General features: G+C 70.8%; 54 protein-coding genes and 1 tRNA gene (2 of these 55 cut by a window edge). 10 read left to right on the top strand and 45 right to left on the bottom strand.

The genetic code is table 11. The features are described 5' to 3' along the window. From IEW13_RS01295 to IEW13_RS01255, 9 genes are all read right to left on the bottom strand, one after another. On the bottom strand, positions 1–476 hold the 5' end (the start) of the coding sequence (locus IEW13_RS01295; RefSeq protein WP_188549101.1) for a thiamine pyrophosphate-dependent dehydrogenase E1 component subunit alpha. 511 nt of this gene lie to the left of the window's left edge; the window shows 476 of its 987 coding nt (coding positions 1–476); the start codon lies at positions 474–476; its stop codon lies off the left edge, out of view. Further along, entirely contained in the window at positions 473–1786 is a 1314-nt protein-coding gene (locus IEW13_RS01290) for an NAD(P)H-dependent oxidoreductase (RefSeq protein WP_188549100.1), read from the bottom strand. Before IEW13_RS01290 ends, IEW13_RS01295 begins: the two co-directional genes overlap by 4 nt. 6 nt (positions 1787–1792) lie before the next feature. Further along, positions 1793–2209, bottom strand: coding sequence for a transcriptional regulator GutM (locus tag IEW13_RS01285; RefSeq protein ID WP_188549099.1), 417 nt, complete (start codon positions 2207–2209; stop codon positions 1793–1795). A gap of 1 nt (position 2210) precedes the next feature. Beyond that, positions 2211–2579 (bottom strand): PTS glucitol/sorbitol transporter subunit IIA, encoded by a 369-nt coding sequence (locus tag IEW13_RS01280; protein ID WP_188549227.1) that lies wholly within the window; start codon positions 2577–2579, stop codon positions 2211–2213. A 24-nt stretch (positions 2580–2603) separates the two neighbouring features. Further along, on the bottom strand, positions 2604–3644 hold the full coding sequence (gene srlE, locus IEW13_RS01275; RefSeq protein ID WP_188549098.1) for a PTS glucitol/sorbitol transporter subunit IIB: 1041 nt from the start codon (positions 3642–3644) through the stop codon (positions 2604–2606). After that, positions 3641–4339 carry a PTS glucitol/sorbitol transporter subunit IIC gene (gene srlA, locus IEW13_RS01270; RefSeq protein WP_229744847.1) on the bottom strand — a complete coding sequence of 233 codons (699 nt, stop codon included), beginning with the start codon at positions 4337–4339 and terminating at the stop codon, positions 3641–3643. The genes srlE and srlA overlap by 4 nt, the downstream gene beginning before the upstream one ends. A 458-nt stretch (positions 4340–4797) precedes the next feature. After that, positions 4798–4873 (bottom strand) — tRNA-Thr (locus tag IEW13_RS01265). Between the two features lie 412 nt (positions 4874–5285). Then, positions 5286–6308: a DsbA family protein gene (locus IEW13_RS01260; RefSeq protein ID WP_188549097.1), complete on the bottom strand. Its 1023-nt coding sequence runs from the start codon at positions 6306–6308 to the stop codon at positions 5286–5288. A 170-nt stretch (positions 6309–6478) separates the two neighbouring features. Next, positions 6479–8242: a serine/threonine-protein kinase gene (locus IEW13_RS01255; protein ID WP_188549096.1), complete on the bottom strand. Its 1764-nt coding sequence runs from the start codon at positions 8240–8242 to the stop codon at positions 6479–6481. Positions 8243–8301: 59 nt separating this feature from the next. Here IEW13_RS01255 and otsB point away from each other — a divergent pair, with 59 nt between their 5' ends. Beyond that, on the top strand, positions 8302–10746 hold the full coding sequence (gene otsB, locus IEW13_RS01250) for a trehalose-phosphatase (RefSeq protein ID WP_188549095.1): 2445 nt from the start codon (positions 8302–8304) through the stop codon (positions 10744–10746). 222 nt (positions 10747–10968) lie between these two features. On the opposite strand, the gene IEW13_RS01245 is transcribed toward otsB, so the two are convergent. From IEW13_RS01245 to IEW13_RS01235, 3 genes are read right to left on the bottom strand one after another with little or no spacing between them, the layout of a single operon-like run. After that, positions 10969–11769 (bottom strand): SDR family NAD(P)-dependent oxidoreductase, encoded by an 801-nt coding sequence (locus tag IEW13_RS01245; RefSeq protein WP_188549094.1) that lies wholly within the window; start codon positions 11767–11769, stop codon positions 10969–10971. Next, on the bottom strand, positions 11766–13070 hold the full coding sequence (locus IEW13_RS01240; RefSeq protein WP_188549093.1) for a DUF4032 domain-containing protein: 1305 nt from the start codon (positions 13068–13070) through the stop codon (positions 11766–11768). Before IEW13_RS01240 ends, IEW13_RS01245 begins: the two co-directional genes overlap by 4 nt. Then, positions 13067–13747 (bottom strand): ABC transporter ATP-binding protein, encoded by a 681-nt coding sequence (locus tag IEW13_RS01235; RefSeq protein ID WP_188549092.1) that lies wholly within the window; start codon positions 13745–13747, stop codon positions 13067–13069. The genes IEW13_RS01240 and IEW13_RS01235 overlap by 4 nt, the downstream gene beginning before the upstream one ends. A 192-nt stretch (positions 13748–13939) precedes the next feature. On the opposite strand from IEW13_RS01235, the gene IEW13_RS01230 reads away from it, so the two are divergent. The 4 genes from IEW13_RS01230 (at position 13940) to IEW13_RS01215 (ending at position 17897) form a co-directional block, all read left to right on the top strand. Continuing rightward, a complete protein-coding gene (locus IEW13_RS01230; RefSeq protein ID WP_188549091.1) occupies positions 13940–14965 on the top strand; it encodes a substrate-binding domain-containing protein in 1026 nt (341 codons plus the stop codon). After that, the gene (locus IEW13_RS01225; protein ID WP_188549090.1) at positions 14965–15975 is read left to right on the top strand and encodes a substrate-binding domain-containing protein; all 1011 of its coding nucleotides are present in this window, start codon (positions 14965–14967) and stop codon (positions 15973–15975) included. The genes IEW13_RS01230 and IEW13_RS01225 overlap by 1 nt, the downstream gene beginning before the upstream one ends. Before the next feature lie 249 nt (positions 15976–16224). Then, complete coding sequence (locus IEW13_RS01220; protein WP_188549089.1) at positions 16225–16914, top strand: TetR/AcrR family transcriptional regulator; 690 nt, start codon at positions 16225–16227, stop codon at positions 16912–16914. Further along, entirely contained in the window at positions 16911–17897 is a 987-nt protein-coding gene (locus IEW13_RS01215) for an alpha/beta fold hydrolase (RefSeq protein WP_188549088.1), read from the top strand. The genes IEW13_RS01220 and IEW13_RS01215 overlap by 4 nt, the downstream gene beginning before the upstream one ends. Positions 17898–17954: 57 nt before the next feature. On the opposite strand, the gene IEW13_RS01210 is transcribed toward IEW13_RS01215, so the two are convergent. The 15 genes from IEW13_RS01210 to smc form a co-directional block, all read right to left on the bottom strand. Further along, positions 17955–18260 carry a DUF2469 domain-containing protein gene (locus IEW13_RS01210; RefSeq protein ID WP_188549087.1) on the bottom strand — a complete coding sequence of 102 codons (306 nt, stop codon included), beginning with the start codon at positions 18258–18260 and terminating at the stop codon, positions 17955–17957. Continuing rightward, positions 18257–18988, bottom strand: a complete 732-nt coding sequence (rnhB, locus tag IEW13_RS01205) for a ribonuclease HII (protein ID WP_188549086.1) — start codon at positions 18986–18988, stop codon at positions 18257–18259. Before rnhB ends, IEW13_RS01210 begins: the two co-directional genes overlap by 4 nt. Next, positions 18972–19649: a signal peptidase I gene (gene lepB, locus IEW13_RS01200; protein ID WP_229744846.1), complete on the bottom strand. Its 678-nt coding sequence runs from the start codon at positions 19647–19649 to the stop codon at positions 18972–18974. Before lepB (IEW13_RS01200) ends, rnhB begins: the two co-directional genes overlap by 17 nt. Positions 19650–19795: 146 nt before the next feature. Beyond that, on the bottom strand, positions 19796–20545 hold the full coding sequence (lepB, locus tag IEW13_RS01195) for a signal peptidase I (RefSeq protein ID WP_188549085.1): 750 nt from the start codon (positions 20543–20545) through the stop codon (positions 19796–19798). Between the two features lie 56 nt (positions 20546–20601). Then, entirely contained in the window at positions 20602–20943 is a 342-nt protein-coding gene (gene rplS, locus IEW13_RS01190; RefSeq protein WP_188549084.1) for a 50S ribosomal protein L19, read from the bottom strand. 431 nt (positions 20944–21374) lie between these two features. After that, positions 21375–22166, bottom strand: a complete 792-nt coding sequence (gene trmD, locus IEW13_RS01185) for a tRNA (guanosine(37)-N1)-methyltransferase TrmD (protein WP_188549083.1) — start codon at positions 22164–22166, stop codon at positions 21375–21377. Positions 22167–22172: 6 nt separating this feature from the next. Further along, on the bottom strand, positions 22173–22682 hold the full coding sequence (gene rimM / locus IEW13_RS01180) for a ribosome maturation factor RimM (RefSeq protein ID WP_308420786.1): 510 nt from the start codon (positions 22680–22682) through the stop codon (positions 22173–22175). Positions 22683–23101: 419 nt separating this feature from the next. Further along, positions 23102–23332, bottom strand: coding sequence for an RNA-binding protein (locus IEW13_RS01175; protein WP_188549082.1), 231 nt, complete (start codon positions 23330–23332; stop codon positions 23102–23104). Next, positions 23332–23760: a 30S ribosomal protein S16 gene (gene rpsP / locus IEW13_RS01170; RefSeq protein ID WP_188549081.1), complete on the bottom strand. Its 429-nt coding sequence runs from the start codon at positions 23758–23760 to the stop codon at positions 23332–23334. The genes IEW13_RS01175 and rpsP overlap by 1 nt, the downstream gene beginning before the upstream one ends. 261 nt (positions 23761–24021) lie before the next feature. Next, complete coding sequence (gene ffh / locus IEW13_RS01165; protein WP_188549080.1) at positions 24022–25623, bottom strand: signal recognition particle protein; 1602 nt, start codon at positions 25621–25623, stop codon at positions 24022–24024. Positions 25624–25854: 231 nt separating this feature from the next. Then, positions 25855–26193, bottom strand: coding sequence for a P-II family nitrogen regulator (locus IEW13_RS01160; protein WP_188549079.1), 339 nt, complete (start codon positions 26191–26193; stop codon positions 25855–25857). Continuing rightward, positions 26190–27485 carry an ammonium transporter gene (locus tag IEW13_RS01155; RefSeq protein ID WP_229744845.1) on the bottom strand — a complete coding sequence of 432 codons (1296 nt, stop codon included), beginning with the start codon at positions 27483–27485 and terminating at the stop codon, positions 26190–26192. Before IEW13_RS01155 ends, IEW13_RS01160 begins: the two co-directional genes overlap by 4 nt. Before the next feature lie 460 nt (positions 27486–27945). Next, complete coding sequence (gene ftsY / locus IEW13_RS01150) at positions 27946–29064, bottom strand: signal recognition particle-docking protein FtsY (protein WP_229744844.1); 1119 nt, start codon at positions 29062–29064, stop codon at positions 27946–27948. A gap of 34 nt (positions 29065–29098) precedes the next feature. Next, positions 29099–29488: a hypothetical protein gene (locus IEW13_RS01145; protein ID WP_188549078.1), complete on the bottom strand. Its 390-nt coding sequence runs from the start codon at positions 29486–29488 to the stop codon at positions 29099–29101. A 218-nt stretch (positions 29489–29706) separates the two neighbouring features. After that, complete coding sequence (gene smc, locus IEW13_RS01140; RefSeq protein ID WP_188549077.1) at positions 29707–33237, bottom strand: chromosome segregation protein SMC; 3531 nt, start codon at positions 33235–33237, stop codon at positions 29707–29709. 377 nt (positions 33238–33614) lie between these two features. On the opposite strand from smc, the gene IEW13_RS01135 reads away from it, so the two are divergent. Next, positions 33615–34250 carry a LysE family translocator gene (locus tag IEW13_RS01135; RefSeq protein WP_188549076.1) on the top strand — a complete coding sequence of 212 codons (636 nt, stop codon included), beginning with the start codon at positions 33615–33617 and terminating at the stop codon, positions 34248–34250. Positions 34251–34391: 141 nt separating this feature from the next. On the opposite strand, the gene mutM is transcribed toward IEW13_RS01135, so the two are convergent. The 9 genes from mutM to thiL all read right to left on the bottom strand — a co-directional run bounded on the left by mutM (position 34392) and on the right by thiL (position 44060). Then, a complete protein-coding gene (gene mutM, locus IEW13_RS01130; RefSeq protein WP_188549075.1) occupies positions 34392–35324 on the bottom strand; it encodes a bifunctional DNA-formamidopyrimidine glycosylase/DNA-(apurinic or apyrimidinic site) lyase in 933 nt (310 codons plus the stop codon). 8 nt (positions 35325–35332) lie between these two features. Then, positions 35333–36142 (bottom strand): ribonuclease III, encoded by an 810-nt coding sequence (gene rnc / locus IEW13_RS01125; RefSeq protein WP_188549074.1) that lies wholly within the window; start codon positions 36140–36142, stop codon positions 35333–35335. A gap of 10 nt (positions 36143–36152) precedes the next feature. Next, positions 36153–36356 carry a 50S ribosomal protein L32 gene (gene rpmF / locus IEW13_RS01120; RefSeq protein ID WP_188549073.1) on the bottom strand — a complete coding sequence of 68 codons (204 nt, stop codon included), beginning with the start codon at positions 36354–36356 and terminating at the stop codon, positions 36153–36155. Between the two features lie 2 nt (positions 36357–36358). After that, a complete protein-coding gene (locus tag IEW13_RS01115; protein ID WP_188549072.1) occupies positions 36359–36892 on the bottom strand; it encodes a YceD family protein in 534 nt (177 codons plus the stop codon). Between the two features lie 259 nt (positions 36893–37151). Further along, the gene (coaD, locus tag IEW13_RS01110; protein WP_188549071.1) at positions 37152–37631 is read right to left on the bottom strand and encodes a pantetheine-phosphate adenylyltransferase; all 480 of its coding nucleotides are present in this window, start codon (positions 37629–37631) and stop codon (positions 37152–37154) included. Positions 37632–37704: 73 nt separating this feature from the next. Further along, entirely contained in the window at positions 37705–38412 is a 708-nt protein-coding gene (locus IEW13_RS01105; RefSeq protein WP_188549070.1) for an RsmD family RNA methyltransferase, read from the bottom strand. 323 nt (positions 38413–38735) lie between these two features. Further along, positions 38736–40970: an ATP-dependent DNA helicase RecG gene (locus IEW13_RS01100; protein WP_188549069.1), complete on the bottom strand. Its 2235-nt coding sequence runs from the start codon at positions 40968–40970 to the stop codon at positions 38736–38738. 7 nt (positions 40971–40977) lie between these two features. Beyond that, on the bottom strand, positions 40978–42696 hold the full coding sequence (locus IEW13_RS01095) for a DAK2 domain-containing protein (RefSeq protein ID WP_188549068.1): 1719 nt from the start codon (positions 42694–42696) through the stop codon (positions 40978–40980). Positions 42697–42896: 200 nt separating this feature from the next. Then, the gene (thiL, locus tag IEW13_RS01090; RefSeq protein ID WP_229744843.1) at positions 42897–44060 is read right to left on the bottom strand and encodes a thiamine-phosphate kinase; all 1164 of its coding nucleotides are present in this window, start codon (positions 44058–44060) and stop codon (positions 42897–42899) included. A 77-nt stretch (positions 44061–44137) separates the two neighbouring features. Here thiL and IEW13_RS01085 point away from each other — a divergent pair, with 77 nt between their 5' ends. Beyond that, on the top strand, positions 44138–44617 hold the full coding sequence (locus IEW13_RS01085; protein WP_188549067.1) for a DUF3515 domain-containing protein: 480 nt from the start codon (positions 44138–44140) through the stop codon (positions 44615–44617). A 108-nt stretch (positions 44618–44725) separates the two neighbouring features. On the opposite strand, the gene IEW13_RS01080 is transcribed toward IEW13_RS01085, so the two are convergent. After that, on the bottom strand, positions 44726–45259 hold the full coding sequence (locus IEW13_RS01080) for a TetR/AcrR family transcriptional regulator (RefSeq protein ID WP_188549066.1): 534 nt from the start codon (positions 45257–45259) through the stop codon (positions 44726–44728). 205 nt (positions 45260–45464) lie between these two features. Here IEW13_RS01080 and IEW13_RS01075 point away from each other — a divergent pair, with 205 nt between their 5' ends. The 3 genes from IEW13_RS01075 to IEW13_RS01065 all read left to right on the top strand — a co-directional run bounded on the left by IEW13_RS01075 (position 45465) and on the right by IEW13_RS01065 (position 48918). Next, the gene (locus tag IEW13_RS01075) at positions 45465–46472 is read left to right on the top strand and encodes an FAD-dependent monooxygenase (RefSeq protein WP_188549065.1); all 1008 of its coding nucleotides are present in this window, start codon (positions 45465–45467) and stop codon (positions 46470–46472) included. 178 nt (positions 46473–46650) lie between these two features. Beyond that, positions 46651–47175: a hypothetical protein gene (locus IEW13_RS01070; protein WP_188549064.1), complete on the top strand. Its 525-nt coding sequence runs from the start codon at positions 46651–46653 to the stop codon at positions 47173–47175. 150 nt (positions 47176–47325) lie between these two features. Continuing rightward, positions 47326–48918 (top strand): polysaccharide pyruvyl transferase family protein, encoded by a 1593-nt coding sequence (locus IEW13_RS01065; protein WP_188549063.1) that lies wholly within the window; start codon positions 47326–47328, stop codon positions 48916–48918. Between the two features lie 148 nt (positions 48919–49066). Here the strand turns inward: IEW13_RS01065 and IEW13_RS01060 are convergent, their stop codons facing one another. The 8 genes from IEW13_RS01060 to IEW13_RS01025 all read right to left on the bottom strand — a co-directional run. Next, positions 49067–49192 (bottom strand): antitoxin MazE-like protein, encoded by a 126-nt coding sequence (locus tag IEW13_RS01060; RefSeq protein ID WP_268235159.1) that lies wholly within the window; start codon positions 49190–49192, stop codon positions 49067–49069. Between the two features lie 7 nt (positions 49193–49199). After that, positions 49200–50351: a D-alanine--D-alanine ligase family protein gene (locus tag IEW13_RS01055; protein ID WP_229744842.1), complete on the bottom strand. Its 1152-nt coding sequence runs from the start codon at positions 50349–50351 to the stop codon at positions 49200–49202. Then, positions 50348–50890: a YbhB/YbcL family Raf kinase inhibitor-like protein gene (locus IEW13_RS01050; protein ID WP_188549061.1), complete on the bottom strand. Its 543-nt coding sequence runs from the start codon at positions 50888–50890 to the stop codon at positions 50348–50350. Before IEW13_RS01050 ends, IEW13_RS01055 begins: the two co-directional genes overlap by 4 nt. Before the next feature lie 84 nt (positions 50891–50974). Next, positions 50975–51958: an NAD(P)H-dependent glycerol-3-phosphate dehydrogenase gene (locus IEW13_RS01045; protein ID WP_188549219.1), complete on the bottom strand. Its 984-nt coding sequence runs from the start codon at positions 51956–51958 to the stop codon at positions 50975–50977. Between the two features lie 155 nt (positions 51959–52113). After that, positions 52114–52953: a lysophospholipid acyltransferase family protein gene (locus IEW13_RS01040; protein WP_188549060.1), complete on the bottom strand. Its 840-nt coding sequence runs from the start codon at positions 52951–52953 to the stop codon at positions 52114–52116. Then, on the bottom strand, positions 52950–54269 hold the full coding sequence (murA, locus tag IEW13_RS01035) for a UDP-N-acetylglucosamine 1-carboxyvinyltransferase (protein ID WP_188549059.1): 1320 nt from the start codon (positions 54267–54269) through the stop codon (positions 52950–52952). Before murA ends, IEW13_RS01040 begins: the two co-directional genes overlap by 4 nt. Before the next feature lie 281 nt (positions 54270–54550). Further along, positions 54551–55708, bottom strand: a complete 1158-nt coding sequence (gene solA / locus IEW13_RS01030; protein WP_188549058.1) for an N-methyl-L-tryptophan oxidase — start codon at positions 55706–55708, stop codon at positions 54551–54553. Between the two features lie 79 nt (positions 55709–55787). Continuing rightward, positions 55788–56019, bottom strand: partial view of an FAD-dependent oxidoreductase gene (locus IEW13_RS01025; RefSeq protein ID WP_188549057.1) — the end only. The gene runs 2318 nt beyond the window's last position; 232 of the gene's 2550 nt are visible here — the last part of the coding sequence; its start codon lies off the right edge, out of view — the gene reads right to left on this strand; the stop codon is at positions 55788–55790.

The raw sequence follows: 56019 nt of genomic DNA, 5'->3' as shown, positions 1-56019 counted from the left end.
TGCCAGGCTCCCTCACCCAGGGCCCCGTCGCCGTGGAAGCACACCGCGACCTGGTCGGTGCCCCGCATGGAGGCCGAGAGCGCCGCTCCTGCCGCGATGGGCACCCCGCCGGCGACGATGCCGTTGGCGCCGAGGTTCCCGGTCGCCGTGTCGGCGATGTGCATGGAACCGCCGCGTCCCCGGCAGTAACCGGTCTCCTTGGCCAGGAGCTCGGCCATCATCGACTCCGGATCCGCGCCCTTGGCGATGCAGTGCCCGTGCCCGCGATGCGTGGAGGTGATGTAGTCGTCGCGTCTGAGGGTCTGGCACACCGCCGTGGGCACTGCTTCCTGGCCGATGGACAGGTGCATGGTGCCGTGCATGAGACCGCGACCGTACAGTTCCTCCACGGCCTCCTCGAACCGGCGGATCCGCCACATGGTGCGCAGGCTCTCCCTGGCGCGGCCGGCGTCTTCGGCGATCTTCGGGGCGTTCATGCGGGCACCTCCGCGAGCGGGCCGGCGGTGAGGGTCCCGGTGCGCAGCAGGCCGTCCTGCAGCCGTCTCAGCTGGACGATGGTGCTGCTCTCGTCGAGGTCCACGTCCTGGTACCGGACCGGCCGGCCGGCGGGGACGTCGGCGCGCAGGGTGGCGGCGGAGGCCAGCCCGACCGGCAGCTCGCCGCCGGTGCGCGCCTCCGCGGCCGGGACCGCCTCACCGCGGACATCGGCGCCGCCGATGCCCTCCAGCCGGCGGCCGGCGGTGAGGTCCCGCTTGGCCACCGCCGTGACCTCGGCGTTCCACACCACGGGGGCGAGGGACGACTGGCCGTCGCAGACCGCCTCGCCGATGGAGAGCACGGCCTCGACGCTGGCCAGATGGTAGGGACGGTAGAAGGAGAAGTACGGGCCCGATCCCATTTTCAGGTACTCCAGCTCCTCGCGCACCACGGGATCGTCGGTGCGGCCGATGACGAACACGCCGGGAGCCACCGGGCCGGTCGCGTAGTCCACCACGCCGTGCCGCTCCAGCACGCCGCCGTCGGCGACCGGGCGGAACACCTCGTGCAGGGTGCCGACGGTGGCCGCCGGTCCCGTGAGTCCCCGCTGGGTCAGCTGCAGATCGGCCGCGTTCGCCAGCGCGGCCATCTCGATCATGGTCTTGGTGCCGTCGACGAAGCTGCACAGCATCCGCGGGTTCATCCCCTTGGTGCGGGCTTCCTCGGTGAGCTCCTCGGCGGTGGCCTGCGGCCGGAGCGGGTTGTTCTTCCCCTTGCCGGCGAAGACCACGTCCAGTCCGATGTCCTGGACGTATTCGACGAGCTTGAGGCACTCCACCGGCTCGTCGCCGCGGCACACCGTGTAGACGGCGCCGGTCTGCGCGGCGATCCGGCTCAGCAGGAGGCCGACGGTGACATCGGCTTCCACGGTCATCAGCGCCGTGTGCCGGCCCGCCAGCAGCGCCGCGAATGCCACCCGGGCGGCGACGTCCGGCACGCCCGAGCATTCGATGACGATGTCGACTGGCAACCGGGTCAGTTCGACGGCATCGGCCACCACCACGTGTCCGCCCGCCTCGATCCGGGCGGCCAGATCACCCTCGCGGGTCACCTCGCCGATGCCGGCCGCGCGCAGCGCCTCGACCGCGCGGGCGGGGTCGATGTCCGCCACCGCGCTGATGTCGACGCCCTTCTGCCTGGCGATCTGCGCGATGAATCCGGATCCCATCTGTCCGGCGCCGACGAGCCCGACGCGCACCGGTCGGCCGAGTTCCGCCTGACGGTCGAGAAGCTTGCGTGTGTAGCTCATGGGCGCTCAGCCTTTCCTCATCATGTCCGCCGGCCGGGCGGCGGAACCGCCCTTTCGGATGAGCCGGTACTGTTCGACGGCGCCGCGCAGCGCCTCGCGGAGCTTCTCATCGCCGGTGCGCCCCTGCAGGCCGGAGACGCTTCCCTCCAGCTCAGGGCGCGGCCTGAACCGGGCCAGCGCGCTGGCACCGACCATGGCCTCGGCGTTCACCACGGTCTTGGTGCCGGCGTCGATGACCAGCAGCACGATCGCCCCGCGCAGCGGTCCCCGGGCGCGGCCGGAGACCAGGTAGTGCCGGTCTCGTCCGGCGTAGCGGTTCTGCAGCCGCCGCGCGGCGCCGGTGTAGGCGCGGTACTGCCACAGGCCCATCAGCATGCTCGCCACGAGCGCCGCGCCGAGCAGCAAGGCGAATCCGGTATCCATGTCATTCCCCTTCCAGGAGGATCACTGCGCCGGGCTCCGGGACGGCGAGCCGTCCGGTGGCATGCACGGCGCCCGGCAGCAGCGAGGTCCCCGGTTCCGGATCGGTGTAGACCACGATGTGCCCCAGCGTGCGCAGGTTCTCACCGGCCCGTTCGCCCACCCTGGTCAGCTCCACGGCGGTGTCGCCCACCCGGAGGACGTCCCCCGGGCGGGGGTCCCGGTGCAGCTCGGTGTCCGCCCGGTGCACGATGCTCACCTCCGCCAGGGCCGGCGGGCATCCGGTGCCGAAGAAGATGGCGACGCCGCCGTCGAGCATGTCCGCCGCATCGGCGCCCACCTCGGAGACTGTGCTGCTGTAGTAGGTCGTCATGGTGGTCACGTTTCCTCCTAGGGGTCAGATGAGCAGGAAGCTGCCCAGCCAGGCGATGAGCACGGCCAGCGGCGAGGTGAACAGCCGGGAGAACAGCACCGCGGGGACGCCGACGGCGACCGTCTCGGGCTTGGCCTCCCCGAGCGCGAGTCCGACCGGCACGAAGTCACAGCCGACCTGCCCGTTGATGGCGAACAGCGTGGGCAGCGCATAGGGCACAGGCAGCGCGCCGGAGGCGATCTGCGTTCCCATCAGCACGCCGACGACCTGGGCGATGGCGGCGCCGGGCCCCAGGATCGGCGACAGGAACGGCAGGCCGGTGATGACCCCCAGGAGCACCAGGCCCACCGGGTTGCCGGCCAGCGGCGTGACGCCGTGGGCGATCAGATCCGACAGTCCCGTGTACGTCACGATGCCGATCAGCAGGCTGACGTAGGCCATGAACGGCAGGATCGTCTGCAGCAGCAGCTGGAAGGTCTTCCGGCCCGCCGAGAGCAGCGTGTTGATGATGCCGCCGATGACGTTGCCGAACCCGGTGACCATGGACGAGAAGACGCCGACGATGCCACCCCGGCCCGCATCGTCGGCGGCGGCCTTCGCCTTCGCCGCGGCGATGCGCTCGGCGGTCCCGGCGCTTCCGGCACCGGCGACGGCGGTGCCTTCGGGGGCACGGGCCACCTGGGACACCGGTTCGCCGTCGCTCAGCTCGATCTCCCCCACGCCCACGGCCGAGACGAAGATGTCATCGGTGATGAACTGCGCCAGCGGGCCGGAGGGCTCCCCGGGGTACACGTCGATGGTCGGGATCCGCTTCTTGGGGTATACCCCGATGCGCGCCGTGCCGCCACAGTTGATCACGACCGCGGCCATGCGTTCCTCAGGGACGCTGGTGGTGAAGCCGTCGACGACCTCAGCACCGGTGAGCTCGGCCATGCGGGCCGCGACCGGGTGGATGCCTCCGCCGGTGACCGAGACGATCAGGTTCTTCTCCTCGCTGGGCCGGATGTGAAGGCCCCGGCCCCAGCCGCCCCCGCCGGGACGCACGAACACTCCCTGATAGCTCATGCCGCACCTGCTTCCCCGCCGGCGGGCGCCGTGGAGGCCGCCCGCCGGCCGCGTGCCTGGAGGAACGCCCGGTCGTACTCGTCGAAGACCTCGGTGAGGCCCTGCCTGCGGATCAGCAACCGGGTGATGCCCTCCGTGACCATGCCGCGGATGAGGATCACGACGATCCCGACCACGAAGTACAGCAACGCCAGCAACGGGTACTTGTCCGGCGCCGCGGTCAGGACTCCGGCCGAGACCCCGGTCCAGACGAAGATCTCGCCGGCATTGGCGTGGGGGAAGAACGCCGTGACCGGGTGCACGAAGGACACCGCCGAGTCGTAGAAGGCGGGCTTCTGGCGTTCGGGCAGGTAGACGCCGAAAGAGTACGCCATCGGGTTGGTCAGCAGGATGACCGCCAGGACCGGCATCACGGTGTACCTGGTGATGGCATAGCGACCGGCCCACTGCACGATCCGTGTGACCCGGTCCTCGCCGACCCAGGTGGTGATGGCGAACATCAGGGTGAGCAGGACGATCAGCACCGGGAGGATGCCGGTGACCAGGCCGACGAAGGTTTCCCCGGAGGCCTGGAACAGTCCGATGAAGTGAGTCGCGGCCCAGGTCAGGGCTTGCATGACAGGGTTGTCGGCGATCGCCGCGGGCGGCTCGCCCGCCGCGACCGGGATCGGATTGAGGGATACGGGTGGTGACATGATGGGACGCCTTTCAAGCCGCAACGTCGTTGTGGCGCTTGAGGAGCCGCGGGCACCGGGCCGGTCTCCATCGTCCCGGGGTGCCCATGAACCCGCCACGATCAGTGGCGCGATGATCGCCCGCCTCGCATCGGCGGGATTTGCACATTTGTGAGCGTTTGGCTCACTTTCGTGTTTATTATTGTTAGCACCGCCGACCCGGAGATTCAAGAGATCATTTTCTGAAAGGATGAACCGGGAGCATCACGCGATCAGGTCGCCGGACCGCCGGCCGGAGCGCATGATCAGGCGTCGCGCCGCTGGCGTGTGGCCGCTGGCGCGCGGCAGGGATCGGATCGGCCACGCCGCCGCTGATGCGCGGCAGGCACCGGGAACGGGCGCATCCGGATGGAGACCCGGGGTCATCGGAACACGAAGGCCCCTCACCCGGATGTTTCCAGGTGAGGGGCCTTTTTCATTGGAGCCGCCTGTCGGGTTCGAACCGACGACCTACGCTTTACAAGAGCGTTGCTCTACCAGCTGAGCTAAGGCGGCGGGACTTCGGAAGGGAAGTCTACTGCACCTGGCGAACGTCGCTGAAACGCGCAACGTCCTCAGACGTGTGCCACGCGCACCCGGCAGGCACGAGTCGCGGGGTCGGTCGCGGCCGTCGACCCACCCCGCGCCACGCTCATCCGGCAGGTGCAGGCCCGAGGCACCCCACGCGGGCACGATGTGCTTCTCCTCGCCCGGCGCCGAAGCGGCGCAACTTCCTCGGCGCAAAGCCGAGACCCCTCCGCCCGGCACAAGACCGATCAGCGCAAGGCGAGGCCGGCATCGCCGGCACCAGGGCCGACCTGAGATCCCGGGCGCACGCCCGTACAGCGTCCGGCACAGAAGCGGCGGGGCCCGCCGGGCATCGCGGCCCGGCAGACCCCGCCGCACTGACGGTCTCAGACCGGATGGATCACTCGGAGCCTTCCTCGGCGGGCGCCTGCTCATCCTCCGGCGCGGCGCCCTCCGGAGCCGCGCCCTCCTCATCGGCGGCCTCTTCCGCGGCGTCGGCGGCGGCACCCTCGCTGGCGGCGATGATCGCGGCGGCGAAAGAGCCCGGGTCCTGCCACTGCTCGAAGCGCTCGCCGTTGATGAGCACCGTCGGCGTCGAGGTGTAACCCTGCTCCGACTGGCTCTGGGTGTTGTCGGACACCGCGCCCGAGAAGACCTCCTCGGAGATGCACTCGCGCACCGAGACCGGGTCCTCGCCCTCGCCGCTGGTGGCGATGGGCTGGTCGAGGTCAACGCCGGCGCCTTCGAGGGTGGCGAAGAGCTCATCGTCCGTACGGCCGCTCTCGCCCTCGCCGGGCTGATTGACGAACATCGCCATGACGACGTCCATGTACGTCTGGGGCTGGGAGTCGGCCACGCACAGGGAGGCGTTCGCCGCGCGGGTGGAGTAGCGGTTGCCGCCGGACGTCGAGTCCAGGAAGGAGATGGCGTTGTACTCCAGCGAGATGGCGCCGTCGTCGACCATGCGGCTCAGCAGTTCCCCGTTGGTGAGCTCGAAGGCCTGGCAGGCAGGGCACTGGAAGTCCAGGACCACCTTCACGTGCGGGGCGCCCTCGGTGAGCTGGTCGGCGGTCGGCTTGGCCAGGCCGGCAGGGATGTCCGCGTCGTCGACGAGGGGCGAGGCGACGAGCTCATCGCCCTGCACCAGCGTGACGCCGCCGTCGGCCGCGGCGCTGGGGGTCATCCCCGGCTGGGCGGCCCGCCACACCAGGACGCCCACCACCACGAGGACCGCGACCACCACGACGGCGATCGCGCTGCGGACGAACAGCTTGGTCCGCTGTTCCTTGCGCGCCTGCGCCTCGGCCATCTGCCGCGCCTTCTCCCGCGCGGCCGAACGGCGCGCGGCGGCCTCCTCGCGCTCGTGCGCGTCTGCCTTGGGATTGCCCTTCTTCTTACCGCCGGACCGGCTGTTCTTCCCCATGGACCCCTCGAACTCGTCTCAATCGATGGATTTCGTCACGCGCCTGGCGTGCGCCTCACCCGCGCGCCGGCCGGCAGGCACATCGACGTTCATTCTGGCACAGCAGCCTGAACGCCCGGCGAATTCCGCGTCACGAGGGGGCCGCACGCGGATCCTCGCGGCTCCGGGCCTCACGGTTCCCAGTTGCGCGGCACCAGATCGAACGGGTTAGAGCCGAACGGCCACCATGTGGTCGAGCCGCCGGCGAGGATCGTGGAAAGCGCCAGCAAGCCCAGGACGGCGAACACGATGGGAACGATGATGTGCCCCCACGGCGGCGGCGCGACGCGCCGGACGATCAGGCGCGAGCCGAGCCGCAGGTTCCCGCTGCCCGGACCGAACCAGAACACCAGGGCGAACACCGCGGCGGCACCCCACATGGAGAACTGCTCGGAGAACCCGATCGGCACGGCCCCGAGCGCATCCAGCCGGATCAGCACCGCGGCGGCCAGGCCCGCGATGAGCGGCAGGATATGACTGAAGAACGCGGTGAACAGGGAAAGAGCGAAGGCGCCCGGGGCGGCCGCGGCGGCGGACCAGCCCGACTGCGGTCCTGCCTCGTACTGCCGCAGCCGCTGCCGCCGAGCCAGCCGGCCGACGGTGCGGGCCAGCACCGACCAGACATAGGCCAGGGCGAGCATGACGAACGGGCCCAGCGGTGCTGCCAGCACCGAGAACAGGACGAGCGCCAGCAGTGCCAGCACGCTGCCGCTGACAGGAGCCGGAGCCGGCGGCACCGGCGCGTGATACGGCTCGCGGTAGAGCTGCCCCTGCTCGGCGGCGGAGGGCTGGTCCAGGCCCAGAGGGCCGTACCCGGTGCGCTGGGCCTGGACCGGCCGCCGCTCGTTCATCGCGGGAGCCGGCGGGTACTGGCCCTGCTGCTGACCGGCCAGCTGGTGCCGGGGCGGCGGCTGGTGCTGCGCCGGCGGCGCGTAGCCGGCGTTCCACTGCGGGTGCTCCGCCCGGGGCACGCCCTGCAGCGGCGCGAACGGTTGCGGCTGGGGTGCCGGCGGCACCGGCATCACCGCGGTGCGCGGGGGCTCGGCGCCGAGGGCGGCGCGTCCCGGCGTGGCGACGCCGGGCAGGCGCGGATAGCGGCCGGACTCGATGTCGACCAGAGCGCCCAGGATGGCATCGCCATCGGGCCGATCCTGCGGTGCAGGGCTCAAGCAGGCCTCGATCAGCGGGACGAACCGCTGCGGCACGCCCTCCAGATTCGCCTTGCCGCGCGCCACCCGTCCGAGGATCGCCTCCAGCGGGCCGCCGCCGAAGGGATTGGTCCCGCTGGCGGCGAATGCCATCGTGGCACCCCAGCCCCACCAGTCGGTGGCCTCGGTGGCACGCTCGCCCTCGGCGATCTCGGGGCTCAGGTAGCCAGGCGTGCCCATCACCAGCCCGGTCGCGGTGACCTTGACCTCATCGGCGGCCTGGGCGATGCCGAAGTCGATCACCATCGGCTCACCATCCATGATCATGACATTGGCCGGCTTGAGATCGCGGTGCACCACTCCCGCGGCATGCACGGCGCGCAGCGCATCGAGCAGGCCGTGCCCGAAGTGCACCAGTTCGTCCTCCGCGAACGGGCCGTTCTCCGCGACGTCCTTCGAGAGCGTCTGACCGTCCACGAACTGGGTGACGATGAACGGCGCCGGGGCGTCCAGTTCCGCGTCGAGGACCTCCGCCACGCGCGGATGCCGGATCCGGCGCAGGGTCCGCACTTCACGCGCCAGCCGCTGGCGCGCCGCCTGGTCTGAGGCGATATGCGGGTGCAGGATCTTGATGGCGACGTGCTCGCCCTCCGGGCTCACGCCCAGATGGACAGCACCCATACCGCCCGTGCCGAGTTCCTCGACAAGGCGGTAGCCGCCGATCTCTCTGGCACCTGACCCTGACATCCTCTCTACCGTACCCAACCGATAGACTCTCTCCGACCACTTGAGACGAAGAGGATGCAGTGAACTCGCACACGAATGCCCTCAGCACGGACGATTCACACACTTCCCGACCCTCCGTCCCTGGCTCCGAGAACAGGCCTCCCAGCGTCCCTCACGCCGCCGATGATCCCGGTGCCGCCGGCGCCTCCGGCGGGAACGACTCGTACGACTTCGTGGTGGTGGCCAACCGGCTCCCGGTGGACCGCGCGCAGGGGCCGCAGGGGCCGGAGTGGCGGCAGTCCCCCGGCGGCCTCGTGACCGGCCTGGCGCCCGTGATGAAGCGCCGCTCCGGGGCGTGGATCGGCTGGACGGGCGCACCCGACGAGGAGATCGAGCCCTTCGACCTGGATGACATGCACCTGGTACCGGTGCGGCTCTCGACCGATGACGTGTACTCCTACTACGAGGGCTTCTCCAACGCGACCCTGTGGCCGCTGTACCACGATGTGATCGTCCCCCCGGAGTTCCACCGCAAATGGTGGGACGCGTATGTGCGGGTCAATACCCGTTTCGCCCGTGCGGCGGCCGCGTCCGCCGCACCCGGCGCACTGGTATGGGTGCACGACTACCAGCTGCAGCTGGTGCCCGGCATCCTGCGCGAGCTGCGCCCGGACGTGAAGATCGGGTTCTTCAACCACATCCCCTTCCCTCCCTACGAGATCTTCGCCCAGCTGCCCTGGCGCCGGCGGATCCTCATCGGCCTCCTGGGCGCGGACCTGGTCGGCTTCCAGCGTCCCTCGGACACCGCCAACTTCCGCCGCGCGGTGCGGCGCACGCTCGGCTACCTGGCCCGGAACTCCGTCGTGCGGGTGCCCGCCTCCCAGCAGAGCCCCGAGCACCTGTGCGAGACCGGCTCCTTCCCGATCTCCATCGACGCCGGGGCGATGGACGCCCTGGCCAGGGACGAGCGCATCCGCAAGCGCGCGGAGGAGATCCGCGAGGAGGTCGGCAATCCGCGCACCCTCATCCTGGGCGTCGACCGGATGGACTACACCAAGGGCATCCGGCACCGGCTGAAGGCCTACGAGGAGCTGCTGGAGGACGGCCGCCTCTCCACCGAGAGCACCACGTTCATCCAGATCGCCACGCCCTCACGCGAGCGGCTGGACTACTACAAGCAGATCCGTCGCGATGTGGAGCTGGCGGTCGGGCGGATCAACGGCGACCACTCCGCGCTGGGCAAGGCTGCCGTGCACTACCTGCACCAGTCCTTCCCCCGGGAGGAGATGGCGGCGTTCTACCTCGCCGCCGACGTGATGCTGGTGACCGCGCTGCGCGACGGGATGAACCTGGTGGCCAAGGAATACGTCGCCTGCCGCGTCGAGGAGGACGGCGTACTCGTGCTCAGCGAGTTCACCGGCGCCGCCGATGAACTCCGGCAGGCGCTGCTGGTCAACCCCCATGACATCGCGGGCCTGAAGAACGCCATCACGCAGGCGGTCCACATGACCCCGGAGGAGGCCGGCCGGCGGATGCGGCGGCTGCGGTCCAAGGTGCGCCACGACGACGTCCTGCAATGGGCCAGCACTTTCCTGGACCGGCTGCAGATGGTCGGCGAGCAGCGGGAGCGCACGCATTCGGTGCTGCCGGAGACGCAGCGGCCCAGCCGCGTCACGCAGGAGAGCGCTCTCCCGGCCGATGTCGTCGAGCGGCTCTCCGCGGTGTGCAGCGCCCGGCGCCTGCTGATCGCGCTGGACTTCGACGGCGTGCTGGCACCCCTGGTCGACGACCCCGCCACCTCTGCGCCGCTGCCGGAGACGGTCGAGACCGTGCACCGGCTGGCCGCCCTGGACGATGTGCTCATCGCCTATGTGTCCGGCCGCGAGCTGCCGGACCTCGTCTCCCGCGTCGATGCGCCCCCGGGGGCGCTGTTCGCCGGCAGCCACGGCGCCCAGCTGGATCTGTCCGGCCTGGGTGCGGCGGCGCCGTCCACGACGAGCCGTGCCGGGTCTCCCCTGGCGGAGCTGCACCCGAGCACGGAGGAACGGGAACAGCTGGCCGACCTCGACGCCGCGCTCGACCGTGCCGCGCAGCAGCTCGGCGACTACGGCCAGTTCCGGGTGGAGGAGAAGGCGCTGGGCCGTAGCGTGCACACCCGCGGACTGGAGCCCGAGTTCGCCGACAGGGTCTACGACCTGATGCAGGAGATCGCGGAGGACCACCCCCGGCTGAGGTACACCCGCGGGCACGAGGTCCGCGAGTTCGCGGTGCGTCACAGCACGAAGGGGCACGCCATCACCGCGCTGCGGGCGGCCACCGGAGCGGACGCCATCCTGTACATCGGCGACGACGTCACCGATGAGGACGCCTTCGCCAGGCTGAGGCAGGCCGGGCCGGGTCCGGATCTGGGCCTCAAGGTCGGGCCGGGGCACACCCTGGCGGCCGGACGCATCTCCGATCCGCACGCCGTCACGGCGGTGCTGGTCGAGTGCCTGCGGCTCCGGCGCAGCGCCAACCGCAGCTGACCCCGCCCAGCGGGACGGCCATCCATGGCCCTGCCGGGTCAGAAACCCGCTGCTGTTTCGAATTCCTGCTGCAGATCTCCGGTGGGTTTTGGGAACAGCCGCGGGGTTTGATCAGGGCAGCCCGTGGGGGCGGTCCGTGCCGGCTACAGGAAGCGCGCAGACGAAAGCGGCCCTGCACGCGCCCCGGGGAGGGGCCGTGCAGGGCCGGATCTCAGGCCGCGGTCACAGCGAGGGCTCGAACCGCCCGTCGTGCGCCGTCCAGCCGCCGTCGACGAGCTGCGTGGTGCCGGTGACATAGCTGGCGGCGTCGGAGGCGAGGAACGCCACCGCGCCGGCGATCTCGTGCGGGGAGGCCCACCGCTTGAGAGCGGACTTCGTCTCGTAGGCGGTCCACCACTCCGGATCGTTCTTGATCTGCGTGGTCAGCGCGGTGGCGAAGGTGCCCGGCAGGATGGCGTTCACCCGCACCCCCGTGGTGCCCAGCTCGCTGGCGAGGGTCTTGGTCAGCTGCACCACGCCGGCCTTCGCGGCGGCGTAGATGCTCTGGCCCGGCTCGACCACCTGGGCACGGAAGCTGGCGAAGGTGATGATGGAGCCGCGGCCGCGCTCGGCCATCTTCCGGCCGAAGGAGCGCATCAGGCGGTAGGTGCCTTTGAGGTTGATGTCGATGACCCGGTCGAACTCCTCGTCCGTGGTCTCCAGCAGCCGCTTGCGGACGTTGAAGCCCGGCGTCACCACCAGGATGTCCGCCCCGGCGTACTGCTCGGCGAGCGCATCCGCATCGGCGGTGCTGGTCAGATCCGAGCCGAGCGAGGTCGCCTGGCCGCCGCGCCCGGCGATCACCTCCGCGGTGGCACGCGCGCCATCGGCGTTCAGATCCGCGCAGATGACCTCGGCACCGCAGTCCGCCAGGCCGATCGCGGAGGCCTGACCCAGGCCGGAGGCGGCGCCGATGACGACGGCCTGCTTGCCCTCCAGGCTCAGCAGGGTGCGGATGTTGGGGTAGTCGGCCGGTGCGGTCATGGATGCTCTCCTTGTGGGTCGGGCGGATAGAAACCGGCCGTGTCCGAGTCCTGCTCGTCGACGGCGCGGATGTACGAGGCCTCGTCCCGGCGGTGCCGGAGGACCTCGGCGATGTAGGAGGCGGTGGCCTCCTGCAATGGAACGTCGCGTTGCTCCGCTTCCGAGCGCAGCCAGCGATGGTCCAGGAACTCGTGGAAGATCTGCGCCGGCTCCAGCTTGCCGCTCAGATCCGCCGGCACCGCGCCGAGCACCACGTCGAAGACCTCCCGCTTCCAGCGGGCGGCGGCTTCTTCCTCGCTCAGGCCCTCGTACTCCAGGGACGTGCGGTACTGGTCCAGGTCGTTCAGCAGCCGGCGGGCCTGATTCTCCTTGGCGTCCACCCCGGTGAGCCGTTTGAGCCGGCGGACATGATGCCCGGGCGCGACGACCTTCGGCTCCAGATGGGCGGTGACGCCGTCGATGTCGGTGGTCACCGCGATCTCGCCGACGTCGAAGCCCAGTTCGTTCAACCGCCGGACCCGTTCGTCCACGCGCCAGCGCTCCGCGGTGGAGAATGTCTCCGTGCGCGTGATCTCCTGCCACAGTTCGGTGTACCGCTCGCGCAGCCGCTCCGAGACCCCCAGCGGGTCGACGTGCGGGTCGATCAACCCGCCGGCCTGCAGGTCCATGAACTCGCCGGCGATATTGGTGTGGGCGAGGGTGAGGTCGTGCTCGCGCTGCCCGTCGGTGAGTTCCTCATGCAGTTCGCCGGTCTCGGCGTCCACCAGGAAGGCCTGGAACGCTTCGGCATCGCGGGTGAAAAGGGTGTTGGAGAGGGACACATCGCCCCAGAAGAAGCCGACCAGGTGCAGGCGCACCAGCAGGACCGCCAGCGCGTCCACCAGCCGGGCCGCGGTCCCGGAGTCCATGGACCTGGTGAACAGCGCCCGGTAGGGCAGGGAGAACCGCAGGTGCGTCGTCAGCAGGGCGCAGTCGAGCGGATTGCCGTCGCGGTCCCGCCGTCCGCGCACGAATCCCAGCGGCCGCACGCAGGGCACGTCGAGGCGGACGAGGTCCTTGAGCATGTAGTACTCGCGCACCGCCAGATGCTCGCGGGTCTCTTTGACCGCGACGATGGCCCCGGAGATCTCCACGAAGCGGACCACGTGGCGGGAGATGCCTCGTGGCAGCCCGACGAGCTTCTGCACCGGCCATTCGGCGAGCGGCTGATCCCAGGGCAGCTCGGCCAGGTCCTCGGCGTGAGCGGCCGCGGTGATGGAGAGCCCGCCCGCTCCGGGTGTCCTGAGCGGCGCGGCGCTCATGGGGCCGCCGTGCCCTCCCGGACGGGGACGGTCAGCCGGCCTTTGTCCAGGACGGCCATCGTGCCGCCGCTGAGCGCCTGCGCATCGTCCTGGGAGGAGGTGGCGTAGATGGTGGTGATCCGCAACGCCGCCTGGAGCGTGCGGATCTGCTCGCGCACCTGCTCGTGGTCTTCCTCGCCGAGCTGGTTCAGCGGCTCGTCCAGCAGGAGCACGCTGGGGCGGCGGACCAGGGCCCGGCCGAGCGCCACGCGGTGCCGCTGGGCACTGGTCAGTGCCGCCGGCGCGGAGGCGAGGACCTCGGTGAGCTCGAGCTGTTCGGCCGCCTGGGCGACCCGCTGCTCGATCTCCTCGGAGCTCAGGCCGGCCAGCCGCAGCACGAAACCAAGATTGTCCGCGACGCTCAGGTGCGGGTAGAGGGCGTAGCTGTCCAGCGCCATCACGATATCGCGGTCCGGGGCGGGCATCCGGGTGATGTCAAGGTCGCCGCGGAACACGGCGCCGCCGGTGGGGGCCTCCAGACCCGCGAGCACACGCAGCAAAGTGGACTTCCCGCTGCCGGGCGGCCCGTAGAGGACGGCGAACTCGCCGGCTCGGATCGTCCAGTCGATGTCCACCAGGGTGGGCCTGATGGCGTGCGGGTAGGAGTGCTGCACATCGACGAACGACACCGACGCCATAGTCACTCCCCCTCCGATGCGGACAACTGCATCCAGTTTACTTCCTCGCGCCGGGCGAGTGGCACGCCGGTGCGCAGGGTCGGCTCAACATCACAGCGCCGGCCCGGTGCGGCGGACGCCGGCACCGTCGCACGAGCACCGGCTGCCGAGCAGGGAACGGCGGTGATCGCGCTCCGGCCTAGAATCGTCAGCATGAGGGTGAGCGTGGAGGACGTCGCGCGGGAGGCCGGGGTCTCCCCCGCCACCGTCTCCCGCGTCTTCGCCCGCCGCGGGAACGTCGCCGGTCCCACCGCCGACCGCGTACGGGAGGCCGCCGATCGGCTCGGTTACCGGCGCTCCACCCTGCTGGACCCGCTCTCCGCCCGGCTCATCGGCGTCTGCGCCCCCTACGATCCCGAGGAATGGCAGCGTGCGGTGTGCCAGCGCGTGGCGGACTGGGTCGAGGCACGGGGCATGCTCGTGACGACCCCCGCGCTGTTCGGGGACGGCACCGCGGTGGCCACGGCCGTGCGGGCCGGCGCCGCGGCCATGGTGGCGCCCATCTTCACCCCCCTGACCGTCTCCGAGGGCTTGCTCACCGGCATCGACCGCGTTCCGGTGCTGCGGCTGGCCAAATCCGCCGACGAGCGGATCGTGGAGGCGCCCGGTGGCCCGGGGGCCATGCATGACGTCGTGGCGGCCGGCATCGACATCGCCGCCGGGCTACGGGCGGCGTTCGACCACCTCACCGGGCTGGGGCACCGCAGGATCGGGTTGATCTGCAATGACCGTGGTTATCTGGCCGAGAGCCTGGAGGTGGAGTTCGCCGCGCACCACCCCGCCCGGGCGGTACGCGGCGACTTCGGCGCCTGGACGGCGCGGGTGCCCAAGACCGTCTCCGGAGGCGCGGCCGCGGCCAGGCGCCTGCTCGACGCCACCTGCACCGCCGTGATCGTGCAGAGCGCCCGCCAGTTGCACGGCGTCTACCAGGCCCTGCGGGAGAACCGGATGATGGTCCCGCGCGATCTTTCGGTGATCGCCCTAGGTGACAGCGCCACGCTGCCCTTCCTGCAGCCGGCGGTGACCGCGCTGCGGTTCCGGGAGCAGGAGATCGCCGATGCGCTGCTGCTGGGCCTGCAGTCGGTCCTGGAGGAGGGCGAGCAGGCACGCCGGCTGACGGTGCCGCCGAGCTTCGTCCCCGCCCTGGTGTCCCGCGATTCGACCGCGAGGGTGCGCTGATGCCCGTCACCCTGCAGGAGCTGGCCCGGCGCACGGGCCTGTCGGTCTCCACCGTCTCCCGGGTGCTGCGGGGCAAGGAGAACGTCTCTGCCGAGGCGGCGGAGACGGTGCAGTCGGCCCTGCGGCTGCTGGGCCTGGCCGGCGCGCATGCCGGCGGGGCTCCGATGATCGCGGTGGTGGTGCCCCGGGTGCGGTACTTCGATCTGGACGCGTGGAAACCGCTGCGGCGTGAGCTGTTCCTGCACCTGTTCGAGGCGGGCTTCGTGGGCGTCACGGTGACCGCCGAGGAACGTCCGGCTCCCGGCCGCTTCCGGGATTTCGACCTGCTCGGGGCGCTCGTGCTCGGCGAGGAGGGAAAGACCGCCGGGGCTGCCCTGGAAGCCGCCGGCGTGCCGGTGCTGCGCATCGCGGTGCGGCCTCCTGCCGGGCCGGGCAGCATCCTGCTGGACTTCGACGCCGGGATCGACACGGCGGTGCGTCATCTCAGCCAGCTGGGGCATCGGCGGATCGGCATGGCCGTGGCGCTCGGTCCGGACGCCGGACCGCGGGCTGCGGCGTTCCGGCGCAGCGCCGCCCGGCGGCTGCACATCGAGGCCACCCGCGCCCAGGCTCCCGTGGAGCAGGCCGGGCCGGGTGTCCCCGCAGGCAGGCAGGCCGCCGATGCGCTCCTTGCCGCAGGCTGCACCGCGATCGTCTCCTGCGGGCCGGCGCTGACGCTCGGCGCGATGCAGTCCGCTCAGCTGGCGGGTCTGAGCATGCCCGACCAGCTCTCCCTCCTCGCCATCGGGGAGGTGCCGGAACCGGAAGTGCTCTCCCCGGCGGTCTCGCAGGTGACCTTCGACTGGACCGAGGTGGCCACCCAGGCGATCGATGCCCTCACCGCGCTGGCGGGGCGGGATGCCTCCGGGCCGCTGTCCGGCGGAGCAGCCCGGCGCGGGCCCCAGCCGCTGCTCCAGGTGGCACCGGATCTGCTGCTGCGTTCCTCGGCCGCCCCGATCCGCCAGCGCTGACCCGGCCGGCCCGGCGTCCGGTCTTGCCCGGCGCCGCGGTGCAGGAGTTATGGCGCTGAAGCCGCCAGGCTGACGCCGTCACGCGCCCGGACCGCCGCCGATGACTCACGCCGCCGTTGGCCGTCGCAACCCGGTGCGCACAGCCCATGACGCTCACTCGGAACCGCCGCAATACGCAACCAGGATCCTGATGCCCTACACTAAATGACCAGATACATTTTTCTGGTCATTTAGTCATATGGAGGCGGCATGCCCCGGCCCAGCGTCAGTACCGATCACATCCTCGACTCCGCGGCGAATCTGCTCGCCCGCCGCGGCTTCGACCACGTGACCACGGAGGACATCGCCAAGGCCGCCGGCGTCGCCAAGGGAGTCCTCTACCTCCGGTTCGCCAGCAAAGACGAACTGTTCGGCGCCCTGCTCGACCGTGAATTCGCGAACGCCGTGCGAGCCCTGGCCACGCTGGTAGAAGAGGATCCACGCGGCGGCCTGCTCTCCCGGCTCTATCTGCACTCACTCCGCGCGGTCCACGCCAGCCCCGTGCTGACCGCCTTCTACAGTGCCGCGCACGGCGAGTCACGCGTCGTGGCCCGGCTGGTCAGGGACCGCTCCGGCAGCCGGTACCCCGCCCGCCAGGTGCTCGGGACGGACTTCTTCGAGGAACTGCACCGCAAAGGAATGATCCGCGCTGATATCGAACCGGGCACCCTCGCCCGCCTCCTCGCCGTCTGGTCCGTCGGCCTGGCCGCGAGGGCGCCGCATGACGACATCGACGCCCTGGTCGTCGGCATCGGCGATCTGATCGCACGCGCCGTCGACGCCGATGTCACCGACACCACCCCGGGCAAGGTCGCCTTCGCCGAGTTCGCCCACCGGCTGATCGACCACGCAGAACAGACCGCACCCGCCGGGGCCGGCCGCAAGGAGCCACGGCCATGAGCCTCATCCCGCCGGGAAGCATCGAGACGTTCATCGACCTCGACGGCGGCCGGGTCCGCGTCCTGCGCTCCACGTCCAGGCCGGTGGCACCGTCCCGCGCCGGATCCGCCGTATCCGATGCGCCCGCCGCCGAGCCCCGCCGCTGCGCCACTCGGCCGGCGCCGGTGCTGCTGATCCATGGCGGCGGCACCGACAACTCGGCGATCTCCTGGTACGAGGTCTTCGCCGCCCTGGGTGCAGCTGGCACATCGCGCGAGGTGATCGCCATCGACCTGCCGGGATTCGGCCGGACCACCGGCATCGAACCAGTAGGCGGAGCGCCGGAACTCGCCGGCTTCGTCGCCCGTGCCGCACACGCACTCGCCATTCCCCGAGCCGTCGTCATGGGTGTCTCCATGGGCGGCGACGTCGCCTTGAACCTTGCGCTGCGCCATCCGGAGCTGGTCGCGGCGCTGGTGCTCATCGCCCCGGGCGGCCTGGTCCCCGTGTTCCGCAACCGGGCCGCCCAGTTCTCGGCCTGGCTGGCCGCCCAGCTCCCGGACGCACTGCTGGTACCGCTCACGCGGCTGGCGAACCGCCACGTCGAGACCGTCATCAAAGCGATCGTCAAGGATCCGGACGCCCTGCCGCCCCAGGTGCTGGACGAGTTCACCCGCGAAGCGAGACGTCCTGGCGCCGGGATGGCCTACGGCCGGTACAACCAGGCCTCGCTCGGGCCCTGGTCGATGCGCAACAACCTGCTTCCGGCAGTCGGTCGCGTCGGCGTCCCGGCACTCTTCTTCCACGGCCAGGACGACCCGCTGGTGGATCCCGAGGGCTCGCGCTTGGCGAGCGAGCTCATGCCGGACGCCCGGCTCGTGCTGGTCCCCGAATGCGGCCACTGGGCGCAGCTCGAGGCCAGCGACCGCTTCCTCACGGAGGTGCGGGACTTCCTGGCCTACATCGACCGTCGTCAGTGCCGACCGCCGGCCAGCACGCCGTGACCCGCGCCGGGCATGTCCGGCGCCGCGATGCAGGAGTCATGGCGCAGGAGCGGCGGCTCAGCTGGGCACGTCGAAGTCGCTCTGCGCCAGCTGCTCCACGTTGACGTCCCGGAACGTCATGATGCGCACCTTGGCGGCGAACCGCTTGGGCCGGTACACGTCCCATACCCAGGCGTCCTCCAGCGTCACGTCGAAGTAGACCTCGCCGTGCCTGGACTCCTGTTTCACATTGACGCGGTTGGCCAGGTAGAAGCGGCGCTCAGTCTCCACCACATACCGGAACAGCCCCACCACGTCCCGGTACTCGCGGTAGAGCTGAAGCTCCATCTCCGCTTCGTACTCCTCGACGTCGTCGACGCTCATGGCTGCACTCCCTGGATCCTCCAGCTCCTGCGGTGGTACCGGCACAGGCCGTGCGCGGCGATGGCGCGGCTGTGCGCGGCGGTCTTGTACCCCATATTGCGCACCCACTCGTACTGCGGGTGCTCATCGTGCAGGGTCACCATGATCCCGTCCCGGTGGACCTTCGCCAGCACGCTGGCAGCGGCGATGGTCAGGACGCTGCGGTCGCCTTTGATCAGTGTCCGCACGGGGTACGGGGGCAGTTCCGGCATCCCGGTGAGGGCCTCGGCATCGACCGTGAACAGATCGGCGGCAGGATCGGAGAGCCAGTCGTGGCTGCCGTCCAGGAGGATGGAGCAACCCCGGGCCGGTCCGGCATCGGCGTCCGGGCCCGGTAGCCGGAGTTCGGCGATGGCTCTCCTGCCGGCCAGCCGGAGCGCCGTGGTGATGCCGAAGGCGTCGATCTCGTCCGGTGAGGCCTCGCCGACCGCACAGGCGGTGCCCCAGGAACGGATCGCCGGGACGAGCGCCTCTCGCTGGGCGGGCGTGAGCAGCTTGGAGTCGCGTACGCCCTCCAGCAGGGTGAGCGCGTGCAGGTCGACGGCGACCGCGCCGACGCAGACGGGCCCGGCCACCGCGCCGCGTCCGACCTCGTCGATGCCGATCAGATAGCGCTGCCCGGTCTCGGCGAGCGCGCGCTCGTGGTCGATGCCGGGGTCCCGCAGGAGCAGGTCAGGGTTCGGGGACATGCGCGAAGACCTCGTCGGGGTTGCTGATGATGCCGAAGCGCTGCAGGGGCCAGTTGAGCAGGAACGCGGTGCCGACGACGTTGTCCTCCGGCACGAACGCCCCGCCGGCGGTGTCCTCGTTGTACCGGGAGTCGAGCGAGTTGGCACGGTTGTCACCCATCACCCAATAGTGGCCCGGCGGGACCTCCGCGTGGAAGGGCATCTCGGAGGGCGCCACCGCGGCGTCCAGGTAGTCCTCCTGCAGCGGTGCGCCGTTGACGGTGACGCGGCCCTCCTCGTCGCAGCATTCGACCGTGTCCCCGCCGACGCCGATGACGCGCTTGATCAGCTGCTGGCCCGCATCGGCGGGCACGAGGCCGATCGCCGCGAGCACCGGATTGGGCTCGTACTGCGCCACTGTGGTGCCGTCGAGCCAGCCGCCGGGATCGTTGAAGACGATGATGTCCCCGCGGTCGATCGTCCCGAGCGTGGGCGCCAGCTGGTTCGCCAGCACCCTGTCATCCACTTCGAGCGTGCTGGACATGGACGCGGAGGGGATGTAGAAGGCCCGTACCAGCCAGGTGCGCACCACGAAGGTGACGACCAGGGCGATGACGACGACGATCGCGATCTCCCGCAGGATCGCCACCCAGCCCGGGCGCTTCTTGGAGTTGGCTGACACCCTTGGGATTCTACGGCACGGCCCCGGGGGTGAAGCGGGGCGACGCCGGCAGCCAGATCCCCGGCGGCGGAGCCACGTGCGGCTGTGAGGCGCACCGACAACGGCGCCACCTGAGCCGAGGCGGGCCGGGTGAACGATTCGCGCCGCTACAGCGGCGCGGGGTCCGGCCAGACGCGGTGCACCACGGTGCCGATGACCCGCTGCTGGGGGATCATCCCGCCGCCGGGAGCGCCCAGCAGGCTGCGGGAATCGGCGGAGTTGCGGCGGTTGTCTCCCATCAGCCAGAGCCGGCCGGCGGGCACCTCCACCGCGAAGGGCACATCGGAGGCCGGCTCGCCCGGCTCGGCCAGATACGGCTCGTCCAGGGGCTGGCCGTTGACCTGCAGGCGGCCGGCCTCGTCACAGCACTCCACCGTGTCACCGGCGACGCCGATGACGCGTTTGACGTAGAACACGTCGCCGGGTCCGACTCCAAGCCAGGAGGCGACCGTCTCCGGGCCGCTCGGCGGCATCCCGCCGAGGAAGGAGCCACGGCCGTCGACGACGACGAGATCGCCGCGTTCCGGCTCCTGCCAGGCACCCGGCCGCCAGACGGCGATGCGCTCGCCCGGATTGAGGGTGGGCTGCATCGACTCGCTCGGGATGGCGAACACCTGGATCGCGAACACCCGGACGGCGAGGGCCACCAGTCCGCACACCAGGGCGAAGGCCAGCAGACGGGCCCACACCGGCCATCGGCGCCGATCTGCCGTGCCGGTCCCGGACGCGGTGGTCTCTGACGTGTCTGCCTCGGGCGCGGCCGTTCCCGGCCGCCGGGCGCCGCCGAACAGCGCGAACCCCCGGCGACGCCGTCCGTGGGACGGGCTGCCGGGGGTTCGGGCGGATCGCGCTGTCATACTGTCGCGCCGGCGCATCCGCGTGATCGGCGGATGAGCTTCGAGGCGGCGTCAGATCAGCGCTTCTCGCGGATCTTCGCGGCCTTACCGCGCAGGTTGCGCAGGTAGTACAGCTTGGCGCGGCGGACGTCGCCGCGGGTGAGCACGTCGATCTTCTCGATCACGGGCGAGTGCAGCGGGAAGGTGCGCTCGACGCCGACGCCGAAGGAGATCTTGCGAACGGTGAAGGTCTCGCGGACGCCGTGGCCCTGGCGGCGGATCACGACGCCCTTGAACACCTGGACACGGGAGCGGTTTCCCTCGATGACGCGCACGTGCACGTCGAGGGTGTCACCGGCGCGGAACTCAGGGACATCCGACTTCAGCGAGGCGGCATCGACCAGATCAAGCTTCTGCATGATGGTTTCTCCTGTCCCGTGCCTGAAGCCACGAGAGCATTGCTCGGGCCGTCGCGGGTTTCCCCGGCGGCGAGTTCTTGGGTTTCGTCTGCGCCCGGCATCGCCGGGGAGCTCGCTGCCACCGCGTCCCTTCAGGCAGAGCGGCGGCGCACAAACGCACCAGCCAATTCTGCCACAGCGCGCGCGGACAGGCGAATCGCATGCGCGAGCCCCTGCGCGGCCGCCGGCACACGGCCACCGCCCTTATATCGTCACTGCGCTCTTATATCGTCACTGCGCTCTTATGTCGTCGTCGCCCAGACCTGGAGAGCGACGATGTACGGGCGCAGCGACGATTTAAGCATCTCGACCGCGCACACGTGGATGCCGCCCGATCACGCGACCCGCATCCCGGGCACGTTCACGCGAGACAGTGCCACCGCGCACGTGCGCTACTGGGTGACGTCGTCACGGCGCCGGTCCAGGCGGCCGCCTTCGACCGTCCAGCCCAGCACCGAGAGCACCTGGAGGTCGTGCGCGTCCAGCGTCCGCGCGTCCAGTGCGGCGATGAGATCGGGCCGGACCTCGGCGGTCCGGCGCAGGGACTCGTCCCGACGATAGCGCGCGATCCGGGCGTGGTGCCCGCTCAGGAGCTCCTCCGGCACGCTTAAGCCCCGCCATTCGGCGGGCTTGGTGTAGACGGGGGCTTCCAGCAGCCCGTTCTCGTGGGATTCCTCTGCCAGGGACTCGGGGTTCCCGACGACGCCGGGCAGCAGCCGTCCGACGGCTTCGATCATGGCCAGCGCGGCCACTTCGCCGCCGTTGAGGACGTAGTCGCCCAAGCTGAGCAGACGCACCTCGAAATGGCGCCCCGCATCGGCGAAGACCCGCTGATCGATGCCCTCGTAGCGTCCGCAGGCGAACAGCAGCCGGTCTCGTGCGGCCAGGTCCCGCGCGATCGCCTGGGTGAACGGCTCGCCCGCGGGGCTCGGGACGACCAGGACACCGCCGGGCCGGTCCGCCGCGGCCGCGTCGAGCGCCTCCCCCCACACCTGGGGTCGCATGACCATGCCCGCACCGCCGCCGTAGGGGGTGTCGTCCACGGTGCGATGCCGGTCGTGGGCGTAGTCGCGAAGATCGTGGACCCGCAGATCCAGCAGCCCGGCCTCGCGGGCTTTGCCGATGAGGGACAGATCCAGGGGCCCGAGGTACTCCGGGAAGATGGAGAAGACGTCGATGCGCATACCCGCTCAGGCCTCCTCGATGAGCCCGCCGGGCGGGGTGATCACGATGTGCCCCGCCTCGACGTCCACCTCGGGGACGATCTGCTCCACGAAGGGAACGAGCACGGCGCGATCGTCCTCGTCCAGGCGGATCTCCAGCAGGTCCTGGGCGGTGCCGAACAGCAGGTCCGTGACCTCGCCGATGCGGGTCCCCTCGCGCAGGACGCTCAGGCCCGTCAGTTCTTCGGCGCGCCAGGCGTCGTCGTCCTCCTCGTCGTCGAGCACCGGCGCCATCAGGCGGGTGTTGCGGATCTGCTCGGCGCGGGTGCGGTCCGTCACTTCGGCGAAGGAGAGCAGCAGGCGCTCGCGGTGCCAGCGGGCGCCGGTCAGGGTGAGGGGGCCGATGTCCGGCTCGGTGACGAAGACCGTGTCCGGCACGAATCGCTCCTCCGGGGCGTCGGTGAGGACCTCCACGGTCACCTCGCCGCGGATGCCGTGGGGTTTGCCCAGCCGTGCCACCGCGTTCATCTCAGCCATGCTGTCCCTGATCCTCCTGCTTTCCTGCCCCCCGCCAGCGGACGCTCGGCGTTCCCGGGGTTCATCGCGCCGGCTCCGGCGCGCAGCCGCCCGGGTACCGGGGGACGGCTGTCTTGACACCGCATCGGCGTTCTCGCTGCGGCGGCCCGCCCTGGTGCCCGCGGGGCAGCCGTCCTCCTGATGGATGCGCGCGCTCTGCCTGATGGGCGGGCAACCTGGCTGATCGGCACGCGCCCTGCCGCCGGTCACGCGGTTGTCCCGCGCCGCGTCGTGCCGCGTCTTCTTCCCGGGTTCCCGCAGCGCCATCCGTGCGCGTTCCCGTAGCGCCGGCAACGACGCCGGCCCCCGCGAGCATGTGCTCACGGGGGCCGGTGATCGCGTTCATGCGCACGGCTGTGCCTCTGCCGGCGCCCGTGCCCTCAGGCCTCGGACAGGTCCACGCGGACCTGGTCGCGGCCGGCCAGTGCGCCGATGACGGTGCGCAGCGCTTTGGCGGTGCGGCCCTGGCGGCCGATCACCCGGCCGAGGTCTTCGGGATGCACCCGCACCTCGAGGGTGGTGCCGCGACGGCCGCCACGCTCCCGGACGACGACATCCTCGGGGTAATCGACGATGCCGCGGACCAGATGCTCCAGCGCCTCCGCCAGCATCAGGCCTGCTCGTCCTCGGCGGACGTCTCCTCGGCCTGCTCGGCCTTGGCGTTGTCAGCGTTGCCGCCCTTGCCCTTCTGGGTGATGGCTTCCTTCAGCACGGAGCCACCCTCAGGAGCCTTGAACTCGGGCTTGGGCTCGGGCTGCTTCAGGGTCCCCTCGGCGCCCTCAAGGCCCTTGAACTTCTGCCAGTCGCCGGTGATCTTGAGCAGGTTCAGGACCTGCTCGCTCGGCTGCGCGCCCACGCTGAGCCAGTACTGCGCGCGCTCGGAGTCGATCTCGATGAGCGAGGGCTGGCGGAGCGGGTGGTACAGGCCGATCTCTTCGATGGCCCGGCCATCGCGCTTGGTGCGCGAGTCGGCGACGACCACGCGATAGAAGGGCTCGCGGATCTTGCCGAAACGCTTGAGTCGAATCTTGACTGCCACGGAAGTGGTGTCTCCTTTGGTTCTCGTTTTCGAGCGCTCACCGCAGCTGTGGGGCGGCTGGAACGGTGAAGCGCTGCACGGACACGGCGCATGACGGTTGAGAGGGTCCGCACGCACCGGGTACAGCAGCTTATTGTGCCAGAGAAAGCGCCACTTCGCCCAATCGAGCGGAGCCTTTCACAGTCGTGAGGATCTGGCAGTCACAGTCGCGCGAAGGAGCCCGCCCAGCCCCAGCCCGCAGCCGACACGGCCCCAGCGTGGTCACCGGCCGCCGAAGATGCCGCCGAAGCCCTTCGGCAGATTGCCCGGGTCGAACTGCTCCTCCGGTCCGGTGTCGAAACCGCCGAAGGAGGCGCCCGCCGGGTGCTGGGTCTTCTTGCCCTCGGCCGCGGCCTTCGCCTCGGCGGCGCGCTTGGCCGGGTTGCCGGACTTGCCGCCCTTGCGCTTCTTGGCCTGCTGCTTCCCGCGGGTCTTCTTGCCGCCGCCGGCGCCCATTCCCGGCATCTGGGGCATCTGCGGCATCCCGGGGCCGCCCATACCGGGCATCTGCGGCATCCCGCGGCCCGAGGCCGCCTGCCGCATCATCTTGCGGGCGTGCTCGAACCGTTCCATGAGCTGGTTGACATCGGTGACCGTGCGGCCGGAACCGCGGGCGATGCGGGCCCGGCGGGATCCGTTGAGGATGCGGGGATTGGCCCGCTCCTGCGGGGTCATCGACCGCACGATCGCCTCGACCCGGTCGATCTCGCGCTCGTCGAAGGCCTCCAGCTGCTCCTTGAACTGAGCGGCGCCGGGCATCATGGCGATCATCTTCTTCAGCGAGCCCATCTTCTTGATGGACTCCATCTGCACGAGGAAGTCGTTGAGATCGAAGTCCTCGCCCTTCTCGACCTTCTTGGCGAGCTGTTCCGTCTGCTTGGCGTCGAAGGTCTTCTCGGCCTGCTCGATCAGGGTGAGCACATCGCCCATGTCGAGGATGCGCGAGGCCATCCGGTCGGGATGGAAGGTCTCGAAGTCGGTCAGGCCCTCACCGGTCGAGGCGAACATGATGGGCTTGCCGGTCACGGAGGCGACGGACAGCGCCGCGCCGCCACGGGCATCGCCGTCCAGCTTGGAGAGCACCACGCCGGTGAAGTCCACGCCCTCGTTGAAGGCCTGCGCCGTGGTGACGGCATCCTGACCGATCATCGCGTCGATGACGAACAGGACCTCGTCGGGGTTCACCGCGGCGCGGATGTCCGCGGCCTGCCGCATGAGCTCCTCGTCGATGCCCAGCCGGCCGGCGGTGTCCACGATCACGATGTCGTGCAGTTTGGTCTTGGCGACTTCGATGGCGTCGCGGGCCACCTTCACCGGGTCCCCGACGCCGTTGCCGGGCTCAGGCGCATACACGAAGGCGCCGGCGCGCTCGCCGACGATCTGCAGCTGGTTGACGGCATTGGGCCGCTGCAGGTCACAGGCCACCAGCATCGGCCGGTGCCCCTCCGAGGTCAGCCAGTGGGCGAGCTTGCCCGCCAGCGTCGTCTTTCCGGCACCCTGCAGACCGGCGAGCATGATCACCGTCGGCGGCCGCTTGGCGAACTGGATGCGGCGGGTCTGGCCGCCGAGGATGCCCACCAGCTCGTCGTTGACGATCTTGACGACCTGCTGGCTGGGGTTCAGTGCCTGCGAGACCTCGTCGGAGAGCGCCCGCTCCCGGACCGCGCCGGTGAAGGCGCGCACCACGGGGAGTGCGACATCGGCGTCCAGCAGCGCCCGGCGGATCTCCCGGATGGTGGCGTCGACATCCGCCTCGGAGAGCCGTCCCTTGCCACGCAGGTTCTTGAAGGTGGCGGACAGCCGATCCGAAAGTGAGGTGAACATGGTTTCCTTGTGCGTCGTGATGCTCGAGTTCCGCGTGGAGAGGTCAGCTTCCAGGGTACCAAGGCACGCGGATGCTCAGTCTCGCGCCGGACAGCGGAACGGCGGGCACGGGAGGCACTCCCCGATATGGGGAGGCCTGCCCATGCCCGCCGGACCCGTCCATCCCTGCACGTGGCCCTCATGCACGGCGAGGCAGACGGGGAGACCCGCCGCACCGGGCCGGATGGACGCCTAGATGGCCAGCTCGCCGCGCTCGCCGGTCCGGACCCGGACGACCTCGTCGACCGGGGAGGACCAGACCTTGCCGTCACCGGCCTCGCCGGTGAACGCCGCGGCGACGATGGTGTCGATCACCGCGCCGGCCGAGTCGTCGTCCGTCAGCACCTCGACGCGCGCTTTCGGGTGGAGGTCCACGGCGTATTCGGCGCCGCGGTAGAACTCCTTGTGCCCCCGCTGCTGGCCGTAGCCGCTGGCCTGGCTGACCGTCAGGCCCTTCACGCCGTAGGCCTCGAGCCGGCCGCGGACCGCGTCGAGCGTGTTCTGCCGGATGATGGCTGTGATGAGTTTCATGTGTTCACTCCGTCTCGGCTGGGAACGGGACCGTTGTCCGGGGCGCCGGCCGTCGACGAGCCTCCGCCACCGCCGCCGCCCAGGGTGCTGAACTCGTAGGCGGTCTCGGCGTGCTGGGTCAGGTCGGCACCGGTGGCCTCCTCGGACTCGCTGATCCGGAAGCCGATCGTGGCGTGGATGATCAGGCCGATGATCAGGGTCAGGATCGCGGAGTACGCGATGGCGATGACCGCCGCCACGATCTGCGCGATGAGCTGGCCGATGCCGCCGCCGTAGAACAGGCCGCCGTCGAGGGCCAGGAAGCCCAGGGCCAGGGTGCCGACGACGCCCGCGACCAGGTGGACACCGACCACGTCGAGGGAGTCGTCGTAGCCGAGCTTGAACTTCCAGCCCACCGCGATGGCGGAGAGCACGCCGGCCACCAGGCCGAGCAGGATCGCGCCGAGCGGGCTCACATCGGCGCAGGCCGGGGTGATGGCCACCAGGCCCGCCACCACGCCGGAGGCGGCACCCAGGGAGGTGGGCCGTCCGTCGCGGATCCGCTCGACGACCAGCCAGCCGATCACGGCAGCGGCGGGCGTCACCATCGTGTTCACCCAGATGAGGCCGGCCTCGACCGGGTCCTCAGCCGCGCCGCCGTTGAAGCCGAACCAGCCGAACCACAGCAGCGCCGCGCCGAGCATCACGAAAGGCACGTTGTGCGGCCGCTGGCTCGGGTCCTTGCCGAAGCCCTTGCGCTGACCGATGATCAGGGCGAGCACGAGCGCCGCGACGCCCGCGTTGATGTGCACGACGGTGCCGCCGGCGTAGTCGATCGCCTCACCCACGGCGCCTCCGACCAGCCCGTCCTCGCTGAGCAGGCCGCCGCCCCAGACCATGAACGCCAGCGGGCAGTACACGAGCGTGACCCAGACCGGGACGAAGACGCACCACGCGGAGAACTTCGCGCGGTCGGCGATGGCGCCTGAGACCAGCGCGGTGGTGATGATGGCGAAGGTCGCGCCGAAGCCGATGGAGATCAGATCGGCGGTGCCGACCGCACCGGAGAGCCCGAAGTACTCGAACGGGTTGCCGAACAGCTGGGCCACCCCCGTGGCGCCCGACATCGAGTAGCCCCACAACACCCAGACGACTCCGACGCCGGCGATCGAGATGAAGCTCATCATCATCATGTTCAGCGCCGACTTGGCGCGGGTCATACCGCCGTAGAACAGCGCCAGACCGGGCGTCATCAGCAAGACCATGGCCGCGGTGACCATGAGCCACACATCTATGGCTGACAGTTCTTCCATTGTTCCCCCGTATCCAGACCAGGAGTTTCCCCGTCTTCGATAGGCGGCGCGACGCGCCGACTGGGTGCCAGTATTCCCAGCGGATGTTAAAGCTGAAACGCGCGGATGTTTCGTCGGCGTTACGTCCTAGGCGCCTGCGTTAAACGCCGGTTACGTGGGCTTCAGCGGTCCTGGTGGAACCCCTAGTGGTTCCCTGAGCAAGCCTTATGGCGGTTCCGCTTGTGACCCATCAGCACCTGGGCGGAAGGAACAGAACATCAGCGCAGTGACAAAACGACAGGGTAGTGAGAAAACAACGGCGTAGTGAGAAAACAACAGCGTAGTGACAAAACGACACCGTCTACGGAGGTCTTTCGTCATTACCCCGTTGTTCTGTGAAGGAAGCCGCCCGGGAGTGCGCCGGGCGGCAGCGGGAGGCGCTCAGCGCGGCAGGGCGCCGCACGGCACGGGACGAGGGTGCTCAGCGCAGCAGGGCGTCGACGAACTCCTCGGGGTCGAAGGGCGCCAGATCGTCTGCGCCCTCGCCCAGGCCGACGAGCTTGACCGGCACGCCGAGTTCGCGCTGCACCGCCACCACGATGCCGCCCTTGGCGGTCCCGTCGAGCTTGGTGAGCACGATGCCGCTGATGTTCACGGCCTCGGCGAACACCCGGGCCTGCTGCATGCCGTTCTGGCCGGTGGTGGCGTCGAGGACCAGCAGCACCTCGTCGACGGGCCGGCCGCCCAGGGGCTTCTCCGCGACGCGCTTGACCTTGCCGAGCTGGTCCATCAGGCCGACCTTGTTCTGCAGCCGGCCGGCGGTGTCCACCAGCACGACGTCCGTGCCCTCCTGTACCCCGCGTTCCACCGCGCGATAGGCGACGGAGGCCGGATCGGCGCCCTCCTGCTCGGCGCGCTCGGTCTCCACGCCCACACGCGAGCCCCAGGTCGCCAGCTGCTCGGCGGCGGCGGCCCGGAAGGTATCGGCGGCACCGAGCAGGACGCTGCGGTGCTCAGCCACGAGGACCCGGGCGATCTTGCCGACGGTGGTGGTCTTGCCCGCCCCGTTGACGCCGACGACGAGGATCACGGCGGGCTTCTGCTCACCGTCCACGTTCAGGGCACGGTCCATCTGAGGGTCCACAAGCGCGAGCAGTTCCTCACGCAACAGCGCCTGGACGGTCCCGGGATCGCGCGTGCCCAGCACCCGCACCCGCTCGCGCAGCCGGTCCACCAGTTCCGCGCTGGGCCCGGCGCCGATGTCCGCCAGCAGCAGGGTGTCCTCGATCTCCTCCCAGGTGGCCTCGTCCAGGGTGTCCTGGCTCAGCAGGCTCAGCAGGCCGCGGCCGAGTGTCGAGTTGGACTTGGCCAGCCGGTCGCGCAGCCGGGCCAGCCGGCCCTGTGGCTCGGTGGGGACGTCTCGCAGCGGCGGTGCCGGCGGCGTCTCCTCCTCGACGGTCGGGGCCTCGGGGACGTCGGTCTCCAGCGGGGCCTGCTCCTGCCGGCGCAGGCGCGTGGCACGCAGGAACAGCACGCCGACGGTGCCCAGCACGGCCAGGACAAAGACGATTCCGAAGATCAGCAGGTCAGTGGTCTCCACGGGACTCCATTGTGCCGCATCGGCGGCCCGGTCTTCAGGAGCGGCGGCCGAGGACGAGACGCAGACCGGCGAGGAATCCCTGCCCGCCGTTGTCGGGCACCGCCCAGTGGCGGGTGCGCGGGCGGAAGGTCAGCGCGCTGGGCACCCGATGACGGGCCGGCTGGGGCGAGAGCACATAGGAGTGCTCCTTCATGACCGTGACGGCGGCCTGCTCGCGCGTGGCCAGGTGCGCGGTCTCCTCGTCCACGTCGAAGTATCCGCTGGCGTCGTAGCCGGTCCAGGTGTACGGCAGCCGGAAGCGCTCGTTCTCCTTGCGGGAGCTGCGCAGGCGTCCCTCGGCGCGCAAGCCCGGGACGGCTACCAGGAGCACGATCGTGGTCGCGATGGCGAGACAGACCAGGAGCCCGATGATGATGATGTCCATCCCCCGGGCTCCTCCCCTCGTCCAGTCTCGTCATGGTGTTCGCCACCGTATCCGCCACGGTGTTCATCCCCGCGCGCGGTGTGCTGCGCGGCCTGCATCGCGGGCGCTGCATCGCGGGTGAAAAGCGATGTCAGACGTGCCATTACATGGTAGACCACGCATCGGGCGTTCCCGATGTCCCCCAATCTTTCAGCCCGGTCGCATCGCGGCCCTTGACATCAGCGGGGAATGCGCTGGGAGATCACCTGGCTGACGCCGTCGTTCTGCATCGTGACGCCGTACAGCGAGTCGGCCACCTGCATCGTCCGCTTCTGATGGGTGATGATGATCAGCTGCGAGGACTCGCGCAGCTCCTCGAAGATGGTCAGCAGCCGGGACAGGTTCACATCGTCCAGCGCGGCTTCGACCTCGTCCATCACGTAGAACGGGCTCGGCCGCGCCTTGAAGATCGCCACCAGCAGCGCCACGGCGGTCAGCGAGCGCTCGCCGCCGGACAGCAGCGAGAGCCGTTTGACCTTCTTGCCGGCCGGGCGGGCCTCCACCTCGATGCCAGTGGTGAGCATGTCCTCCGGGTCGGTGAGGACCAGTTTGCCCTCGCCGCCGGGGAACAGGACCGGGAAGACCTTGCCGAACTCCCGTGCCGTGTCGTGGTACGCGGCGGTGAAGATCTCCTCCACGTGCCGGTCCACATCGCGCATGATGCCGATCAGGTCCGCGCGGGACTTCTTCAGATCCGCGAGCTGCGTCTCCAGGTAGCGGTGGCGTTCCTCCAGCGCGGCGAACTCCTCCAGTGCCAGGGGGTTGATCTGCCCCATCCTGGCCAGAGTCTTCTCCGCCTGCCTGAGCCGCTTCTCCTGTTCGGCGCGCACATAGGGCTTGCCCGGCGCGTCCGGATCGCCCGGATCGGGTACCGGCAGATGCGGGCCGTACCCCTCCAGCAGCGCCTCCGGTGTGAGGGAGAGCTTCTCCATGGCGCGTTCGGCGGCCGACTCGTACTTGGCGTGCAGCTGCTCGCGGGCGACCTCATCGCGGTGCACCGCCTGGGTGAGGGTGCCGTGGCGCTCCTGCACCTCGTTCATGCGGGTGCCCAGCTCCGTCTGTCCTTCCTTGAGCTGCTCCAGCCGCGCCACGGCTTTCTCCCGCATGGCGACGCCCTGGCTCTCCAGCGCCGCGGCGACCTCAGCGGCCTGCTCCGCCAGCCGGGCGACGGCGGCAGCGCGGCAGGCCGCGGCCTTCCGTGCTTCGCGGCGGCGCGCCGCCTCTTCCCGGGCACGTCGCTCCCGCCGGGCGGTGTCCTGCAGTCCCGTCTGCCGCTTACGGGTGAAGTCCAGCTGGTCCTGCGCCGCACGCAGCGCGAGGGTCGCGTCCATGAGCGCCTCCGCGGCCGTCTGCGCCTCCGCGGCGAGCCGGTCCCGCTCCGCGGGGTCCGACAGGTCCACGGTCTCCCCGGACTCCGCCTCCCGCAGATCCTGCTGCGCCTTGACGTGCTGGGCGCGGTGCCGTTCCAGTTCCTCTTCGGTGCGGGCGATGAGCGTCTCGATGCGCTCGGCCTCGGCTGCGGCGGCACGGACGTTCTGTCCCAGCTGGCCCAGATGCTCGACGGTGGCGGTGATGCGCGCATCGGATTCGTGCAGCGCCGCCAGCGTCTCCTCCACCTCGTCCACGGCGGTCTGCGCGGCGTGCCGCAGCGGCCCCAGTTCGAAGGCCATCCGCTGGATGCGGCGTTCCAGGCGTTCCAGTTCCCCCTGGGTCTCCTCCACTGCGGAGTGCAGCTGAAGCAGTTCCCCGCCGTGCTGCCTCAGGCTGGCCTGCGCCGGGCCGAAGCGCTCCCCGGCCGTGGTCACGACGGTGAGCCCGCGCTCCAGCAGCGCCAGTTCTGCCGGGCCGGCCTGATCGGCGATGACCACCTCGGCCAGCAGGGTCTCCAGCAGCGCCGCGACACCCGCGTCCTCGCCGCGCACCAGGCCGGCGGCGGGACGCGCACCGGGCGGGAGGTCCTCCGGACCTGCGGCACCGGCGGCCTGAGCGGGGCGCAGCGGCGGGTAGCTCAGCGCGAGGCTGCCCGCGTCCTGTTCCCGGGCCAGTGCCAGGACCTCGGCCGCGGCATCGGCCGATTCGACCAGCAGACCCTCCGCATTGCCGCCCAGGGCCACCGTGACGGCGTCCTCGTAGCCGGGTTCCACGGCGATGTGATCGGCCAGCCGGCCACGGACGCCGGGTGCGCCCGCCTCGATCAGCTCGGCGGCCGCGTCGCTGCGTTCCAGCCCGAGGCGCAGCGCCTCGAGCCGGGACTGCAGGGCGGTCCGGGACGCCAGCGCCTCCCGGTGGGCCTTCTCCGCCTCGGCGAGGGCGGCGTCGGCGGTCTCCTGCCGGGCGAGGGCGGCCTCGTGCGCGGCATCGAGGTCCTCCTCCCCGACGTCGACGCTCGCGGCCTCCTGCTCGGCGGCGGTGAACTCGGTCTGGAAGCGCTCGCGGCGCTCCCTCGCCGCCGTCAGCTGCTCGCGCTGCCTGGTCAGTTCGGCCTCGGCGGCCTCCACCCGGGACGCCGCCGTGGACACCTTGCCGGCCAGCGTGGCCAGATGCTCCCGGCGGTCGGCGGCGGCACGGGTCAGTTCCGCGATCCGCCGGTCCTCGGCGCGGTAGGCTTCCTCGGCGGCCTGCTTGGCCTGCGCGGCCTGCTCCCGCCGTGCGGAGAGTTCCGCGACGTGTCCTTCTTGCTCAGCGACCTCCTCGCCGAGCCGTTCCGCCTGCGCTTCGAGCTCCTCGGGGCTGCGCCCGACGCCGGTCTGGTCCTCGCCCTGCTGGTCCAGCAGGGCGGAACGCTCGCCGGCCCGCCTGGCCAGGGCCAGCGCCTTCTGATGGGAGGCCGAGAGCTGGAAGCAGAGTTCACGGGCGGCATCGACGTCCCGGGAGCAGGCGGTGAGCAGCTCCGCGTTCACGTTCAGTTCGCCCTCCAGACGGCGGCGCTCCTCCTCCACCTGAGCGAGTTCGGCCTTCAGCCCCGAGTGGGAGTCGGCCTCCGCGTCGATGCTCGCCTGCAGCTGGGCGAGGTCGTCGGCGAGCAACCGGGCCTGGGCGTCGCGCAGATCCCGCTGGACGGTCTGAGCGCGCCGGGCTGCCTCGGCCTGTCTCCCGAGCGGTCCCAGCTGCTTGGCGACCTCCGCGGTGAGATCGCTCAGCCGGTCCAGATTGGCCTGCATGCCGGTGAGCTTGCGCTGCGCCTTCTCCTTGCGCCGCCGGTGCTTGAGCACGCCCGCGGCCTCCTCGATGAAGCCGCGCCGGTCCTCGGGGGTGGCGCGCAGCACGGCGTCCAGCTGCCCCTGGCCGACGATGACGTGCATTTCCCGTCCCAGGCCGGAGTCGCTCAGCAGCTCCTGCACGTCCAGGAGGCGGGCCTGCTGGCCGTTGATGGCGTACTCACTGCCACCGGACCGGAACAGGGTCCGGGAGATGGTCACCTCGGTGTACTCGATGGGCAGCGCGCCGTCGGAGTTGTCGATCGTGAGCGAGACCTCCGCCCGGCCGAGCGCGGGGCGCGTCGTGGTGCCGGCGAAGATGACGTCTTCCATCTTCCCGCCGCGCAGGCTCTTGGCACCCTGTTCCCCCATCACCCAGGCGAGGGCGTCGACGACGTTCGACTTGCCGGATCCGTTCGGGCCGACGACGCAGGTCACCCCGGGCTCGAAGTGCAGCGTGGTCGCGGAGGCGAAGGACTTGAAGCCGCGCAGGGTGAGTGTCTTCAGGTGCACGGCGTCTCAGTCCCCCTCTCTTGCGCATCCCGCTTGCCGGCCGGCACCGCGGTGTAGCGCTCTCGTCCGGGCCGTCCCGGGAAGCGGCCGGGCCACGGCTGCCCCATGAACCTGGGTGCTGCATGGCGATAACGGCGATTCTATGGCGATTCCGCCGCGGGATGCCCGTTACCGGCACAGCAGCCCGCCATTGGTGCCGCCTGGCGGCGTGGTCTTTGTCCCCGGGCGGCGTGGTCTTGCAGGCGATGTGGTCTGGCTGCGTTCCTTTCGGATGCGGCTGTCCGGAGGGCGCGAGGCGCCCTCCGGCACGAGCGCGCGGCCGGTGCCGGCACCCGGTAGCATCGGCCCGTGACATCGTCGTACCTCAGGCTGCGCGCATGACGCCGCACGGCTGGCTGCTGCTGGCCCTGACCTGGGCTGTCGCCATTGCGACGCCGGGTCCCGATATCTTCCTCCTGCTGCGCCTGGGGGCACGGGAACGGCGCGCCGCCGTCCTGGCGGCACTGGGCATCATGAGCGGCAACGCGCTCTGGATCGCCGCCTCCGTCCTGGGACTGACCGCGCTGCTGCTCACGCTTCCGTGGGCGTTGCCGGTCCTTCAGGCGCTCGGATCCTGCGTGCTGCTCTGGCTCGGGGTGCAGAGCATCCGCGCCGGCGTGACCGGACTGCGCACGGGCACCCGCGACAGCACACCGGCACCGGCCACCCGGCGGCCGTGGGCGCTCGGGCTGATGACGAACCTGTCCAATCCGAAGGCGATCATCTTCTTCACCGCGCTCATCACCCAGTTCCTCCCCGCGGAGGCCAGCGGCTGGGACAAGGCGGGAATCGCCGCGCTGATGATCGTGACCGGTCTGCTGTGGTTCACCGGGGTGGCGCTGGCGGCCTCGGCCCAGGCGTTCCGGCGCCGGTTCCGTCAGGCTGCTCCCTGGCTGGATCTCATCGCCGGCGTGGTGTTCATCGGCGTGGCCGCCGTCATCCTCGCCGAGCTGGCGGTCGCAGCGCTGCCCTGAATCGCATGGGCCGCGCTGAACGGGGACTGCGCCCGGGCGCGTCGAGGCGGGTGCGCTCACGATCATGATGCTCGTCCCGAGCGCCTCGGCCGCGCCTCACGCCGTTCCGGATGCAACTGGAAGGTCCGGCTCCCGGGGGGCTCACCACCGGGGGTTGCGCGGGCGACGCTGGCAGCGGGGGCAGAAATGGGAGCCGCGGTTCATGAACGTCTCCCGGCGGACCGGTTCCCCGCAGCGCCGGCACGGCAGCCCGGCGCGGCCATACACATTGAGACTCCGGTCGAAGTACCCGGATTCGCCGTTGACGTTGACGTAGAGGTCGTCAAAGCTCGTCCCGCCTTCGGCCAGGGCCTGTTCCATCACCTCGGCGCAGTGACGCAGGACCGCTTCGAGCCGCGCGGGCCGCGTCGTGTCGGTGGGCGCGGCATAGTGCACGCCCGCTCGCCACAGGGCCTCATCGGCGTAGATGTTGCCGATGCCGGAGATCAGTCCCTGGTCCAGCAGCGCCCGCTTGACCCCGGTCCGCCTACGGCGCATCCGCGCCAGCACCTCGGCCGGGTCCAGGTGCGGATCGAGCGGATCACGGGCGATGTGTGACACCGGCACCGGCAGCAGGGCCTCGGCGACGCCATCGGCATGGCCTGCCGGGGCGCCGTCGGCGGTGGGCAGCATCGGCGCCAGATGCAGGCCGCCGAACATGCGCTGGTCCTGGAAGCGGATCTGATCGAAGACGGCTCGTTCCGGCGCCGAGAGGGTAAGCACGATGCGGGTGTGCCGGTGCCACTGGTCCGGCGGCTGATCGGCGCGGTGCAGCAGGATCTGGCCGCTCATCCCCAGATGGGCCACGAGCGCGACCGGAAGGGCCCGCCCGTGCAGCGGGATCCAGAGGAACTTGCCGCGGCGCACCGGTTCACCCAGCACGGCGCCGGTCAAGCCCGCGACGAAGCCTGCCGGGCCGTCGGGCTGGCGCCGGACGCTGCGCGCATCGAGTACCTCGACGGATTCGACTCGCCGGCCGGGCACGTGGCGGGCCAGACCGGCCCGGACGACCTCGACCTCCGGAAGCTCAGGCATCGCGCGGCTCAGGACTGCGCTGGGGAGGCGGCGTCGCCGGCTGGCTCCGGCTCCCCGTGCGGCCGCGAGGCCTCAGTGTCCGGGACACCCCGGCTGCGGCCGGCGGCCAGGCGCTCACCGTCGACGATGGCGCGCACGGCGGCCTCGGCGGCCCGGGCTTCAGCGGTCTTCTTGTTCGGACCCACTCCCGAGCCGCGGGTGATGCCGCCCACCTGCGCCAGGGCGGTGAACTCGCGCTGGTGGTCGGGTCCGACGCCGGTGACCTCGTAGCTGACCGCTCCCAGGCCGCGCTGCGCTGCGGTCTCCTGCAGGGTGGTTTTCCAGTCCATCCCGGCGCCGAGCCGGATCGCATCGTCCAGCATGGGTCCGACGATGCGTCGCACGAAGGCGGCGGCCGTCTCCGGTCCCAGGGTGGAGTACACGGCGCCGATGATCGCCTCCAGGGCGTCGGCGAGGATGGAGTCCTTGTCCCGCCCTCCAGTCACCTGCTCGCCGCGGCCCAGCAGAAGGTACTCGCCCACGCCGAGGTCCCGTGCCACCGTCGCGAGGGCACGGGTGTTGACCACGGCGGAACGCATCTTGGCCAGGCGTCCCTCGGGCAGGTCGGGGTTGTCCCGGAACAGGACGTCCGTCACGGCCAGTCCCAGGACGGCGTCGCCGAGGAACTCCAGCCGCTCGTTGGTCGGGAGGTCGCCGTTCTCGAAGGCATAGGAGCGGTGCGTGAGGGCAAGACGAAGCGCCTCGGGGTCGAGGTCGACTCCGAGACGCTCCGTGAATGCCGTCAGATCGGCTCCGCTGCCGGTCGTACCGTCAGCCATGCCAGACCGGTCAGACGTCGGCGACCTTGCGGCCCTTGTACTCGAAGAACAGCGGGGTACCCGCGGAGTCCTCGACGACCTTTGCGTGATGCGGGCGGGAGTACACGACCCGGCCGTTCTCGACGGACTTGACGAGGGCCGGGGCCTTCGCCTTCCACTGCGAACGACGATGGCGGGTGTTGCTGCGCGAAACCTTGCGCTTCGGGACTGCCACGTCTAGCTCTCTTTCTTCTCGTCCAACAAACTCTTCAGTGCCGACCAGCGGGGGTCGGCGTCCTCTGCTTCACTCTCCGGTTCCCAGTCGGCCCCGGTGGTGTAGCTGAAGTCCTCATCGGCGTCGGCCGCGACCGGCTGGAAAGGCAACGCCATCACGATAGCGTCCCGGATCGCCTGCTCCAGGTCAAGCCGGTCGCCTGTGATGCCGTAGACCTCGTCCTCCGCCTCGCCGTCCGCGTCGTAAGCGAACAACTCGTTGATCGGGACTTCAAGGTCCAGGCTGAGCGGCTCCAGTGTCCGCACATCCGTGCCGACTGCGGTTGCCCGCACCGTGCCCGAGACGTAGATGCCCTCCACGACGCTCTCCAGCTGGAGGTCGAGGTGAAGATCGCTGCCCTCTTCGACGCCGATCACTTCGATCCGCAGATCGCCGGGGGCACGTACCGTCTTCTGCAGCGGTTCCCATGCTCCAGGCTTCTGGAACAGGTTCAGCGCCCTCAGGCCGAGGACGAGCTCGCTGGCCGAGCCCTTCACAGTCCCCTCCCCAAAGAAAGATCGACGCTCCCCTTCGGCAGCGCCGAACGCACAGATCAGCACAATTCAGCAGCCGCCAGTCTACCCCACAGTGCCAGCCCGGGCCAAAGCGAGCTTTCACAGCCCTATCCAAGTGAACAGCGGCCCGAGCGACCCCAGTCGTCGCTGTTGACGCCGGTTGCACCTCGGGTGGCCCGCGGCAACCGGGGTCGTGCATTCAGCCAAGCATCACAGTGACGCCGAGGCGTCACCGGAGACGTCAGGAGGCTTTGGCCGCGAGCGCCCGGGCGACGACGGGGGGAACCAGCGCGGACACATCGCCGCCGTTGACGGCGACTTCCTTGACCAGGGAGGAGGACACATGGGCGAGCGCGGCGTCACCGCTGATGTAGAGGGTCTCCAGACCGGTCAGGTGCCGGTTCATCATCTCCATGCGGCGCTCGTATTCGTAGTCCGTGCCCGAACGCAGGCCCTTGATCACTGCCGGGGCCTCGATGCGGCGGCAGTAGTCGGCCAGCAGGCCACCGGGCACCTCGTCGAGCCGGATGTTCGCCGCCCTGTCCTGCAGCGCCTCCTCCAGGAAGGCGAAGCGCTCGGGGATGGTGAACATGCCGGCGGGCTTGGACGGGTTGTGGACCACAGCCACGATCACCTCGTCGAACAGCCGCGCCGCGCGCAGGAAGACGTCGACATGGCCGTTGGTGACGGGGTCATAGGAGCCGGGGCACACCACTCGCATGGTTCCCAAGCCTACGCCGCCTGCGCGTGTTCGGGGACCGATGTGTTCAGCGGCAGCGCTTCGGCAGTCGTCATCACCCGTCAGCGTCCGGCGGTACCGGTTCCAGGTAGTACAGCGCGGTTTCCCCGTACGTCTTCCGGCGGAACGTCTCCAGTCCGGTCGGGGCTTCCGGTTGGGGGCTTCGCGCCGAGCGCTCGACTACGACGACGGCCTCGTCGCTCAGCAGGGGAAGCAGAGCCGTGAGCACCTCGCTCAGCGCCTGCTCCGATAGGTCGTAGGGCGGGTCGATGAAGACCAGCCCGAACCCGTTGCTCTTCCCGGATTGCATGGGCCGGGTGGCCTCACCGGACTGCGGGATCCGGCCGTCCTCGCCGAGCTGTGACGATGGCCCGGATTGCAGAGGCCGGCCGGGCTGGCCGGGCCGCCGAAGCGCCGCGGGCTGGCCGGGTTGGCTGGCGCGCTGCAGATACGACTGCGCCGTCTGGCCGGCGACGACGACGCGGTCCCCCGCTACCGCTGCGGCGTTGGCCCGGAGCGCGGTGAGCGCGGGACGTGCGGGATCGACGAGGACGGCGGAGGAAGCGCCGCGGCTGACCGCCTCCAGCCCGAGCGCACCCGAACCGGCGAACAGGTCCAGGACGTGCTGTCCCTCGATGGCGTGCAGCGATTCCAGCGCGGAGAACAGCGCTTCCCGGACCCGGTCGCTGGTGGGCCGGGTGCCCTCGCCCCTGGGCGTGCGCAACCGCAGACCGCCGTGCACGCCGGCAATGATCCTCGTCATCCCTGCTCCTCGCCGCTCCTCAGCTCCGCGTGACCGTCGGTCCTGCGCGGCCGCCACCACCGTATTCGTCCGGCACCTGTCTCTGCACTGCGCCGGATCCGGTCGCACCCCCACGTGCGTCGCGAACCGGCTTCGCCCGCCAGCTCGGCGCTGGGGTGCGCCTTAAGCGCGCCGTATGCCCGTCCATCCGCCATCCCGGCTCCGGAATGCGGACCCCGGCTCCGGAAATACGGGCCCAGCCCCCGCCGTGCCGGCGCCCCGGTGCGTCACGCGCACCTCCCGGGCCGTCCGTGGAGAGCTCGGCAGCAGAACGCGACAGGCTCTCAGGCCAGGTCGATGTACTGCTCCCGGTCCTCGCTCAGGATCTCACGGCACAGGGCTGCCAGGGCCGGGTGCGCCTCCAGGCCGGGGTCCTCGGCCACGATCGCCACCGCCTCCTCCCGCGCCCTGGCCAGGACGCGGTGGTCGTCGATGACGCTCAGCAGCTTGAGCCCGCTGCGTCGCCCGGACTGGTCGCGCCCCAGGACGTCGCCTTCGCGCCGCTGCCGGACATCCAGCTCGGAGAGCTCGAAGCCGTCGTTACTGCCGGCCACCGCGCTCAGCCGCTGGAACGCCTCGGATTCCTCCGTGTCCTCGGTGACCAGGAAGCACAGTCCCGGTTGCCCGCCGCGGCCGACTCGCCCGCGGATCTGGTGCAGCTGGGCGATCCCGAAGCGGTTCGCATCCAGCACCAGCATCCCGGTGGCGTTGCGCACGTCCACGCCCACCTCGATGACGGTGGTCGCCACCAGCACGTCCACCTCGCCGCGGGCGAACCGCCCCATCACGGCGTCCTTCTCCTCGGGACGGAGCCGGCCGTGCATGATCTCCGCGGTACGGCCGTTGAACTCCGGCCTCGCGAGGACTGCCTCCAGCGCATCCTGCACACCCCAGCCGCCTTTGGCGCCGGTGGCCTCGGCGGCACCGGGCGGCTCACCGACGCCGTCCACGCCGGCTGCCTCGTCGGCGCCGTCCACAGCTGCGCTCCTGCCGCCTGCCTCGTCGCCGATGCGGGGCACCACGATGTAGACCTGCTGGCCGGCGTCGACGAGCTCGGCCAGCCGCTGCCACACGCGTTCCATCCAGTGCGGATGCGAGCCCAGCGGCACGGCGTGGGTGGAGATGTCGCGGCGGCCCGAGGGCAGTTCGTCGAGCACGGAGACGTCCAGATCGCCGAAGACCGTCATGGCGACCGTGCGCGGGATGGGCGTGGCGGTCATCACGAGCGTGTGCGGCACCGCGTCGCCGCCTTTTCCGCGCAGCGCCTCACGCTGGTCGACACCGAACCGGTGCTGCTCGTCCACCACCACCAGGCCGAGCTGGAAGAACGAGACCCGGTCCTCCAGCAGGGCGTGGGTGCCCACCACGATGTCCGCCTCGCCGGTGACGATGTCCAGCAGTGCCTGCCGTTTGAGCGCCTGAGGCATGGACCCGGTGAGCAGGACCACCTTGACCCGGTCGCCGAGTTCGCCGAGGGCCCCGGTGAGGGACGCGAAGTGCTGGGCGGCGAGCACCTCTGTGGGCGCCAGCAGCACCGCCTGGCCGCCGGCGTCGACGGTCTGGAGCATGGCGCGCAGCGCCACCAGGGTCTTGCCGGCGCCGACCTCGCCGTGCAGCAGCCGGTTCATGGGCGATTCCCGGGCGAGGTCCGCCCCGATCTCCTCACCGGCGCGCCGCTGCGCCGCGGTGAGCGTGAACGGGAGCGCCTCGTCGAAGACACGCAACACACTGTCCTGGTCCTCGGGTCTAAGCGGGCGCGGCACGGCACTGGCCGCGGCGGTGTCGGCGCGGCGCCTGGCCAGCACGGTCTGCAGGGCGAAGGCCTCCTCGAACCGGAACCGGGCCAGACCGCGGTGGGCGTCCTCCATGGTGGCCGGGGTGTGCACCAGGCGGAGCGCCTCGACCAGCTCGGGGTAGCCGTGGCGGCGGCGCAGGGGCGCCGGCAGCGGATCGTCGACGGGCTCGACGAGGATCAGCTCAAGCAGCTGCCGGATCACGGTCATGACGGTCTTGGTGCTCAGATCCGCGGTGGCGGGGTACAGCGGCGTGGGGCGGATCGCCACTTCCAGCGCGGATTCCTCGTCCAGGGCCACCTCCCCGGGCTCGTCGAGCCAGCGCGGCGAGGCGAGCTGCAGTTTGCCGCGGTACAGGCCGGTCTTGCCGCTGAGCACCATGGAGCGGCGGCCGGTGAGCTTGCGTTCCAGCCAGGGCTGGTTGAAGAACGTCGCCGTCAGCTCCGCACCGGAGTCATCCCGCAGGCGCACCTCGGTGAGGTGACCGCGCCGCGAGTGCATCCGGCGGGAGCCCACCGAGACGATGCGGCCCTGCACGGTGGCTTCGACGCCGATTTCCAGTCCGGCCAGGTCGGTCAGCTCCCCGGGGTCGATGTACCGCCGGGGGAAGTACCGCAGCAGCGCGCCGGCGGTGGCCAGGCCCGCCTCGCGGAAGGCCTTGGCCTGGCGCGGCGGGACGAAGGCGGACAGGGAACGGTCCAGGAACGGCTTCTCGGTGGCGGTCATGCGTGCCTCACTCCACTCCGACCAGCAGCAGATCGGCCGACTGGTGCCCGTCCAGGACGCTGATCTCCGTCTCGGGGTGGTGCTGCGCCAGCCAGGAACGCAGCTCGGGCACGACACCGGGCGGCAGCTCCGCGCCTGTGACGAGGGTGATGAGTTCACCGCCGGCGCCCAGCAGCCGGTCCAGCAGACCACGGGCGACCGGGAGCAGCCGGTCCGACACCAGGCGGGTACGACCGTCGATGCGGGCGAGGTAATCGCCGATGGCGACCTCGCCGGCAGGGGAACTCCCGGCGTAGGTCGCCCGGCGCACGGCGCCGGTACGGGTGGCCGCAGCGGTTTCGGTCATGTCCTCGGCGAGGTCGGCGGCCTCGGCGGCAGGATCGTGGACCGCCAGGGCACTCAGTCCCTGGACGGCCGCGCGACTGCGTACGAGATGCAGGTGCGCGTGCGCCGTCCGCGGCAAGGAGCGCAGATGGGTGCGGGCACGTTGCAGGGCGGCCCGGTGGTTGGGCAGGACGATGAGCGGCCGCTCCGGGTGCTCGGCCAGCAGCGCGTCCAGATGCGCGGGCACGGTGTCGGCCGCCGGGTCCAGGGGAATGGCGAGTGCGCCTCCGAGGGCGAAGAGCATGGCAAGGGAGGTCTCCTTCGCGAAGGCCACCACCAGCGGGCCCTCCTCACCGGAGCCGGCTGCGCCGGCGGCTCCCGGCAAACCGTGCTCACGTCCGCGCCCGAGCCGTTCCATCCGCAGCGCGGTCAGCGGTGCCGGTGCCGCGAGGATCGCCAACGCCTGGCGGGCGGGCGCCTCACCGGGGAGGTGCAGGTGCAGCCGCGCGGCTCCCAGCGCTGGCGGGCTCAGGGGCGAGAGCACGAGCGAATCCGCGCCGAGCGCGCCCAGCCGTTCCCGCAGGGCCCGGTAGGCGTCCTCATCGGGCATCGCCATGAGGTCCGCGACGATCTCCAGGGCCGTCTGCCCCTCGCCCGCAGCGCCGGCCATAGGTGCGCGAGCCGTCGCGGCTGGCGGTTCATCACCGCTCCCCACCTGCAGCGGCAGCGGCTCCGGCCGGCTGACCGGCTGCAGCAGCCCGGTCCGGGCGGGCGGCATGGTGCCGGTGCCGATCACGTAGAGGGCATCGACGAGTTCGAGCACGCCCATGCCGCCGGCGTCCACCACTCCGGAGGCGGAGAGCACGCTCAACTGCTCCGGGGTGCGCGCCAGGGCGTCCCGGGCCGCACGGTGCACGGCATGGATCTGCTCCTCCAGTCCGGCTCCGGCGCGGGCTCTGGCTTCGCGCGCAATGGCATCCATGATGCTGAGCATGGTCCCGTCGACCGGCGCGGCGACCGCACGGCGGGCGCGGGCGGCGGCGAGTTCCAGCGCCGAGGCGAGCGCGCCGGCGTCGGCGACGGCGATCCCCTCCCAGGCATCGGCGCATCCCTGCAGCGCCACCGAGAGGATCAGACCGGAGTTGCCGCGGGCCCCGCGCAGAGCTCCCCGCGCCATGGCGCTGAGCACCTCGTGCAGGGCAGCCTCGTGCGGCAGCCGTTCCACGGCCCGGTGGGCGGAGAGCAGGGTGAAGTAGAGATTGGTGCCGGTGTCGCCATCGGCCACCGGGAAGACGTTGATGTCGTCGATCGCGCTGCGTTCATCGCGCAGATTGGCCAGGGAGCGGCGCGACCACGCCCGCGCTGCCCGCGCGCTGAGCTCGGCCCGGCTTCCGGTGCTCACCGTTGCTCCTTCCTGCCCTTTCCGTTCGCCCCGCGTTCCGGTCCCGCCCGGCGGCGGAACCGGTTCCTGCCTCCGGCGCTACCCGCACGTCCTTTTCCGCCCGGCAGCGGCACCGGCTGACGCGCGGGACCGGCGCGGACGTTCGGGCCGGGTATCCGGCGTCGGCCGCGTTCGGGCCACCCCGCCCCGTGTGCGGGAACTCACCCCTGCCGGAAGTGGCTGAACCCGGAGTGAGGATCGGCCGGAACACCGTCGACGCTCACGAGGCCGGCCTGCGCCTGGCCGTCCTCCGCGGCGAGTACCCTCCCGACGATCTGAAAGCCTACCGGCAGGGACGGACACCCCGGTGTGCCCGCGTGCTCCGGTGTGCCCGTGGCAGGGAACACCGCCAGCAGGCCATGGTCCTCACCGCCGCCCAGAAGCCAGCGCCGTGCCTGTTCCTGCGGCGTCGCATCCTCCCGTGCCGCCTCATCCGCTGCCTCTTCCTCCGGCCGCACCGTGCCGAGCAGCCTGGCGGCGGGCAGCAGCTCGGCGGTGAGCGCGCGCAGCGCCGGAGAAGAGCCGTCGATCTCGATCCGCACTCCGCTGGCGGCGGCGACCCGGCCGAGGTCCTGGACCAGGCCGTCGGAGGCGTCGATGAGCGCCCGCGCTCCCGCCCGGGCTGCCTCAGGCCCGGACAGGTAGGGCGGCCGGGGGCTCAGCTGCGCCCCGATGAGCGCGTCGAGCGCGTGCGGTTCGGCCCCGGCGAGGCCGCAATCAGCCTCTCCGAACGCACCGGGGCGATACCCGGCCAGCAGCAGCTCGAGTCCGGCGGCGGCCCGCCCCACGGTGCCGGCGAGCGCCACCAGATCACCGGGCCGCGCCCCCGAGCGAGTGACCGGCGGGCGCCCGTCGAGTGCGCCGAACGCCGTCACCGAGACCGTGATCTCACCGGCTCCGGAGAGATCACCGCCGAGGACGGCAGCACCACCCCGGGCGGCTTCAGCCGCCAGCCCCGAGGCCAGGTTCTCCACGAAGGCCACGGGGACGTCGCCGGGCAGTCCGAGGGCGACGACGAGGCCGGTGGGCCGGGCGCCCATGGCGGCGACATCGGCGAGATTCTGCGCGGCGGCTTTGATGCCCAGGGCGGTGCCGTCGCCCCAGTCGCGGTGGAAGTCCCGGCCCTCCACGAGCATGTCGGTGGTGATGACCTGGTCGCCGGGCGCGCGGACGACGGCTGCGTCGTCTCCGGGGCCGAGCAGCACGCCGCCGCGTGCCTCGGCAAAGGGACGCTCTGGTCCGGGCGGGTGACGGTCAGGGTCCACCAGGGGCAGGATGCGGGCGAGGAGGCCGTCCTCCCCGAGATCGGCGCAGCGTAGGGTCACGCCCTTAAGTGTTCCACGGCCAGCGGCTGCGGGCGCTGCTCCAGGCCCGCGGCTGGCGGGCGGTATCCTGGATGCCGATGAGAACCCTTCGCGTCACCGCCCTCGTGATGCTCACCGCGGTGTCGGTGAGTTCCTGCGCCCATGCCGTGATGGTGGAGCCGGCGGCCGATGCGGCCGATCCGGACTGCGCGGAGGTCATGCTCCGCCTGCCGGATGAGGTCGGAGGGAACGAACGCCGCGATACGACCTCGCAGGCGACTGCCGCCTGGGGCGATCCGAGCGCGGCCATCCTGCGGTGCGGCGTGGAGCCCCCGGGCCCGACCACCACCCCCTGCGTCTCGGTCAACGGCGTGGACTGGCTCAGCGAGGAGGCCGGGGACCATTGGCTCTTCGTCACCTACGGCCGCGAGCCGGCGGTCGAGGTGCTGGTCTCCAATGACGCGGTGGGCGGCCAGACCGTGATCACCGAGCTCAGCGGTGCGGTCGCCGTGCTGGAGCAGGAACGTGAATGCGTCTCGGTGGAGGACGCCACGGTCGTCGACGAGGAAGGCCAGTAACCGCATCGGCGGCCTGTGGCTGAGCGGCCTAGGGCGGGGCGGCCACAGCGGTAGCAGGTCAGCCACGCGGCATGACGTCGCGGGACAGCGGCCGGCGAGAGGTGGCTGTCAGTCGCCTCTCATGAGCCGGAGCAGTGCGGTGGCCATCTCCCCCTCGGCGGGAAGCGCGCCGGGCCCATAGGTCACTCCCCGCAGCATGAGGCCGTCCAGCGCTGCGAGGACCACCCCGGTGTCCTCGGCCGTCCCGCCGAGTGCCCGCACCATCTGCTGCAGTTCGGCTCCCAGGCGCCGGTTGGTCTCCGCCGTCTCTTCCGGGAGTTCCATCTGCAGGTAGTACCGCGCCTTCTGCACCCGGTTCAGGGGCGGCTCCGCGATGGCCCGGATCATGCGCTCCAGGGCGTGCGCGAGGGCTTCGAGGTCCTGCACCGGGCCCGGGTCGTGGCTCCATTGGGCGCGGTCGAGTTCCTCCATCCGCGCCACGATGCCCTGCAGCAGTTCCGTGCGACGGCCGAAGAGGTTCGCGGTACTGCCCAGCGGCAGCCCCGCTTCGCGGTCGATGGCCCGATGCGTCAGCCCCCGCGGTCCCTCCGCCCCCAGGACGCGGACGGCGGCGTCGAGGATCTCGTGGCGGCGGCTGGACATGCCCACATGATCCCATGCGTCCCGTTCCCGTTTCCGTTCCCCTCATCTCCCTCCCCAGTTCGCGTCGCCTCCCGAGCTGGGCGCCGTTCCGCCTCCGCAACGAGGTCCTGCACGGTGCCTCGCGCCTGTCCCGGCACACCGCAGCGGTCCCCGATCCCGTTCCCTCAGCAGGGGCGTGAAACAACATCTGTTGTACAGTGGCGGCATGCGCACAGCACATATCGTCGGCGGCGGGGTCTCCGGCCTGGCCCTGGCCGGGTTCCTCAGCTGCGGCTGGGACGTCCATCTGCACGAAGCCGACTGGGATGCCCGGCCGGTGCCGACGCTCTTCGGCATCCAGACGGGTGGCCGCCGGGCACTGGAGGCCTTGGGGCTCGGCGCGGCGCTCCGGAGGGAATCACTGCAGATCAGCGAGGGGCTGCTGCGCGACGGTGCAGGCCGCGTCCTGGCGCGGGTGCGCGGCGCCGATGTCCAGCTGATCCCGCGGCCCGTTCTCATCGGGCTTCTGCGCGACCGGTTGCCCAGCCGGGTGAGCGTCCACCGGCGCACCGTGGCGACCAGCCGGGACCTCGCCGGGGATCTCATCGTCGGCGCGGACGGCGTGCACAGCCTCATCCGGCAGGAGCACTGGCGCCGGTCCGGCGCCCGGCCCCTACCGGTCACCGTGCTCAGGGGCGTCATCGACGCCGATCTGAGCGAGCACGCCCTGCAGGAGATCTGGCGCGCCGACGGGCTGTTCGGCATCACCCCGCGACCGGGCGGAGGGGTGAACTGGTTCGCCACCGTTCCGCGGCAGCGGTTCGCCGGCAGGGACGAGGCCCTGGATGCGCTGCGCGCCCGCTGGGACCAGGGCCCGGCTGGGCCAGCGGAGGTCCTGCGCCACGCCGATGCGGAGAACACGCTGGTCAACGACCTATGGGAGTCCCGGTGGCCCGGACGGCTGGTGCGCGGGCATGCCGTGCTGATCGGGGACGCGGCGCATGCCATGGCACCGAACCTGGGGCGCGGTGCCAACGAGTCGCTGGTGGACGCGCTCGTCCTGGGGCGGGCGCTCACCGCGGGTGCGACGTCCCGGGCGCTGCGCCGCTACGAGTCCACCCGGCTGATCTCCCCGCAGCTGCTGCGCCGGGCGTCCCGGACGATGCTCGGTGTGGCCACGACCCGTCACGAGCGCCTCCGGTCAGCCGCGTTCGCACCGTTGCCGAAAGGCTGAAAGAGCGCCTGGTCAAAGGCTGAGAGAGCACCTGATCAAGGGCTGAGAGGCGTGGCCGAAGCTGGCCTTCTGCGACGAGGGCGGAGAGGATGGGAACAGCAGCCCATCTCTGGCGCCCGGCACAGTACGGCTCACATGGCTCGCATGCTGCGGTGCCCGGTTCGAAGGAGGACGAACCATGTTCCGCCGCACTCCCGCGAGGATGATCGGCCTCCCCGCCTGCGCCGGCATGGTGCTGCTGAGTTCGTGCGCGGTTCCGGGCGGCCCCGAGCCCGGGGCAGACGACGCCGCCAACGGCACGCCGGTGACCGCGCCCGCCGCCACCGCCGAAGAACCCGGTACCGGCGACGAAACCGCGACCAGTGAGGAAGACGTCGCGGTCGCGCGCTACGAGCAGAGCCAGCGCGGAGGCGACTCCGCCCTGGCCGAAGGCCGGCTGCGCGTGGACGAGGGCGGCTGCCTTGTCATGGACCTGGATATGGACGGGATGACAGAGGAGGAGACGATCCTGCCCGTCTTCCCCAGCTGGGGCGATCCGCACTGGGACGAGGGGCTCGTCTTCGACGGTCAGCGCTACGGGGAAGGCGCGCACGTCTCCATGGGAGGCGGCTATCACGCGCAGCCTTCGGGCGAGCGCCCCGGGACGTTGCCGGACACCTGCCCCGCCGACCTCACGATGCTCACGGTCTCCCAGGTGGGCTGACAACGACCCCTGCCAATAGACTGTTCAGCGCGCATCTTCCCGCAGGCAGGCACGCGAAAGCAAAGATGCGCGGAACTATGCGAACCACTAGGATGTAGGGCACGTCGCGCCCCGCGCGAGAGTGACCCCGAACCCCTGAGGAGCCACGCCATGCGAATCGTCGTCATCGGAGACGTCGGCTGGAGCAACTTCTACCATCTCGGTGACGAAGCGATGACAGAGCTGGCGATCGACGAGCTACGGCGGCGCGACAGCGGCGATCAGATCACGTTGATCGCGGGCGATCCGGAGCATGCTCGGGAACTGTACGACGTGGAATCCATCAGCCGCATAGGTTTCCGTGGCGGAGACCGTCGCTTCAACGAGCGCCGGCAGCGTCAGGTCCTCGAACACGCTCAGGGCAAAACCTCGCTGGGGGAAGATGATTCCGCCGTCGCCGTGATCGAGGCGGTACGGGATGCAGACGCGGTCCTCGTGGCCGGCGGAGGGAATCTCAATTCGATGTTCCCGCAGCACATTTTCGAGCGGGAGACGCTCTGCCGGATTGCGCAGCACTTCGAGGTGCCTTACGGGTTCACCAGCCAGACCGTGGGCCCGCGCGTCGACCCCGACGACCGGCGCCGGCTGCGGGAGGTTTTCTCGAAGGCTGCTTTCGTCGGTGCTCGCGAAGCCCACACGCACTCGCTGCTGTCGGATTTCAACCTGCCTGACGGCGTGCTGTACCGAATGGTGGATGATGCCTTCTCGCTAGGTCCGCGTGAAGAGGACCGCGAGGCGGTCGCAGACCTGACCGACGGCCCGTTCGTGATCGCGAGCTTTGCGGAGAAACCGTCGAGCAAGCTGATCACCCAGGACGACTACCATCGGCTGATCGCTTCGACGCTGACGCAGATCGCCCAGGAACACGATTGCCGGGTGCTACTCGTACCCCACGGTGCTCATCCCATGCCCGGGCAGAGCATCCGTGATCAGTCCGCCAACACCACCATCGCCCATTACGCCGCCGATGATCGAGTTCAAACAGTCCGCATGATCACGGCGCGGGAGCTGGCCGCTCTGTCGGAGCAGGCCTTGCTCGTCATCGGCAGCCGGTATCACGCCGGTATCTTCGCCGTACGTGCCGGAGTTCCGGCCATCTCGTTGGCGCCGCACGCGTATTCATCCATCCGGATGCGCGGGGCACATGGCAACGTCGGCTTGGACGAGTTCGTTTTCGATATCGATTCCTGGCGTCATGGGGCCGTCCTAGAGGCGGTCCGGGTAGCGCTCCAGCGCCGGGAAGAGCTAGAACGGCACTGTGCTCGCGTGCAGGAGCAACGGCTGGCCGAACACAGCGTCTGGTGGGACTTCCTGCTCGCCCGGCTGAACAACAAGCGGCCGCGTAAGCTGCCGGTCTTCGAGCCGGTGGAATCCTTCCCGCTCGGTCTTCCCAGCGCGTGGGCCACGAGCGCGCTGCTGGATGCCACAGAGCGACTCGACCAGCGGGTGCAGGAAGTGGAAGCCAAACTGCGCGAACGCTCCGCACAGCTCGACAAGGCGAATAACGAGATCGCCGAGATCCGAGACCAGCTGGCGGCATCCGGGGCCACCTTGGGCCGGCACGAGGCTGAACGGCAAGACCTCAAGCGCGAAGTGAAGGAGCTGCGGTCGCGGCTGACCGCTGCTGAGCGGTTCTCCCTCTCCCAGCCGGTGCGCTTGGGGAAGAACGTCGCGCGTGGCGTGAAACGGCGCCTCAAGCGCTGAAACGCCTGACGCCACCGCAAGCGACTCCCCGGCCTACTTCACGTTGGGCTGGCTGGCGTGCATCGCCGCCTCGTTCGCGCTGAGCTTGGTGTGGGGCCGCATTCCCGGCATGCGCCGCATCCTCGGCTGAACCCGGCTGTGCGCCGCGCTAGTCCTCGTCCCACCATTCAGCGCGCGTCTCATCCAGCCACACCATGGTGTCGTCCTGCTGATCCGCCTCAGCGACTACTTGCATCTGCCGTTGCACTTCTGCAGCGTAGCCCGGTGCCGTCACATCTCTCCTACCGCAGGCCGGTGCTGCGTTCCAGTGCCAGGGCGAGCAGCCGGTCCACCAGCGCCGGGTAGCTCAGCCCGGTCGCCTTCCACATGAGGGGGAACATCGACGACGGGGTGAATCCCGGCAGGGTGTTGAGCTCGTTCACCAGGACGCCGCCGTCTTCGAGCACGAAGCAGTCCACCCGAGCCATGCCCTCGCAGCCGAACGCCTCGAAGGTGCGCACCGCGGCGTCCTGCACGGCGCTCTGCACGCCGCGGTCCACCTCCGCCGGGCAGCGCAGGTCCACCGCGGAACCGTCCAGGTACTTGGCCTCGTAGTCGTAGAACTCACGGTCGGAGGAGACCACGATCTCCCCCAGCAGGGACGCCTCCGGTGCGGCGCCACCGAGCCCGGCCAGCACGCCGCACTCGATCTCGCGGCCGACGATCTGCGGCTCCACGAGCACCTTCCGGTCGTGCTGGCGTGCCGCCTCGACAGCGGCCAGCAGTTCCTCGCGCCCGGTCACCTTCGAGATCCCGATGCTGGAGCCCGCCCGCGCCGGCTTCACGAACAGCACCTCGCCGAGCGCCAGGGCACGCTCCAGGGACCGTTCCCGGTCGTGGCGCCACTGCGTCTCGGTGATGACGGCGTACGGCGCCACCGGCAGGCCGGCGGCTTCCAGCACCACCTTCATGTAGTGCTTGTCCATCGACGCCGATGAGGTGAACACCCCCGCCCCGACGTAGCGGGTGTCGGAGAGCTCCAGCAGTCCCTGCACCGTGCCGTCCTCGCCGTAGGGGCCGTGCAGGACGGGGAAGACCACGTCGATGACGCCCAGGCTGCGCCGTTCGCCCTCGGCGGTCACCTCGAACGCCGCGGCACCGTCAGCGGACAGCGGCAGGTACACGGCGCTGCCGTCCTCGGTCACCTCGGGCGGTTTGCCTCCGGAGAAGGCGAACTCCACGGCGTCGGGGACGAGCCGCCAGGTGCCCTGACGGGTGATGCCGATGGCCAGGACGTCGTACTTCTCCGGATCGATGGCAGAGAGCACGCCGGCGGCGGTCACGCAGCTGACCGGGTGCTCGTCGGACCGGCCGCCGAACAGCACCGCGACCCGTGGCCGGCGAGCGGCGGATGCCCCGCCGGCCGAGCCGTCGGCGTTCATCGCGTGGTTCATGCGGTCGCTTCGTAGGTGCCGTGGATCCACGCACGGCCGATCACGGTGGAGAAGACGTTGAAGCCGAGGAACGCCGGGGTCGCGTCCTCGCCCAGGTCCAGGCGTTCGACGTTCAGCGCCGAGACGATGAAGTAGTACCGGTGCGGGCCGTGACCGGCCGGCGGGGCTGCGCCGATGTACCTGGCAGCACCGGCGTCGTTGCGCAGCGTGAGCGCGCCCGCGGGCAGCAGCCCGGCGTCCGGATTGCCGGCGTCGGCCGGCAGTTCGGTCACCTCGGCGGGGATGTTGGCCACGGCCCAATGCCAGAAACCCGATGTCGTGGGCGCATCGGGATCATAGGCGAAGACGGTGTAGGACTTCGTTCCCTCCGGGGCGCCCGACCAGCGCAACGCCGGCGAGACGTCCTGGCCGCCGGGGACGCCCATGAGACCGGAGGTCTGGGCCGCGGCAAGCACGCCGCCGTCCTCCAGATCCGGACTCTGCAAGGCGAATCGCGGCACCTCCGGAAGCTTCCAGAAGGGTGAGTTCTCAGCCGTCATGGTTCCTCCCTCTCCGGCACCGTCGAAGGCACCGGTCATCGAGTCACTGGCGGGTCGTCCAGGCAGTCTACCGGCCCCGCCGGATCACTGGTGCTCCGACTTCAGCTTCCTGGACAGCAGCCCCGCGGGCAGCTCCGCCACCGGCAGGCGCCCGTCGAGGACATTGACGACGGCCTCGGTGATGGGCAGGTCGATGCCCAGCTCCTCCCCCAGCGCCAGGATCGCCGCGCAGGACTTCACGCCCTCGGCGGTCTGCTTCGTCTGCCGCACCACCTCGTCCAGGCTCAGGCCCTGGCCCAGCAGCTCTCCGACCGTGCGGTTGCGGGACAGCGGCGAGGCGCAGGTGGCGACCAGGTCGCCCAGGCCGGCCAGCCCGGCCAGGGTCTGCTGCCGCCCGCCGGCCGCGAGCGCGAGCCGGGTCGTCTCCGCCAGGCCGCGGGTGATGATGGACGCCTTGGAGTTGTCGCCGAGCCCCAGACCGGAGGCCATGCCGACGGCCAGGGCGATGACGTTCTTCACCGCACCGCCGAACTCCACGCCGATGACGTCCTCATTCGTGTAAGGGCGGAAATACGCGTTCGCAGTCAACCCGGCCACGGCCTCCGCGGTCGGCAGGGAGCTGGCGGCCACCACGGTGGCGGTGGGCTGCCGGCCGGCGATCTCGATGGCGAGGTTCGGTCCCGAGACCACCGCGATCCGCTCCGAGGGCCAGCCCAGCTCGCTCGCGATGACCTGGCTCATCCGCAGGCCGGTGCTGCGTTCGATGCCTTTCATGAGACTGATGAGCACGGCACCGGCGGGCATCAGCTCGCGCCAGGCGGCGAGGTTGTCGCGCAGGCTCTGAGCCGGCACCGCCAGGACGACGAACGCCGCGCCGCGAAGCGCCTCAGCCGGGTCCGTGGTGGCCCGCACCGCCGTCGGCAGCCGCAGCTCGCCGAGGTAGTCGGGGTTGCGGTGCTGCTCGTTGATCGCCCGGGCCACCTCCTCGCGGCGGCTCCACAGCATGACCGGGGTACCGGCATCGGCGACCACCTGCGCGAATGTGGTCCCCCAGCTGCCCGAGCCCATCACGGCGACCGCCGGCTGCTGGCCCGCGGTGCCGCCGGGACCGCGCTCGCCCTCGGCGGAATGCTCGGCCGCCGATGATCCCGCGGCGGACGGCTCGGCGGACGGCTCAGTGGCGGCCAGAGGCACGGAGGGAGCCGAGGATTGAGGCCTGGCGCTCATCGTCGTTCTCCCTCGTCCTCGGTGCCAGATCCCTCAGGCGCGTCCCCGGCCGCGCGGGCGGACGCGTCGCTGATGTCCGCAGGCGACGCTGGTGCCTCACCGGATCCGAACCGCGCGGGTACGTCCTCGTTGCGCAGCGTCGCCAGTTCCACGGCGATGGCGCGCAGGATGCGCTCATTGGCGACCCGCAGGGTCTCCGGCGTGATCGCCTCGGCGCCGGTCCCTAGGTCACTGAGGTCCACCGGGGGCCCGGTGCGCACCCGCACGTGCTCGCCCGGGCGCGGGGTGGGCAGCTTCTTCGGGTACTGCAGCACCTCGTGCGCGCCCCAGTGGGCCAGCGGGATCACGGGCGCGCCGGTCTCCATGGCCAGCCGTGCGGTGCCGCTCTTGACCCGGCCGGGCCACAGCTCGGGATCCTTCGTCAGCGTGCCTTCGGGGTAGATGACCACGACCTCCCCGCGCTGGATCGCCTCGCGGGCGTGCAGCAGGGCCAGTGAGGCGTCCTCCGAGCCGCGGACCACCGGTATCTGCCCGACCGTGCGCATCACCGTGCCCAGGGCGCCGTTGAACAGGGAGTCCTTGGCGAGGAAATGGGGCAGCCGGCCGCGCTCCCACACGTGCAGACCCACGATCACCGGGTCGATGTAGCTGGCGTGATAGGCGGCGACGATGGCCGGGCCCTCGGTGGGGATGTGATCGGGAACGGCGTAGGAGCGGCCGGTCAGGCCCCGGGTGACGGGTTTGAGGAGGTTCGCGACCACGGCCCCCCAGCGTCCCTGGGAGCGCTCGGCGGCGCTCAGCTTCATCCGGCGGGGCCTGCCGTTCGTCCCGCTCATGCGATCTCGAACCTCGCGCCCAGGCCGGCCAGCTTGTCCATGAAGTTCTCGTAGCCGCGGTTGATGATCCCGATGCCCTCCACCCGGGAGGTGCCCTCCGCGGCGAGCGCGGCGATCACGTGGCTGAAGCCGCCGCGCAGGTCCGGGACGGTGAAGTCCGTGCCGCGCAGTTTGGCCGGGCCGGCGACGACCGCGGAGTGCCGGAAGTTGCGGCGTCCGAACCGGCAGGGGGTCCCGCCCAGGCACTCGCGGTAGACCTGGATGGTGGCACCCATGCGGATGAGCGCGTCGGTGAAGCCGAACCGGTTCTCGTAGACCGTCTCGTGCACGATGGACAGCCCCTCGGCCTGGGTGAGCGCGACGACGAGCGGCTGCTGCCAGTCGGTCATGTATCCCGGGTGCACGTCGGTTTCCAGCACGAGGGACGTCAGGGCGGTCCCGGGGTGGGAGAACTCGATGCCGGTCTCGGTCACCTCGAAGCGGCCGCCGCACTTCCGGAAGGTGTTCAGGTACGTGATCATGTCCTGCTGGCGGGCGCCTTCCACCATGATCGACCCCTTGGTCGCCAGCGCCGCGGACGCCCAGGAGGCCGCCTCGATGCGGTCGGGCAGAGCCCGGTGGACATAGCCGTCGAGCCGGTCCACGCCCTCGATCCGGATCACCCGGTCGGTGTCCACCGTGATGATGGCGCCCATCTTCTGCAGCACCGCGATCAGATCCATGATCTCCGGCTCTGTGGCCGCGCCCTTGAGCTCGGTGACGCCCTCGGAGAGGGTGGCCGTCAGCAGCACCTGCTCGGTGGCGCCGACCGACGGGTAGGGCAGTTCCACCTTGGTGCCGCGCAGTCGTTGCGGGGCACTGAGCCGGATCCCGCCGGCGGTCTTGTCGACCTGGGCGCCGAAGGCACGCAGCACGTCCAGGTGGAAGTTGATCGGGCGGTCGCCGATGCGGCACCCGCCCAGGTCCGGGATGAACGCCTCGCCCAGCCGGTGCAGGAGCGGACCGCAGAAGAGGATCGGGATGCGGCTGGAGCCGGCGTGGGCGTCGATGTCGGAGACCCGGGCGAGCTCGACTTTCGCGGGGTCGAGGGTCAGCTGGCCGTCGGGCAGGTCGCCGTCGGGCTGCTGGGTGATCTGCACGCCGTGCAGATTCAGCAGACCGGTGACGACCTCGACGTCGCGGATGGCGGGGACGCCGCGCAGCACGCTCGGGCCGGAGCCGAGGAGTGCGGCGACCATGGCTTTCGGCACGAGGTTCTTGGCACCGCGCACGCGGACCGTGCCCGACAGCGGGACACCGCCATCGACTTTCAGCATTGACGCTCCTTGGATCGGTCAGTGACTGTTCGATGCTACCGAAGATTTCTGACCGTCCCGCACGCTCGATTTCCGGCCCTCCCGCACGCCCGGGAAGCCCACATCCCCCGCTGACGCGCTCGCGCCGCCTACCGCCGAAAACCCACTTCGGTCTCGAATCGCCACCGCAGATCAGCCACGGGAATTCGAAACAGCCGTGGGATTCCCGGGAAGTACCCGGCCACGCGGATGCCAGCCCTCCGCGAGGCCGGCAGATCAACCGGCCTCGCGGCCGGATGCAGCTAGACGCCCTGGAGGGCAGCGCGCCGCGGATCGAACAGCTCGATGGGCAGTCCGGTGCGCCCGGTGGTCGCCAGGTCGGCCAGGATCTCCCCCACCACCGGCACGAATTTGAACCCGTGGCCGCTGAACCCGCACGCCACGCTGACCTGCGGGTGCGCGGGATGGGGGCCGATGACGAAGTGCTCGTCCGGGGTCACCGAGTACAGGCACGTCTTGGCCTGCACCACCGGACCGCTCAGGTGCGGGAAGAGCTGACGGGCCCGGACCTGCATCGCGGCGTTCTCCTCCTGGTACACCTGACGGTCGATGGTGCGGGCCGTGGTCGGGGTGCCGCGCCGGAAGAACCCGAGTTTGAAACCGCCCTCGGGCCCGTCGGTCATGGGGAAGCCGTAGATCTGCTCGTTGCCGTGCGTCTCCTCGACATAGACCGGATGCCGCTCCTGCGACCAGGACTCGTAGGGGACGGCGGAGAAGTCCGGCGTGAACCAGTGGAAGACCATCCGCTGGATGGACAGGGGCAGGCCGAGGTCGGCGAGGACTTCCGGGGCCCAGGGGCCCGGCGTGATGACGAGGCGGTCCGCCCCGTAGCGGCCCTGCGTGGTGACCACCTCGACGCCGCCGCCCACGGCGCCCCACCAGGTGACCGGCTCGCTAAATCGCAGCACGGCGCCCTTGGCGGCGGCGAGTTCGGCGTTGGCGATGGTGGTCTCCTCCGGGCGCACGTAGCCGGCGTTCTCCTCATACAGGCCGAGCGCATCGTCTTCCGGATCCATGGTGGGGAACCGCTGGCGGATCTCGTCCGCGGTGAGCACCTCGTGCGGCAAGCCGTGCTCCTGAGCGGCGGCGCGGCTGCCGGCGAAGACCTGGTTGCGCTCATCGCCCAGGTAGATGCCGCCGCACAGCGTGACGATGTCCCGGCCGGATTCCTCCTGCAGCGCGTGCCAGCCCTCGTAGGCGCGGCGCAGCAGCGGCACATAGGCGGGATGCTCGAAGTACGACTGCCGGATGATGCGGCTCCCGCCATGCGCGGCTCCCTGGTCGTGGCCGGGCTGGAAGGTCTCCAGCCCCAGCACCCGCACGCCGCGGCCGGCGAGGGCGTGTGCTGCGGCGCCGCCCATCGACCCCAGCCCCAGGACGATCACCTCGTAGTGCTCCACTCGCATTCCTTCCCTTGCGTTCAGATTCCCGGGCGGGGCCGTGCATCGCACCCCCGCAGTCCGAAGGCATGCGTAGCGATCATGCCGGGATCCGCGCCGCCTGGGGTCGCATCCGCGCGCCCTCCGGGTCGAAGACCGGTTCCCCGGCGACGTGCGCCGGCAGGCGGGAGCCCAGGTATTCGATCTGCACGGCCGTGCCGGGAGCCGAGAGCTGCGGCGGCAGCCAGGCGTAGGCGATCGAGGTGCCGGTCGTGTACCCCTGATCGGCACTGGTCACGTATCCGGACGGTTCCGCCGGCTCACTACCCGCG

Source organism: Sediminivirga luteola (assembly GCF_014639315.1).
In the GTDB taxonomy this organism is placed as follows: domain Bacteria; phylum Actinomycetota; class Actinomycetes; order Actinomycetales; family Brevibacteriaceae; genus Sediminivirga; species Sediminivirga luteola.
Note: the sequence above shows the minus strand (reverse complement) of the source record. Positions and strands in the feature narration are given on the sequence as shown.

Bases quoted from the DNA above. Each gene is read 5' to 3' on its own strand.
- IEW13_RS01290 (WP_188549100.1), bottom strand. From the start codon at position 1,786: ATGAGCTACACACGCAAGCTTCTCGACCGTCAGGCGGAACTCGGCCGA.
- IEW13_RS01285 (WP_188549099.1), bottom strand. From the start codon at position 2,209: ATGGATACCGGATTCGCCTTGCTGCTCGGCGCGGCGCTCGTGGCGAGC.
- IEW13_RS01280 (WP_188549227.1), bottom strand. From the start codon at position 2,579: ATGACGACCTACTACAGCAGCACAGTCTCCGAGGTGGGCGCCGATGCG.
- srlE (WP_188549098.1), bottom strand. From the start codon at position 3,644: ATGAGCTATCAGGGAGTGTTCGTGCGTCCCGGCGGGGGCGGCTGGGGC.
- srlA (WP_229744847.1), bottom strand. From the start codon at position 4,339: ATGTCACCACCCGTATCCCTCAATCCGATCCCGGTCGCGGCGGGCGAG.
- IEW13_RS01260 (WP_188549097.1), bottom strand. From the start codon at position 6,308: ATGGGGAAGAACAGCCGGTCCGGCGGTAAGAAGAAGGGCAATCCCAAG.
- IEW13_RS01255 (WP_188549096.1), bottom strand. From the start codon at position 8,242: ATGTCAGGGTCAGGTGCCAGAGAGATCGGCGGCTACCGCCTTGTCGAG.
- IEW13_RS01245 (WP_188549094.1), bottom strand. From the start codon at position 11,769: ATGACCGCACCGGCCGACTACCCCAACATCCGCACCCTGCTGAGCCTG.
- IEW13_RS01240 (WP_188549093.1), bottom strand. From the start codon at position 13,070: ATGAGCGCCGCGCCGCTCAGGACACCCGGAGCGGGCGGGCTCTCCATC.
- IEW13_RS01235 (WP_188549092.1), bottom strand. From the start codon at position 13,747: ATGGCGTCGGTGTCGTTCGTCGATGTGCAGCACTCCTACCCGCACGCC.
- IEW13_RS01230 (WP_188549091.1), top strand. From the start codon at position 13,940: ATGAGGGTGAGCGTGGAGGACGTCGCGCGGGAGGCCGGGGTCTCCCCC.
- IEW13_RS01225 (WP_188549090.1), top strand. From the start codon at position 14,965: ATGCCCGTCACCCTGCAGGAGCTGGCCCGGCGCACGGGCCTGTCGGTC.
- IEW13_RS01220 (WP_188549089.1), top strand. From the start codon at position 16,225: ATGCCCCGGCCCAGCGTCAGTACCGATCACATCCTCGACTCCGCGGCG.
- IEW13_RS01215 (WP_188549088.1), top strand. From the start codon at position 16,911: ATGAGCCTCATCCCGCCGGGAAGCATCGAGACGTTCATCGACCTCGAC.
- IEW13_RS01210 (WP_188549087.1), bottom strand. From the start codon at position 18,260: ATGAGCGTCGACGACGTCGAGGAGTACGAAGCGGAGATGGAGCTTCAG.
- rnhB (WP_188549086.1), bottom strand. From the start codon at position 18,988: ATGTCCCCGAACCCTGACCTGCTCCTGCGGGACCCCGGCATCGACCAC.
- lepB (WP_188549085.1), bottom strand. From the start codon at position 20,545: ATGACAGCGCGATCCGCCCGAACCCCCGGCAGCCCGTCCCACGGACGG.
- rplS (WP_188549084.1), bottom strand. From the start codon at position 20,943: ATGCAGAAGCTTGATCTGGTCGATGCCGCCTCGCTGAAGTCGGATGTC.
- trmD (WP_188549083.1), bottom strand. From the start codon at position 22,166: ATGCGCATCGACGTCTTCTCCATCTTCCCGGAGTACCTCGGGCCCCTG.
- rimM (WP_308420786.1), bottom strand. From the start codon at position 22,682: ATGGCTGAGATGAACGCGGTGGCACGGCTGGGCAAACCCCACGGCATC.
- IEW13_RS01175 (WP_188549082.1), bottom strand. From the start codon at position 23,332: ATGCTGGCGGAGGCGCTGGAGCATCTGGTCCGCGGCATCGTCGATTAC.
- ffh (WP_188549080.1), bottom strand. From the start codon at position 25,623: ATGTTCACCTCACTTTCGGATCGGCTGTCCGCCACCTTCAAGAACCTG.
- IEW13_RS01160 (WP_188549079.1), bottom strand. From the start codon at position 26,193: ATGAAACTCATCACAGCCATCATCCGGCAGAACACGCTCGACGCGGTC.
- IEW13_RS01155 (WP_229744845.1), bottom strand. From the start codon at position 27,485: ATGGAAGAACTGTCAGCCATAGATGTGTGGCTCATGGTCACCGCGGCC.
- IEW13_RS01145 (WP_188549078.1), bottom strand. From the start codon at position 29,488: ATGGACATCATCATCATCGGGCTCCTGGTCTGTCTCGCCATCGCGACC.
- IEW13_RS01135 (WP_188549076.1), top strand. From the start codon at position 33,615: ATGACGCCGCACGGCTGGCTGCTGCTGGCCCTGACCTGGGCTGTCGCC.
- mutM (WP_188549075.1), bottom strand. From the start codon at position 35,324: ATGCCTGAGCTTCCGGAGGTCGAGGTCGTCCGGGCCGGTCTGGCCCGC.
- rnc (WP_188549074.1), bottom strand. From the start codon at position 36,142: ATGGCTGACGGTACGACCGGCAGCGGAGCCGATCTGACGGCATTCACG.
- coaD (WP_188549071.1), bottom strand. From the start codon at position 37,631: ATGCGAGTGGTGTGCCCCGGCTCCTATGACCCCGTCACCAACGGCCAT.
- IEW13_RS01105 (WP_188549070.1), bottom strand. From the start codon at position 38,412: ATGACGAGGATCATTGCCGGCGTGCACGGCGGTCTGCGGTTGCGCACG.
- IEW13_RS01100 (WP_188549069.1), bottom strand. From the start codon at position 40,970: ATGACCGCCACCGAGAAGCCGTTCCTGGACCGTTCCCTGTCCGCCTTC.
- IEW13_RS01085 (WP_188549067.1), top strand. From the start codon at position 44,138: ATGAGAACCCTTCGCGTCACCGCCCTCGTGATGCTCACCGCGGTGTCG.
- IEW13_RS01080 (WP_188549066.1), bottom strand. From the start codon at position 45,259: ATGTCCAGCCGCCGCCACGAGATCCTCGACGCCGCCGTCCGCGTCCTG.
- IEW13_RS01075 (WP_188549065.1), top strand. From the start codon at position 45,465: ATGCGCACAGCACATATCGTCGGCGGCGGGGTCTCCGGCCTGGCCCTG.
- IEW13_RS01070 (WP_188549064.1), top strand. From the start codon at position 46,651: ATGTTCCGCCGCACTCCCGCGAGGATGATCGGCCTCCCCGCCTGCGCC.
- IEW13_RS01065 (WP_188549063.1), top strand. From the start codon at position 47,326: ATGCGAATCGTCGTCATCGGAGACGTCGGCTGGAGCAACTTCTACCAT.
- IEW13_RS01055 (WP_229744842.1), bottom strand. From the start codon at position 50,351: ATGAACCACGCGATGAACGCCGACGGCTCGGCCGGCGGGGCATCCGCC.
- IEW13_RS01050 (WP_188549061.1), bottom strand. From the start codon at position 50,890: ATGACGGCTGAGAACTCACCCTTCTGGAAGCTTCCGGAGGTGCCGCGA.
- IEW13_RS01045 (WP_188549219.1), bottom strand. From the start codon at position 51,958: ATGGGCTCGGGCAGCTGGGGGACCACATTCGCGCAGGTGGTCGCCGAT.
- IEW13_RS01040 (WP_188549060.1), bottom strand. From the start codon at position 52,953: ATGAGCGGGACGAACGGCAGGCCCCGCCGGATGAAGCTGAGCGCCGCC.
- murA (WP_188549059.1), bottom strand. From the start codon at position 54,269: ATGCTGAAAGTCGATGGCGGTGTCCCGCTGTCGGGCACGGTCCGCGTG.